The sequence below is a fragment of the Bradyrhizobium sp. KBS0727 genome, assembly GCF_005937885.2.
Classification (GTDB): Bacteria; Pseudomonadota; Alphaproteobacteria; order Rhizobiales; family Xanthobacteraceae; genus Bradyrhizobium.
In genome coordinates, this window is sequence record NZ_CP042176.1 from 1,786,659 (window position 1) to 1,841,810 (window position 55,152).

Sequence of the window (55,152 nt, forward strand, 5' to 3'; positions counted from 1 at the left end):
TTGATATGGTAAGTAGCGGGTAAAGAGGCCGTAAGGCTGGTGCCCGCGCTCTTGGTAAGTTGGAGTAGCTGCATGCTTGCGCGTTTGGTTCTGGGGGCCGTCACGGCCGCTGCGATGGTTGTGCCCGCGCTGGCCGGGATGATGAATGCCGACGAGGCGCGCAGGTTCGTGTCCGGCAAGGTGTTCGCGTTCAACTGTTTCGACGGTACCCGCGGCGCTGGCCGCATCCTCGACGACATGGGCGCGGCCGGCTCGGTCCAGTTCTCCGGCTCGGGCCCGATCCGCCACGTGCGCCTGCCCGGCAACACGCTGCAAGTCCGCGGCCAGGCCGTCTGTGCTTCCATCAAGGGGCTGCCGTTCGAGCCGTGCTTCAACCTCGACAAGCGCGATGACCGTACCTTCCGCGGCTCGGTCTCGGGCATGGGCTTTGCCTATTGCGATTTCCGCCACCAGGGTGGGGCCTCGATGCTGATGGCGCGTGCCGTGGCGCGGCCGCGCTCGCTGCATGCCCCGGAGCCGAGCCGTTCGGCCGATGCCCGCGCCGAAGTCTCCGCGCGCGTCGAGACGCCGGCGGTCGAGCGCGCCAAACTCGAGCCGGTCAAATCGGAAGCAAAGGCGGAGCCGGCGAAGGCCGAGAGCGCACCGGAACTGCGTCGCTCGACCGACTGATCTCCCCGGAACGGTTTGACGGCGCTTCCACGGCCGGCCGGATTGCGCGAACTCGCTCCGTAGTCCTACGGCCCGAGGAATTCACGCCCCGGTAGCGATTCGCATTGCAACGTCATGGTCAAGCGGCCGGAAGGCGGCCCAGAACCATGAGTCCGATCATGCCGCTGTATTTTTTCCGGATCAGCCATGGCCGCTACGCGGGCGCGTCCGATCAGGGATCCGAATTCGAGAGCCGCGAGGCCGCGTGGGCCGAAATGACCAAGGTCTGCGGCAACCTGCTCGGCAGCATTTCGCGCAGCCTGAAGCAGAATGCCGAATGGCAGATGGAATTGCTCGACGAAACCAGGAAGCCGGTTTTCCGGATTCGCCTGGTCGCGGAATCGGTCGGCTAGAGCCATTTCCGTTCCGATTGAATCGGAACCGGGCTCTCGATTCTTTGACGCGTTCTCTTGACGCGAACCGTTTTCCACTTCGCTGGAAACGCTCTGGAATTCCATTCAAGTCTTGATGTCGATCTGACCGGGATCGATCCCGCGCCAATGCTTCGCGCTTGCTGCGGGTGCGCCGGCCCAATCTCACGGCGTGTAATCTACAACCATGGCGGGCTAATGCGTCGAATTTACGCAGGCTTTGCCACCCTTCTTCCGTAGTCGTACGGACCCGGCGTTAAGATTAACAGACCATCTCGATCCGTATTGATCGCGTCATCCCGAGCGGCTGTCGCTCGTGCACGGCATGGCGATGGTTGCAAGATCTCCATTGCCGCCCCCAGGTTCATGCGAGGACATTGCCAAGATGCGGATCATCCAGAATTTGAGAATCGGAACCAAGCTTGCGATCACGTCGGCGCTGACGATCTTGCTTGTCGCATCGATAATCTACCTGCAAATGGCCGGCAGTGCCAATGTCCAGAAGGCGACTGATAACGCGGCCCGGCAACAGACCATTGCCCAGAGCGCGGCTGAAGCAAAGGCGTCGGTGCGCGGCATGCAGATCGGTAACCGCGATATCATCCTGTCAACGACGCTGCCCGATCTGCAAAAGGCATCTGAATATTTCTCAGGACGGCGCACCGCTGCGCTCAAGTTCGCCGCCGAGATGGAAAAGCTGTCGAAGTCTGCTGACAATCGCGAGCGGATCGCGAGGCTCATCGCCGTGATCGGCGACCTCTCCAAGGGCAAGGAACAACTTGAGGCCGTGCGCAAGGATGCAATCGGCCTTGAAGCGAAGCGAGTCGCTGGCGACGCGGACGCTGCTGCGCGCATTTCCAAGCTGGCCGACGAGATCGCTCGCATTCGCAGGGAAGTAACCATCCCCGCCAACAACGAGGCCGAGGCTCTCGCAAACAAGATCACCGACTATGGCAAGGCGCGCAGCGAGGAGGCACAGACCGAAGCGCGCGCCGATTCCGCTTCGGCCGAGCGGACCTCGCTGATGGCCGGCATCGCCGTGGCATTTCTGCTGGTCGGCACCTGCATCTTCTCGATCGTCACGATTGCCCGTCCGATGCGCGCATTGAGCGTATCGATGGAAGAACTGGCTGGCGGCAACTTCGCTGTCGTGCTGCCCGGCCTTGGCCGCAAGGACGAGGTCGGCGACGTTGCCGGCGCCGTCGAGAAGTTCAAGGTCGTCTCGGAGAAGAAGGCCCGCGACGAGGCCGAAGCCAAGATGAAGCAGGACCAGATCGCCGCGCAGCAGCGCAAGGCCGACATGGTCAGGCTTGCCGATCAGTTCGAAGGCGCGGTCGGTGAGATCATCGAAACCGTTTCGTCGGCATCGACCGAACTGGAAGCATCGGCTTCGACATTGACGGCGACCGCGGAACGGTCTCAGGAGTTGACCGTCATGGTGGCGGCGGCTTCCGAGGAGGCTTCCACCAACGTGCAGTCGGTGGCGTCGGCGACCGAAGAACTGTCGTCATCGGTCAACGAGATCAGCCGCCAGGTGCAGGAATCGGCGCGGATGGCGAGCGAGGCCGTTGGACAGGCCAAGGCCACCAACAATCGCGTCGGTGAACTGTCAAAGGCGGCAGCCCGCATCGGCGATGTCGTCGAACTGATCAACACCATTGCCGGCCAGACCAATCTCTTGGCACTCAACGCCACCATCGAGGCGGCGCGTGCCGGTGAAGCCGGCCGCGGCTTCGCGGTCGTGGCGTCGGAAGTGAAGGCGCTGGCCGAGCAGACCGCCAAGGCCACCGGCGAAATCGGTCAGCAGATTTCGGGCATCCAGGCGGCGACCCAGGAGTCGGTCGGTGCGATCAAGGAAATCAGCGGCACTATTGAGCGGCTGTCGGAGATTTCCTCGACCATTGCCGCCGCGGTGGAAGAGCAGGGCGCCGCCACCCAGGAGATTTCCCGCAACGTGCAGCAGGCCGCTCAGGGTACCCAGCAGGTCTCCTCCAACATCACCGACGTACAGCGCGGCGCCACCGAGACCGGATCGGCCTCCGCGCAGGTGCTTTCGGCCGCGCAACTGCTGTCGGGCGACAGCAACCGCCTCAAGCTCGAGGTCGCCAAGTTCCTCAATACGGTGAGGGCTGCCTGACGGCGACAGCGTTTTCGGGCGAAGCATGCCCCCGGACTTGATCCGGGGGCGGATACCGGTTCGCGCAAGGAAAGCGCGTCGAACACAAAGGGCGTTATCCCCCCGCCGGCGCGGCGGGGGCAGCCGATGCCGCGGCCTGCCGGCGGAACAGGATACGCTGGTACAGCCAGCCGATCGCCACCAGCACCAGGCCGAGGCACATGAACGACAGCGCGCGGTAGACGCCGGTCAGCGTCGACATGTCGATCAAAAATGCCTTGAGGATCGTCAGCGCAATGACGGCGGCGGAGGCCAGCCGCGCGCGCTGCGAATTGGCGAGAATGCCGATGCCGAGCAGCACGACGCCGAAGGCCAGCCACGCGATCGAGTAAGTGTATTGCTCGATACCGGTGGTCGGGCCGACGTCCATATGGGGGCCGTGGTAGAGCCGGCGGATTTCGAACGTTACATAAGCGAGCGCCAGGATCAGCGCGCCGGCGGCGAGTGTATTGACGTAGGCAGCCGGACGATGGCCCGCCACTGCATAGGATAGCAGCAGCGCCAATAGAGCAGGTAGCGCATAGCCGAGCAGCAGGAGGTTGATGAAGCTGCCGCCGACGTTGATGTTCCAGAGCCATGGCTGCTCCAGCACCAGCAGTCCGCCAACGGTCGCGAGGCCTGCGAACGCGGTCAGCAGGATGGCGCCGGCATTGTGCACGACGCTGCCGGTGCGCAGGCGTAGCCGTTCCAGCCCAATCGCCATCGCCAGCGCCACACAGACCTGCAGTGCCACTTCGGTGAGACCGGCGGAGGTGAAGTAGGGATCGCCGTCGTTGACCGCATGGCGGATTTCCATGAACGCCAGCAACACCGTGAACAGGATCGCGGCCGACTCGACCGTGCGCAGCGGCGCATCGTCGCCGTTGCGGCGCAGGAAGATGCTGCCGGCCCAGAACGAAGCGGCCGGAATACCGTAGCCCCACAACAGCCAGTTGAAGATCGGCGTGGTGCCGACGGCGTCGCCAACAATGCGCGGATCGTCTGCGATGCGCAGCACCACGATGCCGGCGAGAATGGCGGCAAGCGAACGCAGGAACGGTATAGGCCGCTGCAGCGAAATCCAGGCGGTCGCCGCCGACATCAGCGCCAGCGCAATCGTGAGCCAGCCTTTTTCCAGCGCGAACGTCAGTGCCAGCGCCAGCGCCGCCAGCGTGCCGGTCGCATACAGTGCGATGGCGGCCTGGTGCCCCGGACGCTCGTCGCGCTTGGTCAGCATCTCGGTCGCGGCGGCATAGGCAGCGGCCAGCATCACCGCGAGAATCGCGAACGGAATCGAGCGATCGAGATGCGCGATGCGGGCATAGAGCGCGACCAGCAGCGCCAGCGGTACGAATACGGAAGCGGCCGACCACACGACGGGAATGACTGATCTCGCCGAGCGGCCCTGCGCCAAGAATCCGGCGACGCCGAATCCGAACGCGAAGATCGCGGCTGAAATCAGATGTAGCGACACCGATCCGTCGGTGGCATCAGGTCCGATGCCCGGCAACGGGCCGCCAGGCAGTACCAGCATGTCCGGATTGGCACGGATGGCCCATTCGGCGAACACGACAAATACCAGCGCCGCGGCAGCGCCGACGGCGCCGGTGGCGGCATCGCTGCGCCAGGCGACGGCGAGGCTGCCGGCGGCCAGCAGGCCGAACACGATCATCGCGGCGTCGGCATGAAAACTGTTCAGCACGATCAAGGTCGCACCGGCGAGATAAGCCGCGAGCGAGCCGGACGATATCGGCTCGATCTGGCCTTGGTCCGCGGGCGGGCCGAATAGGAAGCCGCACACCACCAGCACGGCGGCGAGGACAAATCCGGCCAGCACGTGGAACGCATGCGGCGCCACCATCGACGGGCCGCATTGCAGGCAGGGCAGGGTCCACAAAAAAGCGAACGCGATCGTGGTGACCGCGAGCCAGCGCCACAGCCGGACGCGGGCGAGGCCGAACGCCGCCGCGGTGACGATGGCGAGATAGACGTAGAGCGCCCAGTAGTCGGGCTTGTCGGACGACACCAGAACGGGCGTGACGAAGGCGCCGACGACGCCGAGCCCGGCGAGCGCCGGCCCATGCAGCAACGCCGCGGCAAGCGTGCCCAGCGCCACCAGCCCGAGCAGGATGAAGGCAGTCGCGGGCACCAGGAATCCATACAGCGCATAGGCCGCGTAGACGGTGGCGAATGCGACGGCGGTGCCGGCGGCGGTGAGAATCGCCGGAATATTGGCAACCGGCAGCGCCTCGATCGCGGAGATGCTCTCCTTGCGCCGGGTCCATTCGCCGGCGGCGAGCAAAGCGAGGGCGAACAGGCCGCCCAATATCGTGCGCACGCCGGGGCCGAGCAGGCCGGCATCGATCGAATAGCGGACCATGAAGAATCCGCCGAGCGCCAAGGTCAGGCCGCCGATCCACACCACCCAGCGGGTGCCGACGGTTTCCTCAAAGCCGCGATCGGGCCGCGGCAGCGGCGGCGGCGCGGCCGCCGGGGTACTTGCGATTTCAGGCGCTGGTTCGGCGGCGGGCGCGATGGATTCCACGTCGGGAATGACCGGCGGCGTCGGGGCAACGCCGGCTGCGGCTGGTGTTGTGGCCTGTTCGGCCGCCTGCATGGGTCTCGGCAGCGGCGGAACGGATCGTGTGATCGCTCTTGCCTCGATCGCATCCAGCCGCGTGCGCAGCGCCGCCGCCTGGTTGATCGCCTTGCGGGCGAAGATAAAGGCGACGATCGCGATCACGAGCGCGGCGAAATCGAGCGGGTTATCGAACATCAGGCCTCCAGGCACAGCGTTTTCGAGCGAAGTGGGTACCGGTTCGCGTCAAGAAAACGCGTCGAACAACAAGCCAGCACCAAACCATGCACCGGTCACGTCAGTAGCCCGTTGCTATCCAGTGAGTGCAGCATTGCGCGCTAAAAGTTCAATGATGGATGCGCGGCATTTGGCGCATCATTCCAGATCGAGCTGAAACGGCTTGCCCTCGACGGTCATGCTGCCGGGGCCCATTTCGTCGAGCGCGCGCAGCATCCGTCCGTCGCGTCCCAATGCCTTGTCGGCGAGGCTGACGATCAGCCGGTTCGGCGAGGCGATCGGCGAGCGGGCGCGGATTTGCCTGGCAATCTCGATTTCGTCACGGTGCGGATTGAGCATGCAGGCGGCGGCGAAGGCGCTCGCGGTCGAGCGGCTGATGCCGGCATAGCAATGCACCACCATCGGCGCGCGACGATCCCAGCCGCGCACGAAAGCCAGCACCTTTTCGATATGCGCGTCCGACGGCGCCATGAAGCCGTCGATCTGCTCGGTGATGTCGTCCATCGACACTTTCAGATGGTTGGCTTCCAGCACCGAAGCCGGCCGCTGCACCTGGTCGACATTGGCCATCACGGTGAGGACATGACTGGCGCCGGTCGCCTTGACGGTCTCGGGAAGGGCGGCGAGCGAGCAGACGTGAAGCATGGCGTTCCCTGGGGAATGTTTTGTTATCGCGATTATAGGCCCGTGCATCGGGGGGTGAAAGCCGGTTTCCGGCGGCCTTCAACCAAGCAACAGGTTGAATCGCGCCAAAAACTGCTTTTCAGCCCGTGCCGCGGTCCAGGGCGTCAGATAATCGCGTTCCGTTGCCTCGGGCAGGCCGGGATCCCGGCCGAACAGGCGTTTTGCTTCGGCCACCGAAAATCCCGCCAGATGGGTCGCCTCGAGATAGGCCGCGCCGCGGTCGGCGGCCTTGATCGCCTGCGTGATTTCATCGGCCAGATCAGGCGGCAGGCCGAAGCGGATATGGATCGCCGCCAGCAGGCGTTTTTCCACCACCTTGTAGTCACCGCCGAGCACCGCCTTGAACGGCGAGATCATGTCGCCGATGACATATTCCGGCGCGTCGTGCAGCAAGGCCGCGAGCCGGAAGCGCACATCCACGCGCGGCATCTGCTCGCGCAAGACCAGTTCGACCAGCAGCGTGTGCTGCGCCACCGAGAAAATATGCGCGCCGCTGGTCTGCCCGTTCCACCGCGCGACGCGCGCCAGCCCGTGGGCGATGTCCGATATTTCGATATCGAGCGGCGAAGGGTCGAGCAGATCGAGCCGCCGCCCCGACAGCATCCGCTGCCAGGCCCGCGTCATGTCGGGCGCGAACGGCTTGCGGGCGGTCATTTGGTTTTGATGCGGGGTTTTCGAAGTTTTGCGCTACAGGTTTCGTGGCAGAAGCACGTCACCAGATGGTCGTTGACCATGCCGGTGGCCTGCATGAAGGCGTAGACGATGGTCGGGCCGACGAACTTGAAGCCGCGTGCGGCGAGCTCTTTTGACATTTTGATCGAGACCGGCGTCGAGGCCGGCACGCTGGCGGTGGTCTTGAACTTGTTCACGACAGGTTTGCCGTCGACAAAGTCCCACAGGTATTTCGAAAACCCTGCGCCTTCCTCCATGATCTTCAGATAGCCCTTGGCGCTGTTGATGGCGCCCTCGATCTTGGCGCGGTTGCGGACGATGCCGGCATCGTTCATCAGCGCGTGAACTTTCTTCTCGTTGTAGCGCGCGATCTTTTCCGGCTGGAAGTCGTCAAAGGCTTTACGAAAGTTCTCGCGCTTGCGCAGAATCGTGATCCACGACAGGCCGGCCTGGAACCCGTCCAGGATCAGCTTTTCATACAGCGCGCGGTCGTCATATTCCGGCACGCCCCATTCGGTGTCGTGATATTCCATGTAGAACGGGTCTTCGCCCGGCCACGGACAGCGGGTCTTGCCGTCGGCGTGCAGGCGCGCGGATCTGCTCATTGTAACTGGCTCATCGGAATTTTCTCATGCGACGGTCTGTTTCGGCGTCGGCCGAACGTCGTCGGGATCGGCCAGATGGATCGCAAGGCCGCCCGCGCTCAAACTCGCGCCGGCTTCGAGCGCGTCGGCGACGCGATCGGTCCGCAGCAGCGCCAGCCCGTTGCCGCCTGATGTCGAGCCCATGATGCCCATAGTTTTTTCGCCGGCGAGAACGGGTGTGCCGGCCTCTGGCGAGAAGTCGTCGAGAACGATCCGCACGATCCTTGTGCGCGCGGTGCCGCGATGCTGCATCCGCGACACCACCTCCTGGCCGACATAGCAGCCCTTGTCGAAATCGACGCCATGCAGCCGGTCCATGTTGGTCTCGTGCGGAAACGCGTCGCCATACATGAAATCGAGCCCGCCGCGCGGCACGCCCGCCTTGATGCGATGCGCCTCATAGGCCTCGCTGTCGACGAGGTCGGCGCCAACGAGGCCGGCCACTTTTGGTGCCAGTTCCTCCGGCACCAGAATGCGCCAGCCCAGCCCTTCATGGCGCGGATCGGCGAATGAAAGATCGGGCTTCATGGCGGGTTCGCCGTCCCACACCGCCAGCACGCCGAGGCTGTCGGACAAATCCTCCACCACGACCTTGGCGCGCAGCTTGTAGAAGCCGAGCTTGGTGGCGAGGCCGGCCGCCAGCGGGCGCGGGACATCGATCAGGAAGCCGCCGCCATGGCCTGACGGGGCTTCGGTGATCAGGAAATCGGTCGTGATCTTGCCCTGCGGCGTCAGCAGCGCGCCGAACCGGCCAAGGCCCGGCCGCAGCAGCGTCACATCTGTGGTGACAAGCCCGTTGAGGAAGTTCCGGGCATCCTCGCCCGCGACCTTGATCACGCCTCGGTCCGGAAGGAACGCTGCTTTCATGCAAAAATCTCGTGTGACATCTGTCGGGGAACGTAAGCCGCCGGGGCATAAACGACAAGGCCCGAGGGTGCCAGGGCGCCGCGGATGCGCGCCCGATGATAGGCTGACAGGTGTTACCCCAACCATCGCCGTCGTCACCCGGCTGTGCGTAATTGCGCACTGGAGCCGGAGACCCGCCATGGAAGCCACAAAAGCGCTCGGCTTGACGAGCCTCCGACACTCCGCGCCAACGAGGTGGTCGAGCAAGGTTTGCCAACTTCCGAAATCGGCACAAAACGGATATGCGAGGCCGCGCGGCGATGTCCGTTATCGGGGGCAGAACGGAAGTCGCATTTCAAGGCCGCTAGGTCGCCTTTTGACCCCAAAGCGGACATCAGGCCTTTCTTTTTGATAAGGTCGGCCGCGCACAATCGGAACACCTTAGAGGACCACGCTGACTATCGAAGGAGAAGTCGATTGGAAAAATCTCCCAAGGATACGCTCGTTGGCACCTGGGTTCAGGTCTCGCTTGATACTGTCGCCGCTGACGGTACGAGGCGGCCGCTCTACGGTGAAAATGCGAAGGGCATGATTATCTACACCAGCAATGGATATTTCACGCTCATGCAGGCGAGCATCGATCTCCCTAAACTCAAGTCAGGTCTACCATCAAGAGCGACGCCTGAAGAGGCCAAAGCTGTGATCGCCAACTCCATCGCCTATTTCGGTAAGTACTCGTTAGACGAAACCAGTATGGTTCTTAGTCTCGATATTCAGGCCAGCACCTTCGCAAATCTGACTGGCAATCCTTCAGAAAAGCGCAACGTCACTTCACTGACTGATAGCGAATTGAAATTCAACAGACCATTTGTGAAAGACGTAACCCTAGAAGCCGTCTTCAAGCGGGCCGAATAAGCGCGTCTGCACAGGTCCGGTTCTGGCCCATAGCGTCAGTTGTTGCGTTGCAAAGCGATGTCCGGAGTTGGGGGTAAAGCGGACCTGCCGATGAGGCCGGGACTTCTCAGTTTGACCCAAGGGAGACATTCGCGCTTCACGACGACTTGGCGACCTTCAATCAGGTTGGCCAATTCCGACGTCTCCCTAGCCGCCCCACTCGGAGGCGCTCCTTCCGTTCCACATCAATCCGCCCGCGGACACGCTGGTTGGACCGTTTGGTTTGCCGTAATTCGGATGCGAAGAACCTGATCTGACCAGCGGTATATCCCTATGCAAGTGGTAGGTCCTGACGCTCGGCTTATGACGAACCGTGTTTGCAAGCGCGAACGTACTCGAGAGCGCGAAGGCAGAGGCTAATGCTATTGTCGTGAGTTTCATGTTTTCGTCCTCGTGTGGCTCCACGCGCGGGTCAATGTCAGAATGCATTCTTAAATTGCGCGAGATAGTCGGGGCTCCCATAGACCCACATGGGCTCGTCACATTGTTGTGGGCCTTGGTCGTTCATGCAGGCGAAGCTCCATGGCGGAGCTACGATCTCGCGGCCTTCGATCCTGTATCCCTGCAACCGACTGCCAACTGCCGGTCGAGTGCCGATATGCGCTCGATTGCTGCTTTTGTCGGTTCGCACAGGAGTCGCTCGGGTCGCGAAAGATGGCACAAGCAATAGCGCCGCCAGAAGGTATGTGATCTTCATCGTTCACTTCCTTGATTGAGCCTCGCGCTAGCGGAGGCATGTCCGCCTCTGAAAGAAAGATCGAGATTGGAGTCTGGATATTTCCCGATCACGCAAATGTTTGGCGGTTTTGCCATCTGTCTCGATGAGGCAGACATTGCATGGGTTCACGGCAAGGCAGGGCCACTTCTGTACCGGCGAGCCATGTCGTGATTGGAGAGGCGCATATGGGAGGGTTGGGGCCGTTAGCACGCTTGGAGGCGGCGGGGCAGGAGCACGGCCGGACTACCCATTAGCGACATTGGTCCCTTCGTCGTCGACAATAAGGTGTCCTTCTGCCAGACTTCTCACATGTCCGCGTAGCCGGACTTCAATGGGAGGATCGTTATGCTAACACGGAGAGGGTTTGCGGGGGTCGCGGCCTGTGCGATCTGCGGCGTTGCAGGGTTTGCTGCAAGCGAGGCATTCGCTCAAGGTTCAGCTGCAACAACGGCAAATGGCGTCACAAGGAAGATCTTGAGCCGGACGGATGGACCGGCCTCGGGCTATGAAACAATCATCATGGATGTGACACTCGACCCCGGAGCGACCGTCGGCCGTCATACTCATCCCGGTATCGAGTCGACTTACATCATGGAAGGTGAAATCGAGCTTCCCATTCAAGGCCGACCGACGCAGATGCTGAAAGCCGGTGACGCGTTCCAAGTCCCGCCAGAAACCCCGCATGCTGGCGGCAAGCCGACGACGGCCAAGACGAGGCTGCTGGTCAATTACATCGTTGAAAAAGGTAAGCCGCTCGCAACCCCGGCTTAAGAAATTAGTCCAAAGAGGTCGCCTGGTTGGACTGTTCGGCATCTCGGTGGTGATCGGCCCAGAGCGCGCCGGTCGCGCCCGAACCGCCACCGGCCGCGGCTCCCAAGCAGACGCCTACTGCGAAACAAGCACCGCCGCTGAAGCAAAACAATGCCACCGCACCAGCACCAGACCAGACCACGCCAAAGCAGGACGGCGGAAAGAAGTAGCCACGACTACCCTGCAACAGCAGAGCCAGCGCTGATCGTGGAAAACTATTATCAGGTTTAAATTGAAAGCAGCCGTCGGGTGGCTTTTTCTTGTGCCAACTCTTGTCAGCGCAGAACTGCCGCAATTGGCACTTTTCGGACCTGACGCACCGGATTGGCGATGTCCGCTGATTGGGGAAGAACGGAAGTTCGCGGCGCGCTGTCGAAGTGACGCGATTGATCCAACTGAGACATCGAGCCTGATCAATATCTGAGGCCGGTTGGGTGCCATTTCTCACTCGCGGCCCATTCGCAAAATGCTAGGCTTTACGCACAGGACGAGATGTTCTTTGGGGGACACATGCATCGGCGCGAGTTCATTGGCCTTCTTGCCGGCGCAGCGGCTCTGAGGCCGCTCAAGGCGCGGGCGCAGCAGCCGGCGGGAAAAGTCACCCGAATCGGGTACCTGGGCGTTGCGTCGGTTTCTGAAGGTGCTCGCGGCGCCAAGGCCTTTGAAACAGGACTTCGTGACCTGGGCCACCTCGACGGGAAGTCCCTCGTCATCGAATATCGCTGGGCGAATGGACGGCACGAACAGCTTGACGTCCTTGCAACGGAGCTGGTTCGGCTGCCGGTGGATGTTATCGTTGCTCCAACGACGGCAGCTGCCATAGCAGCCAGGAATGCTACCGCGACCATCCCCATCGTCTTCGCAACCGTTTCCGCGCCCGTTGAATTAGGACTTGTCGACAGCCTCGCGAGACCCGGGGGAAACATCACCGGGCTGGCTTACTATATTTCTCCCGAGATCGTCGGCAAACAGCTACAGCTACTCCAGCAGACCGGAGCCCAGATATCCCGCGTGGCTGTTCTGTCGGTGCCATTCAACATGGGCCATCCCCCGCTATTGGCTGAAGCCAAGCAGGTTGCGGGATCATTGGGAGTGCAACTTCGAATAATCGAGGTGCGGGGGCCGGATGATTTCGAGGGTGCTTTCCGGACGATGGTTGAAGAGCGCACAGCGGCACTGCTGGTGCTGCCGGATCCGAGACTTGGAGAACATCGGATGGCATTGGGCAATCTCGCGTTAAAGAGTGGGCTGCCGACAATGTTCGGTTCGAGAGAGGACCTGGCAGTTGGCTGCCTGATGGCCTACGGAGCCGTCCGGTTTGATCTCATCAGACGAGCCGCTACCTACGTGGACAAGATTATCAAGGGCGCAAAGCCGTCTGACTTGCCTGTCGAGCAGCCGACCAAGTTCGAGTTAGTGATCAATCTCAGGACTGCCAAGGCACTCGGTCTCGAACTGCCGACATCGCTGCTGCTGAGCGCCGACGAGGTGATCGAATAGAGATGTTGATTTGCTGCGGTGCATGAGTCTCTGTTGGCACCAAACGGACATGCCAGCGGCCTTCCGCGACGTCCGCTCATCGGGGCAAAGCAGACGTCAAGCCGACGGGCCAATACTTCCGTTTTTGGACCCCTTTCGGACGTTGCATCCAAAACCCCAACGTGGAAGGCTGCGGTGAGCGGGACGCCAAACTCCGCCCTACGTACGACTGCAGCAAGTGTGGTGAGGAGCAGCGCGAGATGAGGCACGGCATCACCTCGGTGGGCGCGATTGTCGTCTTGTGCAGTTTCACAGCATCGAACGCGGAAAGCCCGCGACAGGACGATCCTGTCGAAGTTACGAGATCGTTTTTGGGGGCATGGGCTGCGAGTAGTGTAGATGACCTTATGGGGTTTATGGCGAGCGACGCGGTCGTGGTGGGCAGCAGCGGAACAAAGTATGCTGATGAGGCGTCAGTGCGCCAAGTGATTGGTCGTCTCAAGGGTTTGCAAAATCGTGATTATGAAGTGCGCTTGGACGGCGACAGGGTCGCTGCTCACGGTAAGACCTATGGCTATGTCCCTTACGTCGATCTGGGCATAGAGCCCGGCGAATGGGACAGTTCGACCGTGGTCAAGAACGGACGCATCGTGTATTACGAGTGGCATTACACGCCGGAATTCAACGCGCAGCTCGAGCAAGCCTGCCTCCGAAAACCAGACTATATGTTTGGACGAACACGGTGCCTGGATTTCGCAACGCAGGCCAAGGCACACACGGAGAACGCTAAGCGCAAATGACCGTGTTTTGGTGACCGATCGTGGCATGAAACGGACTAGCCGAGCGGGTCGGGTGATGTCCGTTGACCGGGGTGGACCGGAAGCGGCTGGCCGACCGCAAGACCGACGCGAATGACCCAACTGCGACATTGGCTGTGCAGTGCGGTAGTGGCTTTCATGCGGTTTCAAGCCCCCATCAATGTGCCCGACCAAACCGCTACGATGGCGTCACCTGAACTTGGGAGCGGACATGAGACGGCGCGATTTCATCACGCTTTTCGGCGGCGCGGCAGCTACGTGGCCGCTCTCGGCCCGGGCGCAGCAATCGGCTAGGATGAAGCGGATCGCATTCGTTCACCCTTTCGCCAAAGTCAGCGAAATGAACGTGAGCAATCGAACGTATCAGCGTGCTTTTTTCGAGGAGCTAATTCGCCTTGGCTACATCGAGGGCCAAAACCTCGGGGTCGAACGATACTCTGGAGAAGGGCAATCCGAACGCTACGCCGAACTGGTCCACAATGTCGTCAACACGCATCCCGACGTGATTGTAACGTTGGGCGCTCGTCTATCGTTGGACTTCAAGATGGCAACGACGACAATCCCGATTGTGACGATCATGTTCGATCCGGTTGCCCAAGGACTTGTGACCAGCATCGCGCGGCCGGGCGGAAACATCACAGGCGTCACCATCGCCGGGGGATTCGAGATCATTGGAAAGCGCTTGGGACTGCTGGTCGAGGCGGTGCCGAAACTGTCCAGCGTCGGTTACCTTGCATCGCGACCATACTGGGAAGATACAAGAGGTGCGGCAGCGAGAGAGGCGGCCAAAAGGGCGGGCATTTCGTTGAAGGCTGCTCTGCTGGGCTCGGCCTTCAACGAGGCAGAATACCAGCGCATCTTCACGTCGATGGAACAAGATCGTGCGGATGCGCTCATGGTATCTGAAGAGGTCGAGCAGATTGCAAGTCGCGCGACGATTGTCGAATTGACCGCAAAAGGCCGGATTCCCACAATTTATCCGAACCGCGAATTTGTCGAAGCTGGCGGACTGATGGCTTATTCAATCGATCTAGCTGTCAACTATCGCCATCTCGCCAATCAAATCGATATGGTTCTTAAGGGTGCCAATCCGGGAGAAATCCCGTTTTACCAACCGACCAAATTCGAGCTGAGCATCAATCTCAAGACCGCGAAAGCGCTCGGCCTTCAAATGCCAGCGATACTACTCGCCAGCGCCGATCAGGTGATCGAATAGCGATCCTATTTGCTGCGTTGCATGAGTCCGGTTTTGGGCACAAAGCGGATATCGCGTGATGTCCGGCTTGAGTCCGTTACGCGCTCAATAGCGGACACGCGATCTACGTTGCAGCTAATCGATCGATAACGAGCGGAGGCGGCAAGCCGGGCGAAGCAGGCAGGCAGGTCTACTGCTTCGCCAGCGACAGCGAGAATTCGCCGTTGCGAACGCGCCCGGGAAGCCCTTCGACGAATTTCGCCACCGCGTCCTCGCCATAGGTCGAGACCAGTTCGGCAAGCGCGGTGAACAGGCTCGCCTGCGCCAGGCAGTCGCCGTCGACGCCGTCGTGCCGCGCCTCGGCCCAGGCCTCGTTGAGGTAGCTGAGCGCCGCCTGCTTCTGTTCGTGGTCGGGAAGCGGATCGCGGGCGGTCGAGAAGGTCGCGGGATGGCTCATGAAACTCAACGAATCTGTGCGCGATCCAGGGCGGATCGCATCGAACACCGTAAGCTGTAGCACGCGGCAGGCTTACGGCGAGGTAGTTCTTTAGGAAAGGTTAACGGCGCTGCGCGTATTTGCGGCACAGTTCCAAAGGCAGGTGCATGCATCTTACGAAACGCAGCCCAAAATCTCCGCGGGCGTGGCGCAGACATGCTGCGCGCCGGCGCCGAGCAACTCATCCCTGCTGCCATAGCCGTAGAGCACGCCGATGCCCTTGATGCCGTTGTTGGCGGCGCCGACCATGTCGTGGCTGCGGTCGCCGATCATCAGGCTTTTGGCCGGATCGGTCGCCGTTTCTTTCAGCGCGTAGGTCAGCAGATGGGATTTGTCGGCGCGGGTGCCGTCCAGTTCCGCGCCGAACACGCGGCTGAAATGCGGCCGAAGCTCGAAATGGTCGATGATGCGGTCGGCATAGACGTGGGCCTTGCTGGTGGCGACGAACAGCCGGTGGCCGGACTGCCTGAGCGTTGTCAGCACCTCGGCGATGCCGTCATAGACCCGGTTCTCGTACAGTCCGATATCGGAAAAGCGTTCGCGGTACAGCGCGACGGCGCGGTCGGCGGAATCTTCGCCCAGCATTTTGACAAAACTCGATCGCAGCGGCGGGCCGATGCACCAGGTCAATTCGTCCTCGGTCGGGATGTCAGCCTGATCCATTTTCTGCAGCGCATACCGGATCGAGCGGGTGATGCCGGGTTTCGGGTCGGTCAGCGTGCCGTCGAGGTCGAAGAAAATCGTGTCCATGGTTGTCGTTCACCTGTTGTCGGCAGCGCTGGCCCAACCCCATCCTATAGACTGCCCGACGGGCAAATCACCCCCCGATATGGGTCCAGCCCCTTGCGAAAAAATATTTCGCTGGCGCCGTCGGGCAAATCAGTCGTTCAACTCCCGCCATCCTGTCCCGCCAGAGCAACCATGCTGAGAAGTAGCCCGGCGATCGGGCGGCCTCAAGGCTGGCGCTGACGCGCCCCCGCCTTCGGCGGCTACGGCCTTGACCCCGCCCGCTCGTCGGTCTGTTGGCTTTCCATGCGCACGGTCGGAGACCGAGCGCAGTAAGTGCGCTCGCGCAGTCAACCCGTGGCGTGACGGCCGGGATTCCATTTCTGGCGGCGTGCGAGCATCGTGTTGAGAATGATGATCAGCTTGCGCATGCAGGCGACGAGCGCAACCTTGGGCTCCTTTCCCTTGGCAAGCAGACGCTGATAGAAGGCCTTGAGCACCGGATTACACTGCGTAGCTGCGCCGAGACAGGGCATGTAGAATGCGTTTCGCACCCAGCGGCGCCCGCCCTTGATGTAGCGCTCGCCGCGCCGCTTGCCGCTATCATCGTCGTAAGGGGCAACGCCGATCAGGGCGGCGGCGACCTCGTCGCTGACCTGTCCGAGCTCGGGCATTCCTGCAATGAGGATCGCGGACGTCACGTGCGCGAGGCCCGGAACACTCTCGATGATCTCGGCACGCTCGGCAAACTCCGGTGTGGCCTTGACCTTGGCAGAGATTGCGGCCTCGAGCTTGTCCATTTCGGCGGCGAGGTTCTTCAAGACACGCGCATAAGCCTTCCGGGCCGGTTCTGGGGCCGCATGCTCGTCCTGAGCCTGCAGGCGGATCTTGACGTCGACCAGGGCCGTGCGCGCTTTCGCCAGCGCCGCGAGTTCCTCACGCGCGGCATCAGGGGTCTGGCCCGGCGCCTGGCTGAACGTCTCGGCAAACCAGGCGATCATCTCCGCGTCGATCGGATCGTTCTTCGCCAAGCGTCCGGCCGACTGCGCAAAGCTGCGGACCCGCCTGGGATCGACGATCCGCACCTCGATGCCGGCTTTGTGCAGCACGTTGCGCCATTCCAGCTCGTAGCCGCCGCTTGCCTCCATCACCGCCTTGCCCACTTGGTATCTTCTCAGCCAGGCAACCAGCTTGCGATGACCTTGTGCGGTGTTCGGGAACGTTTGCCGCAACGTGAATCTGCGAATGCAGGCATCCACCTTGTCTTTGGCCACGTCAATACCGACGACAACGAGGTCGTTTTGTGCCATCTTCTACTCCCTTCCTTGCTCGGTTCGGGCTCGAAGCCCTTGCAACTATTCGGGTTGAGGAAGACCACCGGAGCTGTCCCTTGCTCTGATCTCAGGCTCTGCCGCCTTTGGGGCGTCACGGGCTCAGTTCCAGCGACGGGCGGTTTTGCGAGAACCGCCCGTTCGCACATTCTGGCAGATTTCGCGGACACAAGGGGCGTCGGCCGTCGTCGCAAACGAGGGGCAGGGAGCGGTGGACGCGAAGGCTGCGACTGACGAGCGCGGCAGATGCGTACGGTGAAATCGTTTGGGTCCGACGCCCCGGTGCTGGCGTCAAGTTGGCGGAAGCGAAAGCTGAAGCTGATGATGGTGGCAAGAAAGCCGGTCACCAGGACGAAATCGTATAAGCCGTAAAGCCATTGCGCAGGGAAGGCCGGATGCCTCCGCCAAACCTGTATGCTCGTGCGCAAATCTTGTTGCATCTATCGCGCGCGAGACCGCGGGTGCGGCGTGCACCCGGTCTTCCCTGCGCCCTCTGATTTCTGGAGGGCGAACGAAATGCAAAACTCCGGGCGCATCGCGCCGCGAGATCGCGAAGGCATGTTTGCATGTTCCGTCATTCCGGGGCGATGCGCAGCATCGAACCCGGAATCTCGAGATTCTCCGATGTGCAATTGCACATCGTAGTTCGCTTCGCGCCCCGGAATGACGGCGTCCCGCAATGACGGAGAGGACCTAATTCGCGTAGCGCGCCGTCAGATCGCGCGAGATCTTCGAGCCTTCCTCGATGTAGCGGCGGATCGCCACCGAGGCGGCGGGCGTGCAGGTGCGGTAGGTCTGCTGAAAGCCGTTATAGCCGCGGTTGAAGCCGGCGATCATGCGGGCGCGGCGGTCGCCGGACGGGGTTTCGGCATCGACCAGCGCCTGCATCTCGTTGCGCCATTTCGCCCCCTCATTGGTGCCGCAGATGCCGCGCAGATAGTGCAGCGTGCCGAGGATTTCGGCGAGCCGCTGCAGGTCGCCGTCAAACGGGGCGGCGGCATCCTGGGCCCGGGCGGGGACGAGGTTGCAGGCTGCGATGAGGATGAGAAAGGCCAGAAATTGCTTGAGCATTTGGGGGTCCAGAACCCGCCCGATATGCCCCCTCAATACGCCCGAGGCAAGGCGCAATCCCTTGCGAGTTCCGTGTTAAATGAACTTCCGGGCCGCCTCGATGACCTCCAGGAGGCCGCCGGTGACCTTGAGGTCGCCGATCGCGTCCGGCGCCAGCCATTTGAAATCGTCATGTTCGTCGTTCAGGACCGGCTCCCGGGCAGTCCAGCGCGCCGCAAACGACATGATGAGATAATGCCCGCCGCCCTCGGCCGTCGGCAGCACCTCGCGCCATCCGGCCAGCTGCAGAATTTCGATTCGAAGCCCGGTTTCCTCGTCAACCTCGCGATGCAGCGCGGTGTGCAGCGATTCGCCGAATTCGACCCGGCCGCCGGGGAACGAGTAAAAACCCTTGCCAGGCGAGCGGGAACGGCGAACCAGCAACACCTTGCCGTCGCGAAAGATCGCGCCGCTGACGGCAAGCTGTGGACGGGCCGGCTGAGCAGAGGAAACCAAGGCGAGATCCGCGAAGAGGGGAACGATTTTGCTGCCGGATCATGCCCGATCGAACCGCGCAGGTCTAATTCGATGTGGGCCGCCGGTTCGCTCGAAAAGACTTCGTCAGTTCGCCATGATCGTTTCGACGTCGGCCTCGGAGCCGCCGTTGATGATGCCGCCGGCCAGCATCACCAGCGGCTTGACCCAGCCGGTGGCCTGTTCGGCGAGCGTGGCGCGGGTCTTGTCCAGGCGGGCTTCGCGCATCGCCGAGCCCACCGCGGTCAGGATCGAGGTCATGCTCGAGGTGAGTTTGTCGAACTCGGCGCGGACGTGGGCGTCGGCGGATTCGTAGGCCTCGATCGCGAGATCGCGGGCCTTGAAGTTGGAGGCCCAGAAATGCTCGGCATAGGACAGCGGGGTCCAGGCGAGGAAGTCCTCGGCGCATTCCGGGATGTCCGGAATCATTTCCAGCAGCATGACGGCTTCGTTGAAATGATTCAGATAGTCGGTGGCAAGCCCGGTGCGGGGATTGATGTTGGCCGCGCGCAGCATGGCCGCCCGTGCGCTCTGGTCGAGGCCCGCGTGCAGCAATGTTGGGCGACCGGATCGCGTCTGGGTGGAGGCCATTGAGGTCATCCGTTCCAGTGTTAAGGTTTGGGATTAACAGACGTTAAATGATCGCCTATTTGGCCTGGAAAATGTGCGGACGCTTCGTAATTACCTCGCCACCAGCGGCACTTAGGCAGATTTTTGGCTACATCGAGCAGCCAAATTTTCCGCCGCGGCACAATATTGCGCCAACCCAGCCGATCCCGGTGGTCATGCTCGAAAATGGCGGCCGGCATTTCCGGTTGATGCGCTGGGGACTGGTGCCGGCCTGGGTCAAGGACGCCAGGAAGTTCACGTTGCTGATCAACGCGCGTTCCGAGACGGTTCTGGAAAAACCCGCCTTCAAGAACGCGATGAAGCGGCGCCGCGTGCTGGTCCCGGCGGACGGCTATTACGAATGGCAGGACAAGGACGGCCGCAAGCGGCCGTTTTTCATTCATCGCCGCGACGGCCAGCCGGTCGGCTTTGCCGCACTGGCGGAAACCTGGATGGGGCCGAACGGCGAGGAGTTCGATGGCGTCGCGATCGTCACCGCACCGGCCAGCCCCGATCTCGCGGCCCTGCATCATCGGGTGCCCGTGACGATCGCGCCCGATGATTTCGAGCGCTGGCTCGATGGCCGGAGCCATGACGCCGAAGACGTCATGATGCTTTTGAAAGGACCTTCGGCTGGCGAGTTCGCCTGGCACGAGGTTTCGACGCGCGTCAATCGCGTCGCCAATGACGACGATCAGCTGGTGCTGCCGATCACCGACGAGGAGCGGGCGGCCGAAGAGCCAAAGCCGGCGAAGAAAGCCGCCCCGCGCAAGACGGCGGCATCGGAGGATGATGGACAGGGATCGTTATTCTAGCGGAAAACTACGGCGTCGGGGCGCGGCCGTCGAGCCATTTGGCAAAGGTTACCGTCTCCCGGTTATAGTAACCGATCGATCGGTAGAACGCGTGAACCTGCGCATTGTCCTTGCGGACCATCAGTTGCAGTTTGAGGATGCCGCGCTCGCGCAGCCACGCTTCCGCGGCGTTCATGATGGCGCGGCCAAAATTCAGGTAGCGGCGATCCGGATCGACCGTGACGTAGTAGACCCAGCCGCGATGGCCGTCATGGCCGACCATGACCGATGCCGCGAGGACGCCGTCGCACCGGCCGATCAGCACCGTGGAATTGTCGTCGCGGCGGGCGAGCGCAATATCGGCGGCGGGATCGTTCCACGGTCGCGTCGATCCGCAACGCTGCCAGAGTGCGATGACCTCGGCGACATCCTGGTCTTCAATCTCGGCGATGCTCAGCGTCCCGCCCGGATTGCTCACAGCACCTTGCCCGGATTCATGATGCCATGCGGATCGAGCATCTTCTTGATGCCGCGCATCAGTTCGATCGCGACCTTGTCCTTGACGTCGGGCAGTTCGTCGCGCTTGAGCACGCCGATGCCGTGCTCGGCCGAGATCGATCCGCCCATGCGCAGCACGATCGCGAACACCACCGCGTTGACCTCGTGCCAGCGCGCCAGAAAATCCTCCGACTTGCCGCCGACCGGCTGGGAGACGTTGTAATGGATATTGCCGTCGCCGAGGTGGCCGAACGGCACCGGCCGCGAGCCGGGGATCAGCTTGACGACGGCGGCGTTGGCTTCCGCGATGAACTCGGGCACCGCCGCGACCGGCACCGAGATATCGTGCTTGATCGACCCGCCTTCCGGCTTCTGCGCCGCCGACATCTCGTCGCGCAGCTTCCAGAAGCCGGCGCGCTGGGTCAGGTTCGCCGCGATCACGGCATCGTCGACGATGCCTTCTTCCATGCCTTTGGCGAGGATCGCTTCCAGCGTGGCACGGGCGTCGTCGCGCGGGGACGACAGTTCCATCAGCACGTACCAGGGATGCTTGCCGCTCAGAGGATCGCGGATGTCGATGCCGTGACGGATGCTGAAATCGACCGCGATGTCGGCCAGCAATTCGAAACTGGTGAGGCTGCCCGCTGCCTCGTTCTGCGAGATCGAGAGCAGTTTCAGCGCCTGCGCCGGCGATTTGAGGCCGACATAGGCGGTCTCCACCGCGCGCGGCTTCGGAAACAGTTTCAGGGTCGCAGCCGTAATGAAACCGAGCGTACCTTCGGCGCCGATGAAGAGGTTGCGCAGGTCGTAGCCGGTATTGTCCTTCTTCAGCTTCGACAGGCCGTTGAGGACCCGGCCGTCGGCCAGCACCACTTCGAGCCCGAGCGCCATCTCGCGCGCGACACCGTAAGCGAGCGCGGCGGTGCCGCCGGCATTGGTGGAGAGATTGCCGCCGATGGTGCAGCTTCCCTCGGCGCCGAGCGACAGCGGGAACAGCCGGTCGACGTCACGGGCCGCGTTCTGCGCGATCTGCAGCACCACGCCGGCCTCGCAGGTCATGGTGTTCGACGCCGGATCGATCTCGCGGATCTTGTCCAGCCGCCGCATCGAGACCACGACCTCACCATTATGCGGGGTCTGTCCGCCGACCAGGCCGGTATTGCCGCCCTGCGGCACCAGTGCGATTCTGTGCGCGCTGGCGAGCTTGCAGATCGCGGATACTTCGGCGGTCGTTCCAGGTCGCAACACCAGCGGCGAGCGGCCGTGAAACAGGTCGCGTTCCTCGGTGACATAGGGTGCGATATCGGCGGCGTCGGTCACCGCATACTTGTCGCCGACGATCATGCGAAATTTCGCGATCAGTTCAGGCGGCAGCGGCGGCACGGCGGCTGGAGCGATATTCATCGTCGTCTCTTTCATGGCCGCCTTGCGGCGGCGTTATTCCCGTCCGACCGCCGCACGGCGCAGCCGGTCGTTGATGGCTTCACCCAGTCCTTCGTCCGGGATCGGCATGACCGCGATGGTGCGCACGCCCCGGGCATCGAGCGCGCGAAGAAAACCGAACAGGTTGGCGGCGGCCTCGGCGAGATCGCCGCGTGCAGACAGATTCATCACTGCGGAAGCGGCGTCAATTCCCGAAATTGCTCCGAGGCCGAACGCGAGCAATGCCTCGCCGGGCTCGATCTGGCTTGCATGAAGCCGCACCTTCGCGCGTGGCGCGTAATGCGAGGCCAGCATGCCCGGCGCCAGAGGTTGTCCGCTGTCGCTGTCGGCGTCGACCGGCGGCTGCAGCAGCGGGCGGCCGAGGACGCGTTCGATCTCGGCGCGCGGCAGGCCGCCGGGCCGGAGCAGCATCGGCTGGTCGAAGCAGCCGACAATGGTCGATTCGACGCCGACCGCGACCGCGCCACCGTCGACGATCAGGTCGATCCGCCCCGAAAGGTCGCTTTCGACATGGGCGGCGGTGGTCGGCGAGACGTGGCCCGACAGGTTGGCCGAAGGTGCGGCCACCGGACGGCCGAACCGGCGCAGGATATCGCGCGCCACAGGGTGGGCCGGTATCCGGATCGCGACGGTATCGAGGCCCGCGGTCGCAAGGTCCGCCACCGCGCAGCCATCGGCCTTGGGCAAAACCAGCGTCAGCGGACCCGGCCAGAATGCCTCGGCGAGGGCCAGCGCCGGGGCGTCAAAGCGGGCGATCTGCCGCGCGGCGCTGATATCGCCGACATGGGCGATCAGCGGATTGAAGGCCGGGCGGCCCTTGGCCTGGTAGAGGCGGGCGATCGCCGCCGGATTGGTGGCATCGGCGCCGAGGCCGTAAACGGTCTCGGTCGGGAATGCGACCAGCCCGCCCTGGTCAAGGGAATGCGCGGCTGCGGCCGTGGCAGCCTCGCCGGCGGGCAAAATCGGGGTCTTCAGGCCGACATTCACTGTGATTTATTTCCTCAAATCGGCGCCTTGCAGTGGCCGAAACCCAAGGCTATAAGCCGCGTTCTTAGTCGGAGTGTGGCTCAGCCCGGTAGAGCACTGCGTTCGGGACGCAGGGGTCGCAGGTTCGAATCCTGCCACTCCGACCATTCACCGTCAGATTTGGTTCTGATTGCTGGTGATACCCGAGTCAACCACCAACTCGACGCTGAAAACCCTCAGCTTTTCGCCATTCCCGCGGCCTGATCGCATTCGAACGGAGACCGGGTGTCAGAACAAGGTTTACGGATCGGTACGCGCAAGAGTGCGATGGCGCTGGCGCAGACGCACGAGGTTGCCCGGCTGCTGCGCGCCGCCGATCCCGGTCTTGCCGTCGAGATCGTGAGATTCGAGACCCGCGGCGACCAGGACCAGACCAGCAAATTGCTCCGCCATGGCGGCAAGGGCGGCGCGTTCGTCGCCGAGATTCGCGAGGCCATGCGGGCCGGCGAACTGCAGGCGGCGATGCATTCGCTGAAGGACGTTCCCGGCAACGAGGAGACGCCCGGCCTGATCATCGCGGCGACCCTGCCGCGCGATGCCGCCAATGATTCGCTGGTGCTGCGTCCCGGCCTCTCGCTGGAGAGTTTCAAGGCGTCGCGCGGCAAGGGCTTCAAGATCGGCACCAACGCGGTGCGGCGCGCGGCCTATCTGCGCCGGCTGTTTCCGGAAGCCACCGTCATCCATTACCGCGGCGCGGCCGATACCCGCGTCGCCAAGCTCGATCGCGGCGACATGCAGCGGCTGCCCGGCGGCGGCGAGGTCGGCCCGGCGGATGCGCTGGTGATGGCGCGATCGGGACTGGAGCGCATCGGGCTGACCTCGCGCATCGCGCATGATTTCTCGGTCGCTGAAATGCTGCCCGCGGTCGGCCAGGGCATCGTCGCGGTCGAATGCGTCGAGAAGGACTGGGTCACACGCGAACGGCTGGCCAGAATCGAAAATACGCCGTCGCGGCTCTGCGCCGAGGCCGAGCGTGAGGTGCTGTGGGTGTTGAACGGCCATTGCAACTCGCCGATCGCCGGCCACGCCACGCTTGACGGCGACGAGATGACGCTCACCGCCGCGGTGCTGGACGAAGCCGGCAGCCGGTTCATCGAATCATCGCGACGCGGTGCGGCGAACCGGCCCCGCGAACTCGGCCGCGCGGTCGGCCTCGATCTGCTGGAGAACGGCGCCGCCGAGATCATCGCGCGCACCCGGCCTGACGAGCATTAGCCGTCGTTGGAGCCTGCTTTCGCCGGCACATAGGTCGTGCCGCGAACCTATCTCTGTTCCGCGCGCTATTGCGGCTGAATGCCGGCTTCGCGTGTCACGCGAATCCATTTCTCGATATCGGCGTGCATCAGGGCCGCGAATTCCTCCGGGCGGTTGCCGGCCGGCTCGATACCTTGCTCCGCCAGGAATTTCTCGATCTCGGGCGTCTTCAGTGCTTCGACGATGGTCTTGTTGAGCTTGTCGATGATCGGCCGCGGCGTGTTGGCCGGGGCCAGCACGCCGTTCCAACCGACAACCTCGTAGCCGTCCACTCCCGCTTCCGCGATCGTCGGAATGTCTGGTGCTGCGGCGAGGCGTTTGGCGGTGCTGACGCCGAGCGCCCGCACGGTCCCGGCCCGCACCTGTGGCAACGCGGTGATCGGCGTATCGAAGAAGGCTGCAACTTCGCCCGACATCACCGCCTGTTGCGCCTGCGGTACGCTGCGGTAGGGGATATGCGTCATCTTCACGCCGGCCTTGCTGAGAAAAAGCTCGGTGGCGAGATGCGCCAGGCTGCCGACCCCGACGGAGGCGTAGTTGAGCGGCTGCTTGCGCGCCAGTTCGACCAGTTCCCTGACCGACTTCGCCGGCGACGTGTTCGGCACCAGCAGGATTTCGCTGACCTTCGTCACCATGGAAATCGGCGCGAAATCCTTCTCGCTGTCGTAGGGCAGTTTGGCATAGAGCGCCGGATTGGCCGCATGGCTCGGAAACACCATCAGCAATGTGTAGCCGTCGGGCTCGGCCTGCGCGACCGCCCGGGTCCCGATGGTGCCGCCGGCGCCGGTGCGGTTGTCGATGATGACGGGCTGACCAAGCTGCTCGCTGATGTGCTTTCCGACCAGCCGCGCCAGAATATCGGTGATGCCGCCGGCGCCGGTCGGCACGATTATCTTGATGGTGCGCGTCGGATATTCCTCCGCGCGCGCCATCGGCGACCATGCCAGCGCCAGACAGATGACGAAGAGTGCGCGGCATATCCCTGAGGCGCCCATCCGTTGATCCCCATCCCCGTGTTCTTGTTCTTCACAGGCAGGATATCGGAGCATGGCTCGCAATGATACCTTAGCAGCTGGCGCGCAACGGCCAGTGGCCGATGATCCCAAAGCGCGACGCCGCGTCGTCCTGACGGAACAGCGCGATCCGGTCGATCTCGAGCGCCGCGACACCAATCACTGCAAACCGGTTTCGCAGCATCGCCACCACGTTGTCGCGTCGTTCGGCCGGCAACCGCCCGGTCAGCGTCATGTGAAAGCGAAATTCTTCCATCACGTAAGGATAGCCCCAGCGGTCCAGATACTCGCACTGCCTCGTCGTCAGCTTTGCGGGATGGCGCCGCGCGCGATCTTCCGGCGTTAGCGGTGCGCGGAAGAAGTCGAATGCGCGGGTGCAATCGGCGGCCAGCCGCTCGAGTTCGGCGGACGGTTCGGACGGGATCACCGCGATGAAACCGCTGAGGGAATCGACGACCGGCTTGATCAGGGGAACCGGCCGGGCCGCATCGGCGAAGAGCTCGCAGGCTGCGACAAGCTGGTTTTCGGTTCGACCGGTCGCCAGCGTCAGCGGCGCCTTCAGCGTGGCGTGAAAGCCGTAGGTGCGGGGATCCCGCGTCAGCTCGCGCCAATCCGTCGGTACGCCGTCCGGAAACGGCAGTTCTTCGCTAGAATAGGCGTCGTAGCCAAGCAGCGACGCGCCAAATTGCTCGAGTTCGCTGTCGGGAGCGGCCGCGTAGTAGATTGCGTAACGTGGGTGGGTTGCCATCGCGCCAGAATAGAGCCGTGTTACGCGGCCGCAACTGCCTTGCGTGCGACGGGTGCATGCACGAGACGGTTGGCCTCTGTCAGATGCACCAGACGCCCGGCGGCGATCACCGCGACGATTCGCGGCCGCAACGGCAGCGTGTCGTCGATGAGCAGTATGTCGGCGCGCGCTCCCGCCGCAAGCGTGCCGCGATCGGTCAGGCCGGCGGCACGCGCCGGTGCCGACGAGATCAGTTGCCAGGCCTCGGCCAGCGGCAACACGCCGTCGGCGGCGAGGCGAAATGCCGCCAGCAGCGGCGCCGGATAGTAATAGTCGGACGCCAGCACCGAGCACAGACCCTTGGCGATCATGTCGGAAGCTTTGGTCCAGCCGGTGTGGCTGCCGCCGCGCACGACATTGGGCGCCCCGAACACGATGAAGTCGCCTGAGGCGGCGGCCTCGCGCGCGGTTTCCTCATTGACCGGAAATTCGGCGATGCCGACACCCTGCGAACGGAACGCCTTGCGCATCTCCGGGCTCTCGTCGTCATGCGACAGCATCCGCACATTGGCGGCGCGTGCCGCCTGCGCCAGCCGGGCGATCGAGGCTGGCACGTCATCAGCGCGAGACACCACCTGCTCGACGAGGCGATCAAAAGCTTCGTCCGAGAGACCGGTGCGTTCCACCATGCGGCTGCGCTTCTGCGGCTTGGCGAGGCTGGCGACCGTTGAATCCATATGGTCGTTGAAGGCGAGCAGGTCCACGCGGCCTTCCGCTAGCCATTCGATGATCTCGGACTCGGCATCGAGATTGTAGGTCTCCTGCCGCAAATGGAAGCGGGTGTCGGCCGCAAGCTGCGGCCGCATCGCCTCGATCGCTTCCAGCAAGCATCTCGCATTGTCGCCGCTGCGCAGGCCGGGCTCCCACGACCAGGTGGTGGCGTGATAGACGGTGGTGATGCCGTTGCTGATGGCCTGCCGGTCGCTGTCGATCAAGGCGACGTCAACCGGGAAATCGACGCCGGGGCGCGGCATCATCTGCCGCTCAAAGGCGTCGCCATGGAGGTCGACGATTCCGGGCAAGACGAGCAGGCCATCCGCGTCGATGCCGGGCGAACTGTGCCCGTGATCCGAACCAACAGCGACAATCTCGCGGCCGGAGATTCGCAGCGAGGCGTCAACAATGTCGTAGCCGGCTTCCTGGCCGAGCAGGACCCGGCCGCCTTCGATCAACATGTCGGTCACGATGCGGCGCCTTGACGTCTGAGGGGTGAGCGGGCGGAAGCGGCTTCCGCCTCGTATTTTTCGAGAAAGCCCTCGACGTCGGGCTGGCGGAAGTCGGGCAGGGCACGACGCAGCGTCTCGTGGTCCCAGTCCCACCATGCAAGTTCGGCAAGCCTGCCGGCGATGCTCTCGGTAAACCGCCGCTTGATGACGCGCGCCGGATTGCCGCCGACAATGCTGTAGGCCGGGACGTCCTTGGTCACGATCGCGCCGGCCGCGACCACAGCGCCAGTCCCGATGCTGCGGCCCGGCAGGATCACCGCGCCATGTCCGATCCAGACGTCGTGGCCGATATGAACGTGGTGCTGGCGCCGCCAGGCGAAAAACGCGGCGTCGTCGGCCTCGCCGGGAAAATAGGCGCTGGCGCGGTAGGTGAAGTGGGCCTGCGTGGCGCGGTGCATCGGGTGGTTGCCCGGGTTGATCCGCGTCATCGCCGCGATCGAGCAGAACTTTCCGATCGTGGTGTAGGTGACCTGGGCGTCGTTGACGACATAGGAGTAGTCGTCGATCGCGACTTCGAGCAGGATGGTCCGTGCGCCGACTTCGGTATAGGCGCCGAACTTGCTCTCACGTACCGAGGCCGTGGGATCGATCGTCGGTTCGGTGGAAAGCGTCTTGCCGGCCATCTGCATTCCCTTCGGCAGTCCGAGGTGCGGGTAGTGCGCACCTCAGAGGTGCGGGGAGTGCGCACGTCATCAGGTCAGTTCATGACAGCGTCATGACGATTGCATGACTGACGTTTCCGGTGTGGACGATGGTCGCACCGCAGCACCGATGTCACACAACTGAAATATCCAGCCGATAGCGATGGTCCAAGACTAGGTATCAAGACCGGGTATCGAGACTGGGTATCTGGAGCCTGGGCGTTTGGAGCATTGCATGCTGGTGGTTGAAGGTTTGACGTGTCGTTTCGGCACCAAAGCCGCGGTGGATAATGCGTCATTCTCAATCGCGCCCGGCAGCTTCGTCGGCGTGATCGGCCGTTCGGGCGCCGGCAAGTCGACGCTGCTGCGGATGATCAATCGTCTCGCCGAACCCTCCGAAGGCCGCATCCTGTTCGAAGGCGTCGACGTGACCGCGCTGCGGGGCAAGAACCTGCGGCAGTGGCGCGCGCGCTCGGCAATGATCTTTCAGCAATTCAACCTGGTCGGCCGGCTCGACGTGCTGACCAATGTGCTGATGGGACGGCTGGCGGATATTCCGTCATGGCGCTCGCTGACACAGGCTTGGCCGGAACAGGACAGGGCGCTGGCGATGTCGGCGCTCGAACAGTTCGACATGGCCTCGCTCGCGGCCCAGCGCACCGACCAGCTTTCCGGCGGCCAGCAACAGCGGGTCGCGATCGCCCGCGCGCTGGTCCAGGAGCCCGACATCATTCTCGCCGACGAGCCGATCGCCTCGCTCGATCCCCGCAATACGCGGATCGTGATGGACGCGCTGTTGCGCATCAACAAGCATTTCGGAATCACCGTGATCTGCAATCTGCATTCGCTCGATCTGGCGCGGACCTATTGCGACCGCCTGATCGGGATGTCTGCGGGCCGGGTAGTGTTCGACGGCGCGCCGGCCGTTCTGACCGACCTTATTGCGCGCGAACTCTACGATCTCGAGGCCAATGACGTCATGGGTGGCGCGCCGGTCGCAGCTCCCGAAGTTTCAGGCGTTCCCGCGCTCGGCACCGCCGCCGCGGCCTGAGTTTCCGTTTTCTGTACAGGCGGCCGTTGCAGACCTGCACCGGCCGATAGGCGTATCCACAACAAGAGGGCATATCATGATCAATCGTCGCATCGTTTTGGCCGGCGCAGCCGTGCTGGCGTTTACGGCTTCGGCTTCAGCGCAGGACTGGAAAGGCAAATATCCGGAGCTGACGTTTGCCGTCGTGCCGGCCGAAAACGCCTCCGGCGTAACCGAGCGCTGGACGCCGTTCGTCGCCTATCTGTCGAAGGAGCTCGGCGTGAAGGTCACGCTGCGCATCGCCAACGACTATGCCGCCGTGATCGAAGGCCAGCGCGCCGGCAACATCCAGATCGCAAGCTACGGCTCGGCTTCGTTCGCGCGTGCCCGCTTGACTGGCGTCAAGACCGATGCCTTCGCTAACGACATCAACGCCGACGGCTCGACCGGTTACTACTCGATGTTCTTCGTCAAGGCCTCGAGCCCCTACAAGAACCTCGACCAATTGAAGGGCAAGAACCTCGGCCTGGTCGACCCGAACTCGACCTCGGGCAACAACGTCCCGCGCTTCGAACTCGACAAGATGGGCATCTCCGATGCCGATACCTATTTCGGCAAGGTGGTCTTCACCGGCAGCCACGAGAACGCGATGCTGGCGCTGTCGCAGGGTACTGTCGATGTCGCCGCCAACCAGTGGACCAGCGACGATGATTCCACACTGGCGCAGATGCTGACCAAGGGCATGCTGAAGAACGCCGACGGCTCGGCGATGAAGAAGGAAGATTTCCGGATCATCCACAAGTCGGCCCCGATCATCAACGGACCCTATGCCTACAATTCGGATTTGCCGGACGACCTGAAGACCGCGATCGCCAAGGCCTTTACCGAAGCGCCGACTAAGGACAAGGCGGCGTTCGAGCGACTGTCGGACGGCCAGAAGAAGGGCTTTCATCCCGCCACCACCAAGGATTGGGATGGCACCGTCGAGCTGATCAAGTTCGTGGACAATCTGCGTAAGAAGAAAGCGTCCTGATCGGTCGAGCGTAACGAGGAAGGCCGGGTCCGCAGCGACCCGGCCTTTTTCGGTTCAGCCCCAACCCGGCACATAGCCCACGATGACCTCAGCCGTATCGATCCTTCCAGAGCAGCAACTGGCTGCGCTCAACGACGCCTATCGCGCGGCGGTGGCTCGCAAGCGGCTGCGGGTAGTGCTGGCTGCGGCGGCGTTTTTCGCGGCGCTGATGGTCGCGGCCGTCGGCGCAGAGGTGAACCTGCGCACGCTGTTCACCTATTTCGGAAACTTCGCCAGCTATTTTGACCGCATCTTCACGCTGGAAGACGGCACGCGGGTGTGGACCAACGTCGGTGAGTGGTTCTGGGGCTGGCGCAAATGGCTCTGGATGCTCGGCGAGACCATCCTGATCAGCTACGTCGGCACCCTGATGGGCGCGGTTTTGGCCTTTGCGCTGAACTTCTTCGCCGCGCAAAACACCTCGCCGGGGCCGTGGCTGCGTTTTGCCGTGCGGCGCCTGCTGGAATTCGCCCGCACCGTTCCCGGCATCGTGTTCGCCCTGATCTTCGTCATCGCCTTCGGCCTCGGCCCGATGGCCGGCGTGCTGGCGATTGCGATCCACTCGACCGGTGCGCTTGGAAAACTGTTCTCCGAGATCGTCGAAAATGCGGACATGAAACCGGTCGAAGGCGTGCGCTCGACCGGCGCGAGCTGGTTGTCCTGCATGCGTTTTGCGGTGTTGCCGCAGGTGTCGGCGGGCTATGCCAGTTATGCGCTGCTGCGCTTCGAGATCAACGTTCGCGAGGCTTCGGTGATGGGTTTTGTCGGCGCCGGCGGCATCGGGCAGGAACTCGTGGTCGCGATTCGAAAGTTCTATTATTCCGACGTCAGCGCGATCCTGGTGACCATCATCGCCACGGTCTTCATCATTGATATCGGGACGGGCTGGCTGCGCGCCCGTCTGTTCGGCAGGGATGCCCGGGCATGAGCCAGTTGCCGAAGCCGGACCGTGAAAAGTTGCGGGCAAAATACCCTGATGTCTTCGACCGGCCGGCTTCTTCCCGGCTGGCGATGCCGGCGATGATAGCAGGCGCTTTCGCCATCTTCGTATTCGGGCTGGTCGATCTGGATTTTTCGCCGTCGAAACTGTTCAATGGCCTGCACCAGCTCGGCTGGATCACGCTGATGATGATCCCGCCCGATCCCGGATCGTCGCTGCCGATCTATCTTTCCGCGCTGGGCGAAACCCTCTCGATTGCGCTGCTCGGGACGACGCTCGCCGCCATCATGGCGTTGCCGGTCAGCCTGCTGGCGGCGCGCAACATCGTGCCCTCCAATTTCATCCGCTTTCCGGTGCGCCGCTTTCTCGATTCAATTCGCGGCGTCGACACGCTGATCTGGGCGCTGGTCTGGATCAATGTCGTCGGGCTCGGTCCGTTCGCCGGCGTGCTGGCGATCGCGGTGTCGGATTTCGGCGCATTCGGCAAATTGTTTTCGGAAGCCATCGAGGCCGCCGACCAGAAGCAGGTCGAGGGCGTCAGGGCCTCCGGCGGCAACGCGTTGCACGAGATACGCTTCGGCCTGATGCCGCAGGTGCTGCCCGTGATCGCGGGGCAGGTGCTGTATTTCATCGAGTCGAACACCCGCTCGGCCACCATCATCGGCATCGTCGGCGCCGGCGGCATCGGCTTGCAGCTCGCCGAGCAGATCCGCGTGCTGGAATGGCAGAAGGTCTCGTTCCTGATCCTGATGATCCTGGTCGCGGTGGCCGCGATCGACTGGATTTCAACCCGGCTGCGCTTTGCCATCATCGGCCGGCGCGCGGTGGCGTAAGCCTCAACTGCTCTCCACCAGGAACTCGACACGTTCGGCGGCGAAGCGCGAGCGCTTGGTCACCAGCGGCTTGCCGCTGGTATCGACGTCGGTGCTGTCGACTACCAACACCGGACGCCCGAGCGCGAGGTCCAGCCTTGCGGCGTCGGTTGCATCCGCGATGGCCGCGGTGATCCTGGTCGATGCGCGGTTGAAGTCACGGATCCCATAATGCGCAAGCAGCTTGGTCATCGAGCGCAGGTTGGCGAAGACCCTTCCTGCGTCGGGGAAACGTTCGGCGGAAAGCCAGGTGGTGCTGACGCAGATCGGCGTGCGGTCGGCGGATCGAACGGATTCGATCCGGATCAGCGGCGCGCCGGTCTTCAAGCCGAGTTCGCGCGCGAGTTCCCGCGTCGCGACGTCCTCGGAGGCGTCGATCAACTGGCCGCGCGGTTCCTGTCCGCCGGCGCCGACGATCTCGGAAAACCGCGTCCGTGAGCGCAGCGGATAGGCGAGGCGTTGGGCCTCGACATACGTACCGCTGCCACGTTCGGCCCGAACCAGCCCGCGTTCGGCGAGCGTTGCGAGCGCGCGGCGCACGGTGTGGCGGTTGACGCGGTAGGTTTCGGCGATCTCCATCTCGCCCGGCAGCTTTTCGCCCGCGGCAAAGCGGCCGTCGGCGATGCCGCGCTCGATGCCGTCGGCGACCTGCCGCCACAGGGCCACGCCGGAGGCGGTGTCCTGCATGCTCATGTCGTGCTCATGGCGCGAAATCAACCATCGGGAAAAATCACTTCGTTGTCACGAAACCTTCATGGCGTTCGGTTATCGAGTTGTCTAGTATCATAGACAACTTGAATCCGGCAAGGCCGATATGATGGCAAGCAGCGAAAGTTCAGGAAACGAGCGCGCGGGTCAGGCGCAGCGCAAGGCCGCCATGGCGGTGCTGGCGCACGCTGAAACGGCCGAGATATCGGCCCGGCTCGGGACCATCGCGTTGCCGGCGCACGAGAATTTGCGCGAAGCCGAGAACGGCCTGGTGATGGTGCGCGGCCGCGTTGGCGGCGACGGCGCGGCGTTCAACCTTGGCGAAGCCACGGTGTCGCGCGCGGCGGTGCGGCTTTCAACCGGCGAGGTTGGTTTCGGTTACACGCTCGGCCGCGACCGGCAGAAGGCAGAGTTGATCGCGCTCTGCGATGCCATGGTGCAGTCGGCAGAATTCGCAGAAATCGTGGAAGCAAAGGTGGTCGCGCCGCTGCGCGCGGCGTTGGTCGCGGAACGGAACCGCAAGGCCGCCGAGGCCGCGGCGACGCGGGTCGATTTCTACACGCTGGTGCGCGGGGAGGGCTGAGACATGACCACGGTTGCCGAACTGCCCGCCGGATTTGTCGACAAGGTGTTGTCGGCGCAATCGACCTTCCGCTCGGTCATGGATGCGATGGCGCGCCCCGGCAGCGTCCAGCGCATCGCCGCCACCGCCGGCACGCCGGCTGCGATGATGCGCGGTTCTGCTGCGATCGCGCTGACGCTGTTCGACCATGACACGCCGATCTGGCTGGATCGCGCGATGTCGGCGACTTCAGATGTGTCTAAATGGCTCAAGTTCCACACCAGCGCACCGGTCATTGCGGATTCGTCGATCGCCAGCTTCGCGCTGATCGGCAATCCCGAAGATCTGCCGCCGCTCGATCGCTTCGCGTTCGGCAGCAACGAATATCCGGACCGTTCCACGACGCTGATCCTGCAGGTCGAGAGCCTGTCGCAGGGCGCCCTCTTCGAATTGCGCGGCCCCGGCATCGACGGCACCACAACCCTGCAGGCGCAGATCCGGCCGCATGACCTGTTCAAGCGGCTCGCCGTCAATTCAGCGCTGTTCCCGCGCGGCATCGACGTCGTGCTGGTTCATGACGACGCCATTGTTGCGATACCGCGCACGACGCGGCTGGTCGCCAAAGGCGATTGAGGGAGACTGACCATGTATGTAGCCGTCAAGGGCGGCGAGCGCGCCATCGAAAACGCCCATCGCCTGCTGGCGCATGAGCGGCGTGGCGACCGCGACGTTCCCGAACTGTCATTGGACCAGATCTCCGAACAGCTTTCGCTCGGCGTCGACCGCGTCATGACCGAAGGCTCGCTGTATGACCGCGAACTCGCGGCACTGGCGATCAAGCAGGCGCGCGGCGACATGATCGAGGCCATCTTTCTGGTGCGCGCCTTCCGCGCGACCCTGCCGCGCTTTGGTTCGACTGAGCCGGTCGATACCGGCGCGATGCAGGTGCGGCGTCGGATTTCCTCGACCTTCAAGGATATTCCCGGCGGTCAAATCCTCGGCCCGACCTTCGATTACACCCATCGCCTGCTGGATCCGCAACTCGCGGACGGGTTCGCGCCCGAAGCACCGGCGATGGGCGAAGCGTCCTTGGCTGCGACGCCGCGCGTGACCGACATTCTCGGTCGCGACGGCCTGATCGAGCCGTCGCCTGCGGCGGACGCCGATGTGCCGGTCGGCGATCTCACCCGGGAGCCGCTCAGCTTTCCGGCCGATCGCGATCTGCGTCTGCAAAACCTGGCGCGGGCCGACGAGGGCTTTCTGCTGGCGCTCGGTTACTCCTCGCAGCGTGGCTATGGCCGCAACCATCCGTTCGCGGGCGAAATCCGCTTCGGCGAAGTCGAGGTCGAGTTCATGGCCGAGGATGCCGGCTTTGCCGTGCCACTCGGTTCGATCGCGATGACCGAGTGCCAGATGGTCAACCAGTTCAAGGGCTCTGCCACCGAAGCGCCGTGCTTCACGCGCGGTTATGGTCTCGCCTTCGGGCAGAGCGAGCGTAAGACCATGTCGATGGCGCTGGTGGACCGCTCCCTGCGCGCCCGCGAACTCGGCGAGGAGTTGATCGCGCCGGCCCAGGACGAGGAGTTCGTGATGTCGCACTCCGACAACGTGCAGGCGACCGGCTTCGTCGAACATCTCAAGCTGCCGCATTACGTCGATTTCCAGTCCGAGCTCGGCCTGCTGCGCAAACTGCGCAAGGAATTCGCCGAGGCGAACCAGGCTCCGCCGATGCAGGAGGCCGCGGAATGAACGCTCCGGCTTACAATTTCGCCTATCTCGACGAGCAGACCAAGCGAATGATCCGCCGCGCGATCCTCAAAGCGATCGCGATCCCCGGCTATCAGGTGCCGTTCGCCAGCCGCGAGATGCCGATGCCCTATGGCTGGGGCACCGGCGGCGTACAGGTAACGGCCGCGATCCTCGGACCTGACGACGTGCTGAAGGTGATCGACCAGGGCTCGGACGACACCACCAACGCGATTTCGATCCGGAAATTCTTCGGCAAGACCGCCGGCGTCGCCACTACCACCGCGACCGCGGATGCCACCGTGATCCAGACCCGGCACCGGATTCCCGAGGCGCCGCTGCATGGCGGCCAGGTGCTGGTCTATCAGGTGCCGATCCCGGAACCGCTGCGCTTCCTGGAGCCGCGCGAGACCGAGACGCGGCGCATGCATGCGCTCGGCGAATACGGCCTGATGCATGTCAAGCTGTACGAGGATATCGCGCGCTTCGGCCATATCGCGACCGCCTACGCCTATCCGGTGAAGGTGAATGCGCGCTACGTGATGGATCCGTCGCCGACACCGAAGTTCGACAATCCGAAGATGGACAATTGTCCGGCGCTGCAATTGTTCGGCGCCGGCCGCGAGAAGCGGATCTATGCGATCCCGCCGCACACGCACGTCGTGTCGCTCGACTTCGAGGATCACCCGTTCACGCGCTACCGGTTCGACGCGCCCTGCGCGCTGTGCGGGGCCGGCGATTCCTATCTCGACGAGATCGTCACCGACGACAAGGGTAGCCGGATGTTCGTCTGCTCCGACACCGATTATTGCGAGTCCCGCCAGTCGACCGGCCATCGCGGCAGCGAAAGCGCGGCGCCGCACAAGGAGAGGGCGCATGGTTGAGCCCCGGACCATCGCGCAGGACGACCAGCCGCTGCTGGTCGCGGAAGACCTCGGCAAGAACTATGGCCGGCTGATCGCCTGCCGCGACGTATCGTTTGCGCTCTATCCGGGCGAGGTGCTGGCGATTGTCGGCGAGTCCGGCTCGGGCAAATCGACGCTGTTGCAACTGCTGTCGGCGCAGCTCACGCCGAGCGCGGGGCGCGTAAGCTACCGGATGCGCGACGGCGTGCTGCGCGATCTCGCGAGCCTTGGCGAGGCCGAACGGCGTTTTCTGTTCCGGACCGATTGGGGCTATGTGCATCAGGATCCGGCCCAAGGCCTGCGAATGGCGGTTTCGGCCGGCGCCAATGTCGGCGAACGGCTGATGGCGGTGGGGTGGAATCATTACGGCCACATCCGCGAAACCGCGTCGTCCTGGCTGGAGCGGGTCGAGATCGACACCGGCCGCATCGACGACGCGCCGAAGACCTATTCCGGCGGCATGCGGCAGCGGTTGCAGATCGCGCGCAACCTCGTCACCGAACCGCGCCTGGTGTTCATGGACGAGCCGACCGGCGGACTGGATGTTTCGGTGCAGGCGCGGCTGCTCGACCTGATGCGCAACCTCGTCAGCGAACTAGGCCTTGCCGCCGTCGTCGTCACTCATGATCTCGCGGTGGCGCGGCTGCTGTCGCACCGCGTGATGGTGATGAAGGGCGGGCGGGTCATCGAGACCGGTCTGACCGATCAGGTCCTCGACGATCCCCGCGAGCCCTACACCCAGTTGCTCGTTTCCTCGATTTTGCCGGCGTGAGCTGAAACAATGACCGCGATGATCGACATCACCAACGCCAAGAAGAGTTTTACGATGCACCTGCAGGGCGGCATCGAGCTGCCGGTGGTGAGCGGCGTCTCTTTCCATGTCGAGCCGGGCGAATGTGTGGTGCTCTCGGGACCGTCAGGCGCCGGCAAATCCTCGATCCTGAAAATGATCTTCGGCAATTACCGCTGCGACGGCGGACGGATCGGGATTCGTCACCAGGGTTCGGTGATCGATCTCGCCACTGCCGAACCGCGGCAGGTACTCAGCGTGCGCCGCTCCACCATCGGCTATGTCAGTCAGTTCCTGCGCGCGGTGCCGCGGGTCGCGACCATCGACGTGGTGGCCGAGCCCTTGATCGCGAACGGGATCGCGCGCGCCGAGGCCCGGGAAAAGGCAGGCGCGCTGTTGCGCCGGCTCAATATTCCCGAGCGGCTGTGGGCGCTGCCTCCATCGACCTTTTCCGGTGGCGAACAGCAGCGCGTCAACATCGCCCGCGGTTTCATTTCGAATCTGCCGATCCTGCTGCTGGACGAGCCGACCGCTTCGCTGGACGCCGCCAATCGCGCCGTCGTGGTCGAGTTGGTCGGCCAGAAGAAGCGCGAGGGCGTGGCGATGGTCGCCATCGTTCATGACGACGAGATACGTCATCTGATCGCCGACCGGATTGTCGACGTGACATCGTTTGCCGCCGCGGCATGAAGGAAGAGACGTGAAATGACCTCGACGGAAACCATTGTTGGCAACGCCCGCGTCGTGCTGGCCGATCGCGTGATCGCGCGCGGCTGGGTCGCCATGTCAGATGGCCGCATCGCCGAATTCGGCGAGGGCGATGCGCCCGAAGGCAGCGAGGATGCCGGTGGCGACCTGATCATGCCCGGCCTGATCGAGCTGCACACCGACCATCTTGAAATGCACTACGTACCGCGCCCAAAGGTGTTCTGGGATCCGATCGCCGCGGTGGTCTCCTATGACGGCCAGTTGGCGACATCGGGCATCACCACCGTGCTGGATTCGCTGCGGGTCTGGCGCGAGGACGGCGCCGAGGAGGTTGACGGCAGGGCAGGCATTCTGGCGGAAGCGATCACCACGGCGCGCGACGGCAATTTGTTGCGCGCCGATCATTTCCTGCACCTGCGCTGCGAGATTCCGATGCCCAGCGTGGTCGAGGAGGCCATGGAGCTGATCGACCGCCCGGACATCCGGCTGATGTCGTTGATGGACCACACGCCGGGACAACGCCAGTTCCGTGACGAAGGCAAACTGCGCGATTATTACCGCGGCAAGGGCGCCGGGATGACCGATGCCGAACTCGACGCACTGTTCGAAAAGCGCTTCGCCTACCAGAAGACCTACGCCGCGACCAACATGCGCGAGATCGTGGCGCTGGCCCACAAATACGAGATCCCGCTCGCCAGCCACGACGATACCACGGAGGAAAACGTCGCCGACGCCATTCAGGACCGTGTTTCGGTGGCGGAGTTTCCGACCACGATGGAGGCCGCGCGCGGCCTGCACCAGGCTGGGATCGGCATTCTGATGGGCGCGCCGAACGTCGTGCGCGGCGGCTCGCATTCCGGTAATATCGCCGCGGTCGATCTCGCCCGCGAGGGACTGTTGGACATCCTGTCATCCGACTACATCCCGTCGAGCCTCCTGATGGCCGCGCTGCAATTGCCGCGGCGCGTTCCGGCGATCGATCTTGCGTCCGCCGTCCGCACCGTCACCAAGACGCCGGCCGAAGCGGTGGGGTTAGCCGATCGCGGCGAGATCGCTGCCGGCAAGCGCGCCGACTTGATCCGCGTGCATATCGCGCGCGATATTCCAGTGGTGCGCAGCGTCTGGCGGGAAGGGCAGCGGGTCGCATGACGGAGACACTGACCATCTCGACAGGACAGTCCGGCCTGATTGGGCCTGGGCGGCTCGTTCTCGTCGTTGGGCCGAGCGGCGCCGGCAAGGATACGCTGCTGGGTCTGGCAAAGGCGGCCTGCGCAGACGATCCCCATATCGTGTTTCCGCGTCGTGTGATCACGCGGCAGGCTTCGACCTCCGAGGACAATGAGGAGGTGAGCCCCGGTACCTTCCAGGAAGCGTTGAGCCGTGGCGACTTCGCGATGCATTGGGAAGCCCATGGCCATTGCTACGCGTTGTCGCGTGCGATCGATGACGACATCCGTGCCGGGCGTACCGTGGTTGCCAACGTCTCGCGCACCGTGATCGCTGCGATGCGCCGCGCCTATGCCGACGTCATGGTGGTTCTGGTGACGGCGCCGCCGAACGTGCTGGCGGAACGTATCGCGCTGCGGGCTCGCGGCAGCGACGGCAGGCTCGAACAGCGGCTCAATCGCACGGTCGAGGATGCCTCGGCCGCGCCCGATGTCACCATCGTCAATGTCTCCAGCGCCGAATATCACGCGCGCTGGTTCGTGCGGATCGTCAAGGGCGAGAAGTGGGCTGAACAGGAGGAAATCCGGAAATGACAGTAGTTGCGACCATCGAGCAGCTCGAGGCCATCTATGGCTTTCCCAACGATGCCTCGACCGTCAAGGTCGCCGATCGCGTCACGCCGGCCTATCGCGAACTGATGGACAAGTCGCCGTTCGCGGCGCTGGCGACCTGCGGGCCGGAAGGGCTCGATTGTTCGCCGCGCGGCGATCTGCCGGGCTTCGTTCGCGTTCACGACGACAAGACGCTGATGATGCCGGATCGCCGCGGCAACAACCGCTGCGATTCCCTGCGCAACATCGTACGCGATCCGCGCGTGGCGCTGCTGTTTCTGATTCCCGGTTCCGGCAGCACGCTGCGGGTCAACGGCCGCGCTTACGTATCGGCCGAGCCGCAACTGTTGCAGTCATTCAAGATGGACGGCAAGGCGCCGCGCACCGTCATCGTCATGACGGTGGAAGAAATCTATTTTCAATGTGCGCGCGCCATCGTGCGCTCCGATCTCTGGAATCCGGACAAGCGGGTCGATCCCAGGACCTTGCCGACGCCGGGGCAAATCCTGGCCGAGATGAGCGACAACACGGTCGGCGGCGAAAAATACGACCGCGAATGGCCGGAGCGGGCGCGGCAGACGATGTGGTGAGCGGCGACCTGGTCAGGTCATGCGGAAGCCGAACCCAGCAGAACGACCCCTGCGATCAGGATGAGGCATCCGACCAGCCGCCATCCTGTCACCCGTTCGCCGAGAATCAGCATCCCGAACATCGCGCCGACCATCATCGACATTTCGCGGGCGGGCGCCACGAGGCTGAGCGGGGCTCCCATCTCGATGGCGCTGAGCACGAGAATGTAGGACAGCGGTGAGAGCGCGCCGACCCCGAACGCCAGCAGCCAGTAACCCTTCATGATCTGTCTTGCACGGGCCCAGTTCGACATCACGACTGGCGCGAGAATGAAGACGCGCAACAGGTTGGTGACCCAGTCCAGCACAACGGGGTGAATGCCAAGCAGCTTGACGCCGTAGCCGTCGACGACGGTGTAGCCCGCGATCAGCGAGCCGGTGGCGGCGCCCCAACGCACGCCGTCCAGCCCTCGTGGCTTCCGGAATGCGGAAAGATTGCCTTGTGTCGAAATGAAGCCGATCCCGACAACGACGGCGAGCAGGCCGAGGATGCCCTGGGTCGAGGGTGTTTCCCGGAGCAAAATGAACGCCCCGATCGACGACAGCATCGGTCCGGTGCCGCGCGCAATCGGATAAACCACCGAAAGATCCGCGACCTGGTAGCCGCGCTGCAGACACAGGCTATAGGCCAGATGAATGATGGCGCTGAGGACGAGGCAGCCGGCGACGGGCCAGTTCCACGTCACCTGGCCGTAGACAAGAAGCCAGATCATCCACGGCAGGTAGACGACGCAAGCTACAGTGTTATAGGCGAAGACGAATGTCGGACCCGCCGAGGCGGCGCGTTTGGCAAGCAGGTTCCAGGTCGCATGGATGAATGCAGCAAGGACGACGAGCGTGAGCGGGAGCAATGACATGAGACCTCCGTGCCATCAGGCGCGAACAAGATCTCGACATCTCCTCCTCTGGGCTTTTGTCCCTCGGGTGCAGCCGCGTGCTATCGCGGTTTTCGCAACGCTCGGACCGGCGATGGCCTTGAGCCATCCGGAACCCTAGTTGCCACTCAGTCGATTGAGAGAGGGTATTCTTTGGATTCGGGCCACGGTCAACCCGAAATCTCGCCGGTCCAGTCCGCCAATTACGCGGCGAGATCCAGCAGCAGCCGCGACGAGCCCCTTACCAGCACCTTGCGGCCTGTCTGGGTGATGACCGGTGCATCGCCGTTCATGGCAACGAGGCCCAGCGCCATCAGGCTGTCGATGGTGTAGCGGCTGATTTGCGGCAGCCGCGATGCCGCGGTGCGAAACGCTTTCAGCGCCTCCCACTGGCCGGGCGAGAGATCGTAGTCGAATTCGTCTTGCATGATAATCTCAACTCCCAATTCTTGGGTCGTCTCATAGCGGGCGCACGTGAATTTCGTGCGACCACAACGAGTCAGGATTTCGACTGATGGTGACGTGCTGTCACATCATCGTGTCATTGGAATCGATCGATTGTTTCGAATCACGCAAGGCAGCCGGACCAATAACGCTGGCGCAGATTGCGTGAGCAGGGGCGTCAAAAAATCGCCCCGATTGCGGCAACCCTTATGGTCTGGTTCTTAACAAAGCGTAAATTTGCAGCACCGTAACAACGCGGTCTGCCGGCGCCGGACCTGTTCCGCGCACGGGTTCTGCGAAGTCATGCTGCACAGTTGCTTAAAGCGGTCGGCCAAGTCCGCACAAAAGACTTCACGGCGCTCACACGATTGCTATGCGAGGTTCGCTCCAGAAATTGGGAGAACCTTGATGGCCATCGATCCGAGATCAACCAGAACCGAGCTCGATAGCGGCGTCGACATGCGTCGCTCGCTGCGACTGCTCATCGTCGACGACGATGTTGTGCAGCAGGAATTATTGAAGCGGGCGGCTGGCCGTTCCAAGTTCGAGATAATCGTCGCAGGCTCGTGCGGCGAGGCGATCCGCCATCTGGAAACCGATAGCTTCGACTGCGTGATCCTCGACCTCGAACTCGCCGATGGCGACGGTGTCGAAGTCTGCCGTGCCATGGTGCGCACGGGCTATTCCGGCGCGCTGGTCATCATCAGCGGCACCGATGCGCGCCGCCGCTCGGCCGCCCGCATATATGCCAGGTCGCTGGGGATCGAAGCGCAGGGCTTGCCAAAACCGGTTGATCTCGCCTCGCTCCGGGTTTGCCTTGCCAACCTCGGTAAGGATATCCAGGGCTTGCCCGCGATCCACGACTGGGGCGGCGCCTTTGTCGGCCGCACCAAGGAAGCCCATCGCAGCGACGCTCGAGCCGTTTCCGTTCCGATGGAATCGGAACGGGGCTCTAGATTTTTGATTTGACGCGTTTTCTTGACGCGAACCGGTTTCCACTTCGCTGGAAAACGCTCTATCCCCGCCGCACGCTCGCGCCGCCGTCAACAGGCAGCGTCACGCCCGTAATGAAGCTGGCTTCGTCGGACGCCAGAAACAGCGCGGCGTTGGCGACGTCCCAGCCGGTGCCCATTTTCTGGCGCAGCGGCACCTTGCTGTCGCGTTCGGCCTCGACTTCGGCGCGGCTCTTCTTGAATTCGCGGGCGCGGGTATCGACCGCCATCGGCGTATTCATCAGGCCGGGCAGAATGACGTTGGCGCGAATGCCGTATTGCGCATTCTGATAGGCGAGCTGCTCGGTGAAGGCGATCATCGCCGACTTTGTCGCCTTGTAGGCGACGTAGGGATAGGTCGTGATGGCGGCCATCGACGAGATGTTGATGATGGCGCCGCTCTTCTGCTGGCGCATGATCGGGATCACGTGCTTGGCGGCGAGGATACAGCTTTTCAGGTTGATCGCCACGCAGCGGTCGAACGCCTCCTCGGTGATATCCAGCAGTTCGGCGTCGCCGCCGGACAGGCCGACGCCGACATTATTATGCAGCACGTCGATGCGACCCCAGCGGCCATGGGCATCGGCCACCATGGCCTTGAGGTCGGCATTTTTGGTGACGTCGGCCTGGAACGCCGCTGCGGTGCCGCCTTTGGCGGCGATGAGATCCACCGTCTCCTGGGCGGAGGCGAGGTTGTGATCGACGCACAGCACTTTGGCGCCTTCGCGCGCGAAGGTCAGCGCGGTGGCGCGACCGTTGCCGATGCCCTCACCGGGGCTTTGGCCGGCGCCGACGACGATGGCGACACGATCTTTCAGACGCATTTCAGTTCACTCCCGGGATCGGGTACTGTTGCAGTACCTCTTTGTAATAGGGTTCGTTGTCCATCTTCATCGTCGCGAGCACGCGGACGACGGCGCAATAGAACGCGATGGTGAGCACGAGATCGGTCATGTGCTCGTCCGACAGTTCCTTCTTGATCTCGGCAAAGGTCGCATCCGACATCGCGAGTTCGCGCGCCATCTCGCGGGCGCCGCGCAAAACGGCCTTTGCCAGGGGTTCGAGCTTTGAGGGCTTGCCCTCGGTCTCGGCCATCATGGCCTTGATATCGTCGTCGGTGACGCCGAATTCCTTGCCGATCTTCACGTGATGGGTGAACTCATATTCGGACTTTTCCATCCAGCCGACCTGGAGGATGGCAAGTTCACGCAGGCGCGGGTCGAGCTTGCTCTTGAAGCGGATGTAGCCGCCGATGCCGTTGAAGGCCCGCGCCATGTCGGGCGAATTGACCAACAGCTTGTGCAGATTGGTATTGCGCTTGAGCATATCGCGATATTCGGGGGCGACCTGGTCGGCTTCGAGATAGGGCAGGCGGGCCATTTGTTGTTGTCCTTGTTTTTTGGCTCTGTCGAAGTCGAATGGGCAGCGCTAGCCGTAGAGCGCTTTGTGCTCGCGTTCGTAGTTGGCGTAGGAATCCTTGATGCTCGCCAGATTGAGCAGCATGGTTGCGACCGGCTTTTCGTCGGCCGCGAACACGGTCGTTCTCACCCACATGCTTTCGGTGCGGCGGCTGCCGCTCACGGCCACGACTTCACGCTCGGTGGTGTAGGTCTCGCCGGGGAATAGCGGGCCGCGCAGCAGGCGGATTTCCTGATCCGCGAACAACCCAACGGCCGGTCCGCGGACCGGCAGGCGGTCCTCGCGGGCGCGGTATTGAAACAGCACGCTCAGCATCTCGAAGGGGATGATGACCCGCCCCCACGGATTGAGTTCCTGCGCGTAATACGCCGAGGGTTCGGTGATGACCCTGAGCTTTTCGGCCAGTGAAAACGGATAGAGATCGCCCATGTTCTGGTCGAAATCCATTTTCACGGTTTGCCGGCCGGTCTTCATGCCGACCTTGAGGTCGGCGAGAATGACGGGGTCGGCGAGCGGCTTCAGTTCACCGAGCCGCTTCGCGAGCGCGGTTTCCGTTCCGTCGCCGCCGACCGACGCGGTGCCGCGCAAGATCTCGGTGCCGTCGCGCTTGGTCATGCCGATCGCGCAGGTGGTCTGGCCCGGCTCTGGCTTTTCGATATTGGCCTGGACTTCCTCTCCCTCGAAGGCCGGGTTCCGGTAGTGCGCGGACAGGCACCCGGTCTCGAACCAGGCCGGCCCCCAGATCCGTTCGCACAACGGCGCAAACTGGCTGAAATGAGTCGGTCCCTCGATGGTCCCGCCCTGAAAACCGAGCTTTTGCGCGGTCGCATCGTCGTGGATCGATGCGTGAGAGTCATAGACCTGCGCATGGAGCATCTGCGCCGGCCGCCGCCACGGCCCGGTGAGCACATTGCCGCTCTCCAGTATCTCGATCGTGAACGCTGCTTCCGTCATCGCCGGCTTCTCCCTTTACCGTCAGCGTTTCAAAGAAGCGGGGTTTCGGCAAGGGCCGATGAAACGTCCACAGCCGGCCGAGATATGTCCTGCGGCCATGGATTCACGCTGGGCACGCATAGCAAATTAGGTACATTCTAAAGTCAACGAGACCGGTTCGAGTGACCGGCGAGAGCACAGCGCGGCGGGGAACTAATCATGGCATTGATGGAAGTTGGGCTGGACGACAAGTATCGTCTGGATGCGAAGCGAATTTTCCTTTCGGGTACGCAGGCGCTGGTCCGGTTACCGATGCTGCAGCGCGAACGCGACCGCGCGCAGGGCCTCAATACCGCGGGCTTTATCTCCGGTTATCGCGGTTCGCCGCTCGGCATGTACGATCACGCGCTATGGCGCGCCAAGAGCTTCCTCAAGCAGCATGACATCGAATTCGCGCCAGGCCTCAACGAGGATCTGGCGGCGACCGCGGTGTGGGGCAGCCAGCAGGTCGGCATGTTTCCCGGCGCCAAGGTCGATGGCGTGTTCGGGATCTGGTACGGCAAGGGCCCCGGCGTCGACCGTTCGATGGACGCGCTCAAGCATGCGAACTCCGCCGGCACGTCGCCCAACGGCGGCGTGATCGCGCTGGCCGGCGACGACCATGGTTGCCAGTCCTCGACGCTGGCGCACCAGAGCGAACAGGTGTTCGCCGCGGCGCTGATGCCGGTCGTCAATCCTGCCACGCTGCAGGACTATCTCGATCTCGGCATTCTCGGCTTTGCGCTGTCGCGCTATTCCAGTTGCTGGGTCGGCTTCAAGGCGATCTCGGAGACGGTCGAAAGTTCGGCCTCGATCGTCAGCGATCCCGATCGCATCAAGATCATCATGCCCACCGATTTCGAGATGCCGCCGGGTGGGCTCGGCATCCGCTGGCCGGACGCGCCGCTGGAGCAGGAGCGCAGGCTGCACGGCCCGAAGATGGACGCAGTCGCAGCCTTTACCCGCGTCAATCGTTTCGACCGCATCGTGCTGGACTCCAGGCCGGCGCGGCTCGGCATCATGGCGACCGGCAAGGCCTATCTCGATCTGCGGCAGGCGCTGGCCGATCTCGGCATTACCGACAGCGAAGCGCAGGCGCTGGGACTTCGCATCTACAAGGTGGCGCTGACCTGGCCGCTGGAGCAGGCCGGCGCCCGCGCCTTCGCCGAGGGCCTGCAGGACGTGCTGGTGGTCGAGGAGAAGCGCGGTTTCATCGAGGACCAGCTGCTTCGCATTCTCTACAACGTCGATGCCTCGAAGCGGCCCTCGGTGGTCGGCAAGCGCGACGAGACCGGCGCAACGTTATTGCCGAGCGAAGGCGAACTGACGCCGACCATCATCGCCGCCGCCGTCGTGGCGCGCCTGCGCAAGCTCGGCCACCGCAGCCCCGTGCTGGAGCAGCGTCTGGCAAAGCTCGAGGCCTTCGACCGGCCGGCCGAGGGTATTGCCGCGGCGAAGCTGCAGCGAACGCCGTATTTCTGTTCGGGCTGCCCGCACAACACCTCGACCAAGGTGCCCGAAGGCAGCCGCGCGATGGCCGGCATCGGCTGTCACGGCATGGCGCTCTCGATCCCGAGCCGCCGCACTCAGACCATCTCGCATATGGGCGCGGAAGGCGTGGCGTGGATCGGGCAGGCGCCGTTCACCAGCGAACAACACGTGTTCCAGAATTTGGGCGACGGCACCTACACCCATTCGGGCCTGCTGGCACTGCGCGCCGCGGCGGCGTCAGGCGTCAACATCACCTACAAGATTCTCTACAACGATGCGGTGGCGATGACCGGCGGCCAGCCCGCCGAAGGCGGCCTGACAGTGTCGCAGATCGCGCATCAGGTATCGGCGGAGGGGGCCAAGCGACTCGCGATCGTCTCCGACGATCCCGACAAATATCCGCCGAATTATTTCCCCGCCGGCGCCACCATCCATCACCGCCGCGATCTCGACGCGGTGCAGAAGGAACTGCGCGAGGTCAAGGGCCTCACGGTATTGATCTACGATCAGACCTGCGCCGCCGAAAAGCGCCGCCGCCGCAAGCGCGGGCTCTATCCCGATCCGCAAAAGCGGGTGTTCATCAACGAGCGCGTCTGCGAGGGCTGCGGCGACTGTTCGCAAGCCTCCAACTGCGTTTCGGTGCAGCCGCTGGAGACCGAACTCGGCCGCAAGCGCCGGATCGACCAGTCGAACTGCAACAAGGACTTTTCCTGCATCGAGGGATTTTGCCCGAGCTTCGTCACCGTGCATGGCGGCAAGCTGCGCAAAGCCGACCGCACGGCTGCCGATCCGTCGGCGCTGTTCGCCGACCTGCCGCTGCCGACGCCGCTTGCGCTGGACGGGGCGTTCAACATCCTTGTTACCGGTATCGGTGGCACCGGCGTCATCACCATCGGCGCGCTGCTCGGCATGGCCGCCCATGTCGACGGCAAGGCGTGCTCGACGCTCGACTTTACCGGCCTGTCGCAGAAGAACGGCGCGGTCATGAGCCATGTCCGGATCGCGCCGTCGCCGGACGATCTCGCCAACGTCCGGATCGGGCCCGGCAGCGCCAACCTCATTCTCGGCTGCGACATCGTCGTCGCCACCTCGGTCCCGGCGCTGAGCCGGGCCGAGCGCGGCGTGACGCGTGCAGTGGTCAATGCCGATCTGATGCCGACCGCGAGCTTCGTGATCGATCCGGATATCGATTTCCAGGCCGGCGCGATGCGCGACTCGCTCAACGAGGCCGTCAGTGCCAGCGATCTCGACGTTCTCGATGCGACGGGCCTCGCCACCGCGCTGATGGGCGACAGCATCGCCACCAACGCCTTCATGCTCGGTTTTGCGTTTCAGCGCGGGGCGATCCCGCTGTCGCTGGAGGCGATCATGAAGGCGATCGATCTCAATGGTGCTGCGATCGACATGAACAAGCTGGCGTTCTCGTGGGGACGTCTGGCTGCGCACGATCTGCAGCGCGTGATCACCGCGGCGCGTTTCAAGAACTCGGGTGCGGCGCCGGTGAAGCGCACGCTCGACGAAAGCATCGCATTCCGCGCCGAGTTCCTCACCGACTACCAGAACGAGGCCTATTCGAAGCGTTATTTCGGCGAAGTAGAACGCGTTCGCGCCGCCGAGGCCAAGGCCGCACCGGGATCGCAGGAATTGACGGAAGCGTTCGCAAAAGGCCTGTTCAAGCTGATGGCCTACAAGGACGAATACGAAGTCGCGCGGCTTTATACCGATGGCGAGTTTGCGAAGGCGCTGAAGGAGCAGTTCGACGGCGACGCCAGCGTTAAGGTCAGCCTCGCGCCGCCGATGTTCGCCCAGCGCGACAAGGCGACCGGGCACTTGCGCAAGCGGGAATTCGGACCGTGGGTGTTCAAGGCGTTCGGTTTGCTGTCGCGGATGAAGTCGCTGCGCGGCACCGCGTTCGATCCGTTCGGCTATACCAGCGAGCGCAGGATGGAACGCGCGCTGCCGGGCGAATATTCGGCGATGATCTTCCGCCATCTCGATGCGGGCAAGCCGCTCGATCTGCCGCGGCTGGTGACACTGGCGAAGTCGGCTGACCTCGTGCGCGGCTACGGCCACATCAAGGAAGCCAACGTCGCGAAATACCGCGCTGAGTGTAAGCGTCTCGAAAGCGCGATCGGGCAGCCCGTCGCCCAAGCCGCCGAGTAGGCGAACCGGAACCGGCCGCGGGCATTTTCGCGGCCGGGATCATTGCACGGTAACCTTGCCGGCAGGAACGGCTGGCATTGCCGTGCCGGGCTTCCTACAGAATGTCAGTAGTTCGATTTTTTTTTACTGATTTCAGGAGGCCATGAATGGTCCTGAAAAGTGCCTTTGCGGCAGTACTTTGTACCGGGTTCCTGGTAGTGGGCGGCTTGGCGATGGCGGACGAGTATCGTCCGGGCGAGTTCCTCGGGCTCGATCTTTCCAGGGCCGTGCTTTCGCCGAAGCGGCTCGGACCGGAAACCGAGTTCGCCCCGGTTCCGATCGAAGCCAAGTCCGATCGCGCGCAGGCCGATACGGATGCTTCCGTTTGGCCCAGGCTTCCGCCGCGGAACATTCACGTCGCCAAAACCAAAGTCGTCAAGCCTCAGATCGCCAGGAGCAGCGCGGTGCCGCCGCGCGGCGCCGCCCGCACCAAGCTGGTGCATCGCCACGGCAACCCGCTCGATGCGCAAGCCATGGACACCCGCGTCCAGATATGGCCGTGCAAATCGGGCGGCATCTGCAACTGGCAGCGATAAAGCCGTGACTTCGTATGGTGGGTTAGGCGAAGCCGTAACCCACCATACCTACGGCTAACCCATCCTGCAGTCCTCAGTTTACGTCATCCACCTGTCGCAAAACCTTCGGCGGAGAGTCAAATTCAACGGGCACACCTTTGTCGTGATTCGACGAGGGTGGCCCGATGCCGATTGCGATACGCGCCAAGCATGCTTTGAACCGGCGTCAGTTGCTGGTCAGGTCCACCGCCACGATCGCGGCCGCCGGCCTCGGCAGCCTCGCCAAGCCCTATGTGAGCCGCGCCGCGGATCGTCCTTTGATCGCCTGCGGGATTCAGTCCGGCGACGTTTCGGCGGATTCCGCGGTGATCTGGGCGCGTGCCGACCGGCCGGCCCGGATGCGGGTGGAATGCTCCACCGTCGAGAGCTTCAGCAACATCATTGGCACGGCTTCATCGGATGCGTTGCCGGACAGCGACTTCACCTCGAAAGTTCTGCTCGACGGCCTGCCCGCGGGGCAGGATGTCTTTTACCGCGTCCGCTTCGACGACATCGCAAGCGGCCTCGCCGGAGAAACCCAGGTCGGGCATTTCCGCACCGCGCCTGCGGAACATCGTTCGGTGTCATTCGTCTGGTCGGGCGACGCAGCGGGCCAGGGCTGGGGCATCGATCCCGCGCGCGGGGGATTTCGGACCTACCGGACCATGCGCGACAACCGGCCCGACTTCTTCATTCATTCCGGCGATCATATCTACGCCGATTGCCCGATCCCCTCCGAGCTGAAGCTGCCGAACGGCGAGATCTGGCGCAACATCGTGACGGAAGAAAAATCCGTCGCCGCGCGCAGCCTGGCGCAGTTTCGCGGCAACTACAAATACAACTGGCTCGATGAAAACTTCCGCACCTTCCACGCCGAAGTCCCGATGTTCGCGCAATGGGACGATCATGAGGTGACCAACGACTGGGCGCCGCTGGGCAGCTACGACGAGAGCGGCTTTGCCGACGACGGCGTCCCGAAACTGGTGTCGCGGGCGCGGCGCGCATTTCACGAATTCATGCCGATGCCGGTGACACCCGGCGACAACGGCCGCGTCTATCGCCGGATCGGGCACGGCCCGCTGCTCGACGTCTTCATGATCGACATGCGCAGTTACCGCGACAACACCTGGAACAAGCGCGACGACAACAGCGACACCTTCATCCTCGGGCCTGCGCAGCTGGCGTGGCTGAAGCGCGAACTGGTCGCCTCCAACGCGACCTGGAAGGTGATCGCCGCCGACATGTCGATCGGCCTGATCAGCGAGGATGCCGTCGCGCTCGGCGATGGTCCGCCGCAACGCCGCGAGCACGAGATCGCCGATCTGCTGTCGTTCATGAAACGCGCCGGCATCCGCAACACGGTGTGGCTGACCGCCGACATGCATTACACCGCCGCGCATCACTACGACCCGAACCGCGCCGCCTGTCAGGATTTCGAACCGTTCTGGGAATTCGTCTCGGGCCCGCTGCATGCGGGCACCTGGGCGCCCGGCGATCTCGACAACACCTTTGGGCCCAAGGCGATGTTTCAGAAGGGCTGCAGCGGAGAGCAGGGCGAAAATCTCGCACCTTGCTTCGGGCTGCAGTTTTTCGGCCACGTCGCGATCGACGGCAAAACCGAAGTCATGACGGTGACCCTGAAGGACGTCGACAACCGCGATCTATGGTCGGTCGATATCGAGCCCCGTCCAGACGCGCGGCCCGGTCAGATCATGGCGCAGCATATCTGAGCTCAGGGCGTCACCAGGAAGTAGCCGCCGACCACGAGCAGGGTCGAAAGGGCAAGGATCACGCCGAGTACGGCGGCGATGATCGCCGGCAGTTCATGGGTTTCCAGCCACTGTCGCAACGCCCTCGCCATCGCCGTCCTGACCTGATCTTGAGTTGCCCCGCGCCATGCGGGCAGGCTATTCCATAGCCGTCCCTTCCCTGCAATGAAATACCCGTCCACGCGGCCTTTGCCACGGATGCGGTGCTTTAGCCCTTTTCAGGAGTCACCATGGATCATCTAACCACAGAGGGCATCAGCCTGCCCAAGCTCGGGCTCGGCACCTTCCGCATGCAGGGCGATGCCTGCCGTGCGGCGGTCGAGAGCGCGCTTGATCTGGGCTACCGGCACCTCGACACCGCGGAAATGTATGCCAACGAGGAAGCCATTGGCGCCGCGCTGGCCGCTTCAAGCGTTGCCCGCAAGGACCTGCATGTCACCACCAAGGTCTGGAACGAGAATCTGGCGCCGGACGCGATCCGCCGGGCGTTCGATGCTTCCCTGAAGAAGCTCGGGCTCGACCATGTCGATCTCTATCTGGTGCATTGGCCGGCGCGGAACATGAACCTGCCGGCGATGTTTGAAACACTGATGAAGCTGAAGGAGGAAGGCCGCACCCGCGCCATCGGCGTCGCCAATTTCAACATAGCCCTGCTCAAGACCGTGGTCGACGAGATCAAGGCGCCCGTCGCCTGCAACCAGGTCGAATACCATGTGATGCTGGACCAGACGCCGCTCCGGCAATTCCTCACTGCGAAATCGATCCCGCTGGTGGCCTATTGTCCGCTGGCGCAGGGCCGGGTGGCCTCCGACGAGGCGCTGGCTGCGATCGGGCGCAAGCACAATGCCAGCGCGGCTCAGGTGGCGCTGAAATGGCTGCTCGACCAGGACGGCGTCGCCGCGATCCCCAAGGCTTCGCGTGTCGAAAGCCAGCAAGCCAACCTCGACGCGCTGAAGGTGCAGCTCGATGACGCCGACCGGGCGGTCATCGCGGCCTTGCCGAAGGACAAGCGTTGTGTAAATCCCGGCTTCGCGCCGGCTTGGGATTGATGCCGATTCCCGCCTTTTCCGTCCGCCGGAATTGAAGGTTTTTGCTACACACCGACTGTGGTCCAGTCCATACTGGGCCGCATCCAAGGGAGGTCTAAAAATGCGTGAAGCTGTTATCGTTTCCTATGCTCGTACCGGGCTGGCAAAGTCCGGCCGCGGCGGGTTCAATATTACCCCTCCGATGTCGATGGCGGCCCACGCCGTCAAGCACGCCGTCGAGCGCGCCGGCGTCGCCAAGGACTATGTCGAAGACTGCTATCTCGGCAATTGCGCGCATGGCGCGCCGAATATCGGCCGTCAGGCCGCGCTCTTGGCTGGCATGCCAAAGTCGACGGCCGGCGTTTCCGTGAACCGGTTCTGTTCGTCGGGCCTGCAGACCATCGCGATGGCCGCCAACTCGATCCGCTCGGACGGTGCCGATTGCATCGTGGCCGGTGGCGTCGAAAGCATCTCGATCCCCGGCGGCGGTTCGCCCAAGGAATCGATCGACCCGGACCTGCTCAAGGCCGCGCCCGATATCTTCATGGCGATGATCGACACCGCCGATATCGTCGCCGAGCGCTACAAGCTCAGCCGTGAATACCAGGACGAGTACTCGCTGGAATCGCAGCGCCGCATGGCGGCGGCCCAGCAGGCCAACAAGTTCAAGGACGAAATCGTCCCGATGAAGACCAAGATGAAGGTGGTCGACAAGGCGACGAAGGCGGAAAGCATCGTCGACTACGTCGTCGATCGCGACGAGTGCAACCGTCCGGAGACGACCCTGGAAGGCCTTGCCAAGCTCGAGCCGGTCAGGGGTGCTGGCAAATACATCACCGCCGGCAATGCCAGCCAGTTGTCGGATGGCGCGGCAGCGGTGGTTCTGATGGAAGCCAAGGATGCCGAAAAGCGCGGCCTCAATCCGATGGGCCGTTTCGTCGCCTGGGCGGCGGCGGGCTGCGAGCCGGACGAGATGGGCATCGGTCCGGTGTTCGCCGTGCCGAAGCTGTTGAAGCGCCACGGCCTGAAGATCGACGATATCGATATCTGGGAGCTCAACGAAGCGTTCGCCAGCCAGTGCCTCTATTCGCGCGACAAGCTCGGCATCGATCCCGAGAAGTACAACGTCAATGGCGGCTCGATCGCGATCGGCCATCCCTTCGGCATGACCGGTGCGCGTTGTACCGGCCACCTGCTGCAGGAAGGCCGCCGCCGCAAGGCCAAATGGGGCGTCGTCACCATGTGCATCGGTGGCGGTCAGGGCGGCGCGGGCCTGTTCGAAATCTACTGAAATCTTCCGAACGGCTCGCTATCGATACCAAGTAGACAAAGAACACGAACAAAGAAAATGGCTCCGCGAGGAGCCATTTTCCGTTCAACACGACAGAGATCAGTAGTAGCGATGCTTCTTGATCACAACGACGCGGTCATTGTGGTGCCAGCCGCGATGCCAGCCACGATCGTGCTCACGGAATTCGGCGCGGGCGCCGTAGCCGTGATGCCAACCATGATCGCCACGCTTGACCACAACGGATTCAGCGCTTGCAATCGACGGTGCCGCGATGACGATGGCGCCAAGCGCAGCTAACACATATCCAAGCTTCTTCATGTCTGTCCTCCTCAATTGAATCGAGGATGTAACAGCGCGGCGATGCGATCGTTCCTGTGGAACCCGCGCAGATTTCTGAACGTCTGTTCAGTCTGGGTTAACGCGCGCGTGACGCGCGCGTTTTCAACGTCAGTCCATGATCGCCTGATACACCAGCGCGTTGATCTTCTGTCGGTAGTGCCAGCGGATCGGGCCGGGTGCGGCGGAGAGATAGACCACGGCGAGCTCTTCCTTGGGATCGACCCACCAGTCGGTGCCGCTGGCGCCGGGCCAGGAGAATTGTCCGACCGAGCCCATCATCCTGATCACGCCGGGCGTGGTGCGCACCGCGAGGCCGAGACCGAAGCCGTAATCGGCGCGGGTCGGATCGGCATTGCCGACGAGATTTTTGATGTTCGGACCCAACTGGTCGGAAAGCATATAGGCGACGGTCCGGGGCCCGAGCAGGCGGGTTTCGCCGGAGCGCCCGCCGTTCATCAGCATCATCGCAAAGCGCAGATAGTCCGACGCGGTGGAAGCAGCGCAGCCGCCGCCGCATTCGAATTTGAGCGGCTGGGTCAGTTCGGGGCTGCGCGCCTGCGGCTTGCCGGTGTCGGGATCAGCCGGCAGCGGCTTGGCGTAGCGGGCGGCCTTCTCCGCCGAAACCGAGAAACCGGTATCGGTCATCCCCAATGGCGCGAACAGGTTGGCCTGCAGATATTGCCCGAGCGTCTGGCCGCTGATCTTTTCAATGGTTTGTCCGAGCACATCGAGACCGAAGCCGTAGTCCCACACGGTCGCGGGCTGATAGAGCAGCGGCAGCGAGGCGAGCTTGTCCATGAAGGCCGCGCCATCATAGTTGCGCGCCGCATCGCCGCTGCCGGCCGGATACATCTTGTGCACCGGCGTGTTGCCGCGTCCGCCGTAGATCAATCCGGAGGTATGCCGCATCAGGTCCTGGATCGTGATCGGGCGTTCGGCCGCGACGGAGCCTGAGAGCCCGTCGCCGTCGAGCACCGCGACGCGCATATTGGCGAATTTCGGAAAATACTTGCTGAGCGGATCGTTGATCAGGAGCTTGCCCTGTTCGTACAGCATCAGGCCGCCGACCGCCGTCATCGGCTTGGTCATCGAGGCGATGTTGAAGATGGTGTCGGTGGTCATCGGGAGATTGGCGGCCTTGTCGCGCCAGCCATAGGCGTCGAACGCGACGAGCTTGCCGCGGCGCGCGATGGCGATGACGGCGCCGGGCGTTCGACCCGCCGCGATATCGGCTTTCAGGGTTTCGCCGATCCGCGCCAACCGTTCGCTGGACAGGCCGACGTCCTCGGGTTTGGCGCGGGGCAGGGGATCGTCGGCGAACGCGGCGGTAGATGCGAGCAGGCCAAACGCAAGCGCGACAACTCTCATTGAAACCATGGACGCCTCCCGTCGGGCTCTTCGGCCCTTGATCTGATCGCCAAAGCCTAGGGCAACAGGCTCCGGCAGGCCAGCGGCGAGGGCATTCATTTTTGCGTGGGCTCGCCGTGGGTCGATGCGCATCGCCTTGCGCAACGCCGGTCACCGGCGCATCATCGCGCCATAAAAAGCCTACCAGGGGGAGCGTTGCCATGACCGGGTTTTCACGTCGTGACTTTCTGAGCCTGAGTGGATCGGCGGCGGTGGCCGCGATGGCAGGCCCCGCCAATGCTGCGATGGGACCGAACGACAAGTTCGACCTCGTGATCAAGGGCGGCGACGTGCTCGACCCCAGCCAGTCGCTGCGGGGAAAACGCGATATC

General features: G+C 63.3%; 57 protein-coding genes and 1 tRNA gene (1 of these 58 cut by a window edge). 31 read left to right on the forward strand and 27 right to left on the reverse strand.

Annotation, left to right across the window (positions count from 1 at the left end; all coding sequences use genetic code 11):
* Positions 1-72 precede the first annotated feature (72 nt).
* The 3 genes from FFI89_RS08210 (at position 73) to FFI89_RS08220 (ending at position 3,216) form a co-directional block, all read left to right on the forward strand.
* On the forward strand, positions 73-669 hold the full coding sequence (locus FFI89_RS08210) for a hypothetical protein (protein WP_138834543.1): 597 nt from the start codon (positions 73-75) through the stop codon (positions 667-669).
* 158 nt (positions 670-827) lie between these two features.
* Complete coding sequence (locus tag FFI89_RS08215) at positions 828-1,061, forward strand: hypothetical protein (RefSeq protein WP_138834544.1); 234 nt, start codon at positions 828-830, stop codon at positions 1,059-1,061.
* A gap of 403 nt (positions 1,062-1,464) precedes the next feature.
* On the forward strand, positions 1,465-3,216 hold the full coding sequence (locus FFI89_RS08220) for a methyl-accepting chemotaxis protein (protein ID WP_138834546.1): 1,752 nt from the start codon (positions 1,465-1,467) through the stop codon (positions 3,214-3,216).
* Between the two features lie 94 nt (positions 3,217-3,310).
* Here FFI89_RS08220 and FFI89_RS08225 read toward each other — a convergent pair whose 3' ends face one another.
* From FFI89_RS08225 to FFI89_RS08245, 5 genes are all read right to left on the reverse strand, one after another.
* Complete coding sequence (locus FFI89_RS08225) at positions 3,311-6,010, reverse strand: DUF2339 domain-containing protein (protein ID WP_138834548.1); 2,700 nt, start codon at positions 6,008-6,010, stop codon at positions 3,311-3,313.
* Positions 6,011-6,187: 177 nt separating this feature from the next.
* Complete coding sequence (locus FFI89_RS08230; protein ID WP_138834550.1) at positions 6,188-6,694, reverse strand: tyrosine phosphatase family protein; 507 nt, start codon at positions 6,692-6,694, stop codon at positions 6,188-6,190.
* Between the two features lie 78 nt (positions 6,695-6,772).
* Complete coding sequence (locus FFI89_RS08235; protein WP_138834552.1) at positions 6,773-7,387, reverse strand: YfbR-like 5'-deoxynucleotidase; 615 nt, start codon at positions 7,385-7,387, stop codon at positions 6,773-6,775.
* The gene (locus tag FFI89_RS08240; protein WP_138834554.1) at positions 7,384-8,010 is read right to left on the reverse strand and encodes a DNA-3-methyladenine glycosylase I; all 627 of its coding nucleotides are present in this window, start codon (positions 8,008-8,010) and stop codon (positions 7,384-7,386) included. The genes FFI89_RS08235 and FFI89_RS08240 overlap by 4 nt, the downstream gene beginning before the upstream one ends.
* A 24-nt stretch (positions 8,011-8,034) precedes the next feature.
* Complete coding sequence (locus FFI89_RS08245; RefSeq protein ID WP_138834556.1) at positions 8,035-8,916, reverse strand: folate-binding protein YgfZ; 882 nt, start codon at positions 8,914-8,916, stop codon at positions 8,035-8,037.
* A gap of 456 nt (positions 8,917-9,372) precedes the next feature.
* On the opposite strand from FFI89_RS08245, the gene FFI89_RS34275 reads away from it, so the two are divergent.
* The 5 genes from FFI89_RS34275 to FFI89_RS08270 all read left to right on the forward strand — a co-directional run bounded on the left by FFI89_RS34275 (position 9,373) and on the right by FFI89_RS08270 (position 14,890).
* Complete coding sequence (locus FFI89_RS34275; RefSeq protein WP_168212830.1) at positions 9,373-9,810, forward strand: lipocalin-like domain-containing protein; 438 nt, start codon at positions 9,373-9,375, stop codon at positions 9,808-9,810.
* A gap of 1,102 nt (positions 9,811-10,912) precedes the next feature.
* A complete protein-coding gene (locus FFI89_RS08255) occupies positions 10,913-11,338 on the forward strand; it encodes a cupin domain-containing protein (protein ID WP_138834560.1) in 426 nt (141 codons plus the stop codon).
* A gap of 549 nt (positions 11,339-11,887) precedes the next feature.
* Positions 11,888-12,877, forward strand: a complete 990-nt coding sequence (locus tag FFI89_RS08260; protein ID WP_168212831.1) for an ABC transporter substrate-binding protein — start codon at positions 11,888-11,890, stop codon at positions 12,875-12,877.
* A 239-nt stretch (positions 12,878-13,116) separates the two neighbouring features.
* A complete protein-coding gene (locus FFI89_RS08265) occupies positions 13,117-13,656 on the forward strand; it encodes a hypothetical protein (protein ID WP_138834564.1) in 540 nt (179 codons plus the stop codon).
* 229 nt (positions 13,657-13,885) lie between these two features.
* The gene (locus FFI89_RS08270) at positions 13,886-14,890 is read left to right on the forward strand and encodes an ABC transporter substrate-binding protein (protein ID WP_168212832.1); all 1,005 of its coding nucleotides are present in this window, start codon (positions 13,886-13,888) and stop codon (positions 14,888-14,890) included.
* Positions 14,891-15,059: 169 nt separating this feature from the next.
* On the opposite strand, the gene FFI89_RS08275 is transcribed toward FFI89_RS08270, so the two are convergent.
* The 6 genes from FFI89_RS08275 to FFI89_RS08300 all read right to left on the reverse strand — a co-directional run bounded on the left by FFI89_RS08275 (position 15,060) and on the right by FFI89_RS08300 (position 19,597).
* Positions 15,060-15,326, reverse strand: a complete 267-nt coding sequence (locus tag FFI89_RS08275) for a hypothetical protein (RefSeq protein WP_074825379.1) — start codon at positions 15,324-15,326, stop codon at positions 15,060-15,062.
* Positions 15,327-15,479: 153 nt separating this feature from the next.
* Positions 15,480-16,115 carry an HAD family hydrolase gene (locus FFI89_RS08280; RefSeq protein ID WP_138834568.1) on the reverse strand — a complete coding sequence of 212 codons (636 nt, stop codon included), beginning with the start codon at positions 16,113-16,115 and terminating at the stop codon, positions 15,480-15,482.
* Between the two features lie 326 nt (positions 16,116-16,441).
* A complete protein-coding gene (locus tag FFI89_RS08285; RefSeq protein WP_138831594.1) occupies positions 16,442-17,401 on the reverse strand; it encodes an IS110 family transposase in 960 nt (319 codons plus the stop codon).
* 714 nt (positions 17,402-18,115) lie between these two features.
* On the reverse strand, positions 18,116-18,493 hold the full coding sequence (locus FFI89_RS08290; RefSeq protein WP_074825385.1) for a TIGR02301 family protein: 378 nt from the start codon (positions 18,491-18,493) through the stop codon (positions 18,116-18,118).
* Positions 18,494-18,568: 75 nt separating this feature from the next.
* Positions 18,569-18,988: an NUDIX hydrolase gene (locus tag FFI89_RS08295; protein ID WP_138834570.1), complete on the reverse strand. Its 420-nt coding sequence runs from the start codon at positions 18,986-18,988 to the stop codon at positions 18,569-18,571.
* Positions 18,989-19,093: 105 nt separating this feature from the next.
* A complete protein-coding gene (locus tag FFI89_RS08300; protein ID WP_168212833.1) occupies positions 19,094-19,597 on the reverse strand; it encodes a hypothetical protein in 504 nt (167 codons plus the stop codon).
* Positions 19,598-19,668: 71 nt separating this feature from the next.
* On the opposite strand from FFI89_RS08300, the gene FFI89_RS08305 reads away from it, so the two are divergent.
* Positions 19,669-20,430 carry an SOS response-associated peptidase gene (locus FFI89_RS08305; RefSeq protein ID WP_138836192.1) on the forward strand — a complete coding sequence of 254 codons (762 nt, stop codon included), beginning with the start codon at positions 19,669-19,671 and terminating at the stop codon, positions 20,428-20,430.
* Positions 20,431-20,437: 7 nt separating this feature from the next.
* Here the strand turns inward: FFI89_RS08305 and FFI89_RS08310 are convergent, their stop codons facing one another.
* Genes FFI89_RS08310 through FFI89_RS08320 form a run of 3 tightly spaced genes read right to left on the reverse strand, consistent with a single transcriptional unit; the run spans position 20,438 to position 23,337 of the window.
* The gene (locus FFI89_RS08310; protein ID WP_138834574.1) at positions 20,438-20,887 is read right to left on the reverse strand and encodes a GNAT family acetyltransferase; all 450 of its coding nucleotides are present in this window, start codon (positions 20,885-20,887) and stop codon (positions 20,438-20,440) included.
* The gene (locus FFI89_RS08315; protein ID WP_138834576.1) at positions 20,884-22,311 is read right to left on the reverse strand and encodes an FAD-binding oxidoreductase; all 1,428 of its coding nucleotides are present in this window, start codon (positions 22,309-22,311) and stop codon (positions 20,884-20,886) included. The genes FFI89_RS08310 and FFI89_RS08315 overlap by 4 nt, the downstream gene beginning before the upstream one ends.
* Before the next feature lie 33 nt (positions 22,312-22,344).
* Positions 22,345-23,337, reverse strand: coding sequence for an L-threonylcarbamoyladenylate synthase (locus tag FFI89_RS08320; protein ID WP_138834578.1), 993 nt, complete (start codon positions 23,335-23,337; stop codon positions 22,345-22,347).
* 69 nt (positions 23,338-23,406) lie between these two features.
* Between FFI89_RS08320 and FFI89_RS08325 the strand changes: the two genes are divergently transcribed.
* Positions 23,407-23,483 (forward strand) — tRNA-Pro (locus FFI89_RS08325).
* Between the two features lie 160 nt (positions 23,484-23,643).
* Positions 23,644-24,591, forward strand: coding sequence for a hydroxymethylbilane synthase (gene hemC / locus FFI89_RS08330; RefSeq protein ID WP_246669487.1), 948 nt, complete (start codon positions 23,644-23,646; stop codon positions 24,589-24,591).
* A 65-nt stretch (positions 24,592-24,656) separates the two neighbouring features.
* Here the strand turns inward: hemC and FFI89_RS08335 are convergent, their stop codons facing one another.
* The 4 genes from FFI89_RS08335 to FFI89_RS08350 form a co-directional block, all read right to left on the reverse strand.
* Positions 24,657-25,625, reverse strand: a complete 969-nt coding sequence (locus FFI89_RS08335) for a tripartite tricarboxylate transporter substrate binding protein (RefSeq protein ID WP_168212834.1) — start codon at positions 25,623-25,625, stop codon at positions 24,657-24,659.
* A 70-nt stretch (positions 25,626-25,695) separates the two neighbouring features.
* Positions 25,696-26,391, reverse strand: a complete 696-nt coding sequence (locus FFI89_RS08340) for a DUF1045 domain-containing protein (protein ID WP_138834584.1) — start codon at positions 26,389-26,391, stop codon at positions 25,696-25,698.
* A gap of 20 nt (positions 26,392-26,411) precedes the next feature.
* On the reverse strand, positions 26,412-27,614 hold the full coding sequence (locus tag FFI89_RS08345) for an alpha-D-ribose 1-methylphosphonate 5-triphosphate diphosphatase (RefSeq protein ID WP_138834586.1): 1,203 nt from the start codon (positions 27,612-27,614) through the stop codon (positions 26,412-26,414).
* Positions 27,611-28,279 (reverse strand): DapH/DapD/GlmU-related protein, encoded by a 669-nt coding sequence (locus FFI89_RS08350; RefSeq protein WP_138834588.1) that lies wholly within the window; start codon positions 28,277-28,279, stop codon positions 27,611-27,613. The genes FFI89_RS08345 and FFI89_RS08350 overlap by 4 nt, the downstream gene beginning before the upstream one ends.
* 253 nt (positions 28,280-28,532) lie before the next feature.
* On the opposite strand from FFI89_RS08350, the gene phnC reads away from it, so the two are divergent.
* From phnC to phnE (FFI89_RS08370), 4 genes are all read left to right on the forward strand, one after another.
* Positions 28,533-29,348 carry a phosphonate ABC transporter ATP-binding protein gene (gene phnC, locus FFI89_RS08355; protein WP_138834590.1) on the forward strand — a complete coding sequence of 272 codons (816 nt, stop codon included), beginning with the start codon at positions 28,533-28,535 and terminating at the stop codon, positions 29,346-29,348.
* Positions 29,349-29,424: 76 nt separating this feature from the next.
* Positions 29,425-30,360, forward strand: coding sequence for a phosphonate ABC transporter substrate-binding protein (gene phnD / locus FFI89_RS08360; protein ID WP_138834592.1), 936 nt, complete (start codon positions 29,425-29,427; stop codon positions 30,358-30,360).
* A gap of 82 nt (positions 30,361-30,442) precedes the next feature.
* Entirely contained in the window at positions 30,443-31,327 is an 885-nt protein-coding gene (phnE, locus tag FFI89_RS08365) for a phosphonate ABC transporter, permease protein PhnE (RefSeq protein ID WP_138834594.1), read from the forward strand.
* On the forward strand, positions 31,324-32,172 hold the full coding sequence (gene phnE, locus FFI89_RS08370; RefSeq protein WP_138834596.1) for a phosphonate ABC transporter, permease protein PhnE: 849 nt from the start codon (positions 31,324-31,326) through the stop codon (positions 32,170-32,172). The genes phnE (FFI89_RS08365) and phnE (FFI89_RS08370) overlap by 4 nt, the downstream gene beginning before the upstream one ends.
* Positions 32,173-32,175: 3 nt before the next feature.
* On the opposite strand, the gene phnF is transcribed toward phnE (FFI89_RS08370), so the two are convergent.
* Positions 32,176-32,904: a phosphonate metabolism transcriptional regulator PhnF gene (gene phnF, locus FFI89_RS08375; protein WP_138834598.1), complete on the reverse strand. Its 729-nt coding sequence runs from the start codon at positions 32,902-32,904 to the stop codon at positions 32,176-32,178.
* A 121-nt stretch (positions 32,905-33,025) separates the two neighbouring features.
* On the opposite strand from phnF, the gene phnG reads away from it, so the two are divergent.
* From phnG to FFI89_RS08420, 9 genes are read left to right on the forward strand one after another with little or no spacing between them, the layout of a single operon-like run.
* The gene (gene phnG / locus FFI89_RS08380; RefSeq protein WP_168212835.1) at positions 33,026-33,502 is read left to right on the forward strand and encodes a phosphonate C-P lyase system protein PhnG; all 477 of its coding nucleotides are present in this window, start codon (positions 33,026-33,028) and stop codon (positions 33,500-33,502) included.
* Between the two features lie 3 nt (positions 33,503-33,505).
* Complete coding sequence (gene phnH / locus FFI89_RS08385; RefSeq protein WP_138834602.1) at positions 33,506-34,114, forward strand: phosphonate C-P lyase system protein PhnH; 609 nt, start codon at positions 33,506-33,508, stop codon at positions 34,112-34,114.
* Positions 34,115-34,126: 12 nt separating this feature from the next.
* Positions 34,127-35,230: a carbon-phosphorus lyase complex subunit PhnI gene (locus FFI89_RS08390; RefSeq protein WP_138834604.1), complete on the forward strand. Its 1,104-nt coding sequence runs from the start codon at positions 34,127-34,129 to the stop codon at positions 35,228-35,230.
* Positions 35,227-36,111, forward strand: a complete 885-nt coding sequence (locus FFI89_RS08395; protein WP_138834606.1) for an alpha-D-ribose 1-methylphosphonate 5-phosphate C-P-lyase PhnJ — start codon at positions 35,227-35,229, stop codon at positions 36,109-36,111. Before FFI89_RS08390 ends, FFI89_RS08395 begins: the two co-directional genes overlap by 4 nt.
* The gene (gene phnK / locus FFI89_RS08400; RefSeq protein WP_138834608.1) at positions 36,104-36,904 is read left to right on the forward strand and encodes a phosphonate C-P lyase system protein PhnK; all 801 of its coding nucleotides are present in this window, start codon (positions 36,104-36,106) and stop codon (positions 36,902-36,904) included. The genes FFI89_RS08395 and phnK overlap by 8 nt, the downstream gene beginning before the upstream one ends.
* A gap of 9 nt (positions 36,905-36,913) precedes the next feature.
* Positions 36,914-37,612, forward strand: coding sequence for a phosphonate C-P lyase system protein PhnL (gene phnL / locus FFI89_RS08405; protein WP_138834610.1), 699 nt, complete (start codon positions 36,914-36,916; stop codon positions 37,610-37,612).
* Positions 37,613-37,627: 15 nt separating this feature from the next.
* Positions 37,628-38,779, forward strand: a complete 1,152-nt coding sequence (locus FFI89_RS08410) for an alpha-D-ribose 1-methylphosphonate 5-triphosphate diphosphatase (RefSeq protein WP_138834612.1) — start codon at positions 37,628-37,630, stop codon at positions 38,777-38,779.
* Positions 38,776-39,390, forward strand: a complete 615-nt coding sequence (gene phnN / locus FFI89_RS08415; protein ID WP_138834615.1) for a phosphonate metabolism protein/1,5-bisphosphokinase (PRPP-forming) PhnN — start codon at positions 38,776-38,778, stop codon at positions 39,388-39,390. The genes FFI89_RS08410 and phnN overlap by 4 nt, the downstream gene beginning before the upstream one ends.
* Complete coding sequence (locus FFI89_RS08420) at positions 39,387-39,998, forward strand: pyridoxamine 5'-phosphate oxidase family protein (RefSeq protein WP_138834617.1); 612 nt, start codon at positions 39,387-39,389, stop codon at positions 39,996-39,998. Before phnN ends, FFI89_RS08420 begins: the two co-directional genes overlap by 4 nt.
* A 17-nt stretch (positions 39,999-40,015) precedes the next feature.
* On the opposite strand, the gene FFI89_RS08425 is transcribed toward FFI89_RS08420, so the two are convergent.
* Both FFI89_RS08425 and FFI89_RS08430 read right to left on the reverse strand, forming a co-directional pair.
* Positions 40,016-40,894: a DMT family transporter gene (locus FFI89_RS08425; RefSeq protein WP_138834619.1), complete on the reverse strand. Its 879-nt coding sequence runs from the start codon at positions 40,892-40,894 to the stop codon at positions 40,016-40,018.
* Between the two features lie 221 nt (positions 40,895-41,115).
* Positions 41,116-41,340, reverse strand: a complete 225-nt coding sequence (locus FFI89_RS08430; protein WP_138834621.1) for a hypothetical protein — start codon at positions 41,338-41,340, stop codon at positions 41,116-41,118.
* A gap of 424 nt (positions 41,341-41,764) precedes the next feature.
* On the opposite strand from FFI89_RS08430, the gene FFI89_RS08435 reads away from it, so the two are divergent.
* Complete coding sequence (locus FFI89_RS08435; RefSeq protein ID WP_138834623.1) at positions 41,765-42,325, forward strand: response regulator; 561 nt, start codon at positions 41,765-41,767, stop codon at positions 42,323-42,325.
* Between the two features lie 46 nt (positions 42,326-42,371).
* On the opposite strand, the gene FFI89_RS08440 is transcribed toward FFI89_RS08435, so the two are convergent.
* The 3 genes from FFI89_RS08440 to FFI89_RS08450 are packed head-to-tail and all read right to left on the reverse strand — an operon-like array spanning position 42,372 to position 44,721.
* Entirely contained in the window at positions 42,372-43,172 is an 801-nt protein-coding gene (locus FFI89_RS08440) for an SDR family NAD(P)-dependent oxidoreductase (RefSeq protein WP_138834625.1), read from the reverse strand.
* A gap of 1 nt (position 43,173) precedes the next feature.
* A complete protein-coding gene (locus FFI89_RS08445; protein WP_138834627.1) occupies positions 43,174-43,728 on the reverse strand; it encodes a carboxymuconolactone decarboxylase family protein in 555 nt (184 codons plus the stop codon).
* Between the two features lie 48 nt (positions 43,729-43,776).
* Positions 43,777-44,721, reverse strand: coding sequence for a MaoC family dehydratase (locus tag FFI89_RS08450; protein WP_138834629.1), 945 nt, complete (start codon positions 44,719-44,721; stop codon positions 43,777-43,779).
* 198 nt (positions 44,722-44,919) lie between these two features.
* On the opposite strand from FFI89_RS08450, the gene FFI89_RS08455 reads away from it, so the two are divergent.
* The 3 genes from FFI89_RS08455 (at position 44,920) to FFI89_RS08465 (ending at position 50,716) form a co-directional block, all read left to right on the forward strand.
* The gene (locus FFI89_RS08455; protein ID WP_138834631.1) at positions 44,920-48,393 is read left to right on the forward strand and encodes an indolepyruvate ferredoxin oxidoreductase family protein; all 3,474 of its coding nucleotides are present in this window, start codon (positions 44,920-44,922) and stop codon (positions 48,391-48,393) included.
* A 146-nt stretch (positions 48,394-48,539) separates the two neighbouring features.
* Positions 48,540-48,968, forward strand: a complete 429-nt coding sequence (locus FFI89_RS08460; RefSeq protein WP_138834633.1) for a hypothetical protein — start codon at positions 48,540-48,542, stop codon at positions 48,966-48,968.
* 164 nt (positions 48,969-49,132) lie between these two features.
* Positions 49,133-50,716, forward strand: a complete 1,584-nt coding sequence (locus FFI89_RS08465; RefSeq protein WP_138834635.1) for an alkaline phosphatase — start codon at positions 49,133-49,135, stop codon at positions 50,714-50,716.
* 2 nt (positions 50,717-50,718) lie between these two features.
* Here the strand turns inward: FFI89_RS08465 and FFI89_RS35150 are convergent, their stop codons facing one another.
* Complete coding sequence (locus FFI89_RS35150) at positions 50,719-50,847, reverse strand: hypothetical protein (RefSeq protein WP_256379173.1); 129 nt, start codon at positions 50,845-50,847, stop codon at positions 50,719-50,721.
* Between the two features lie 138 nt (positions 50,848-50,985).
* On the opposite strand from FFI89_RS35150, the gene FFI89_RS08470 reads away from it, so the two are divergent.
* Positions 50,986-51,804, forward strand: a complete 819-nt coding sequence (locus FFI89_RS08470) for an aldo/keto reductase (protein WP_138834637.1) — start codon at positions 50,986-50,988, stop codon at positions 51,802-51,804.
* 100 nt (positions 51,805-51,904) lie between these two features.
* The gene (locus FFI89_RS08475; protein WP_138834639.1) at positions 51,905-53,074 is read left to right on the forward strand and encodes an acetyl-CoA C-acyltransferase; all 1,170 of its coding nucleotides are present in this window, start codon (positions 51,905-51,907) and stop codon (positions 53,072-53,074) included.
* Between the two features lie 99 nt (positions 53,075-53,173).
* Here FFI89_RS08475 and FFI89_RS08480 read toward each other — a convergent pair whose 3' ends face one another.
* Together FFI89_RS08480 and FFI89_RS08485 are read right to left on the reverse strand one after the other, a co-directional pair.
* Entirely contained in the window at positions 53,174-53,392 is a 219-nt protein-coding gene (locus FFI89_RS08480; RefSeq protein ID WP_138834641.1) for a hypothetical protein, read from the reverse strand.
* 129 nt (positions 53,393-53,521) lie between these two features.
* The gene (locus FFI89_RS08485; RefSeq protein WP_138834643.1) at positions 53,522-54,790 is read right to left on the reverse strand and encodes a serine hydrolase; all 1,269 of its coding nucleotides are present in this window, start codon (positions 54,788-54,790) and stop codon (positions 53,522-53,524) included.
* 191 nt (positions 54,791-54,981) lie between these two features.
* On the opposite strand from FFI89_RS08485, the gene FFI89_RS08490 reads away from it, so the two are divergent.
* Positions 54,982-55,152: the 5' end (the start) of an amidohydrolase family protein gene (locus FFI89_RS08490; protein WP_138834645.1), read on the forward strand. The gene runs 1,110 nt beyond the window's last position; only the first 171 of its 1,281 coding nucleotides appear in the window; it begins with the start codon at positions 54,982-54,984; the stop codon falls past the right edge of the window.

Bases quoted from the DNA above. Each gene is read 5' to 3' on its own strand.
- FFI89_RS08395 (WP_138834606.1), top strand. From the start codon at position 35,227: ATGAACGCTCCGGCTTACAATTTCGCCTATCTCGACGAGCAGACCAAG.
- FFI89_RS08430 (WP_138834621.1), bottom strand. From the start codon at position 41,340: ATGCAAGACGAATTCGACTACGATCTCTCGCCCGGCCAGTGGGAGGCG.
- phnC (WP_138834590.1), top strand. From the start codon at position 28,533: ATGCTGGTGGTTGAAGGTTTGACGTGTCGTTTCGGCACCAAAGCCGCG.
- FFI89_RS08315 (WP_138834576.1), bottom strand. From the start codon at position 22,311: ATGAATATCGCTCCAGCCGCCGTGCCGCCGCTGCCGCCTGAACTGATC.
- phnH (WP_138834602.1), top strand. From the start codon at position 33,506: ATGACCACGGTTGCCGAACTGCCCGCCGGATTTGTCGACAAGGTGTTG.
- FFI89_RS35150 (WP_256379173.1), bottom strand. From the start codon at position 50,847: ATGGCGAGGGCGTTGCGACAGTGGCTGGAAACCCATGAACTGCCGGCG.
- FFI89_RS08215 (WP_138834544.1), top strand. From the start codon at position 828: ATGCCGCTGTATTTTTTCCGGATCAGCCATGGCCGCTACGCGGGCGCG.
- FFI89_RS08470 (WP_138834637.1), top strand. From the start codon at position 50,986: ATGGATCATCTAACCACAGAGGGCATCAGCCTGCCCAAGCTCGGGCTC.
- FFI89_RS08420 (WP_138834617.1), top strand. From the start codon at position 39,387: ATGACAGTAGTTGCGACCATCGAGCAGCTCGAGGCCATCTATGGCTTT.
- FFI89_RS08235 (WP_138834552.1), bottom strand. From the start codon at position 7,387: ATGACCGCCCGCAAGCCGTTCGCGCCCGACATGACGCGGGCCTGGCAG.
- FFI89_RS08265 (WP_138834564.1), top strand. From the start codon at position 13,117: ATGAGGCACGGCATCACCTCGGTGGGCGCGATTGTCGTCTTGTGCAGT.
- FFI89_RS08230 (WP_138834550.1), bottom strand. From the start codon at position 6,694: ATGCTTCACGTCTGCTCGCTCGCCGCCCTTCCCGAGACCGTCAAGGCG.
- FFI89_RS08300 (WP_168212833.1), bottom strand. From the start codon at position 19,597: ATGGCCTCCACCCAGACGCGATCCGGTCGCCCAACATTGCTGCACGCG.
- FFI89_RS08440 (WP_138834625.1), bottom strand. From the start codon at position 43,172: ATGCGTCTGAAAGATCGTGTCGCCATCGTCGTCGGCGCCGGCCAAAGC.
- FFI89_RS08225 (WP_138834548.1), bottom strand. From the start codon at position 6,010: ATGTTCGATAACCCGCTCGATTTCGCCGCGCTCGTGATCGCGATCGTC.
- phnL (WP_138834610.1), top strand. From the start codon at position 36,914: ATGACCGCGATGATCGACATCACCAACGCCAAGAAGAGTTTTACGATG.
- FFI89_RS08280 (WP_138834568.1), bottom strand. From the start codon at position 16,115: ATGGACACGATTTTCTTCGACCTCGACGGCACGCTGACCGACCCGAAA.
- FFI89_RS08350 (WP_138834588.1), bottom strand. From the start codon at position 28,279: ATGGCCGGCAAGACGCTTTCCACCGAACCGACGATCGATCCCACGGCC.
- FFI89_RS08450 (WP_138834629.1), bottom strand. From the start codon at position 44,721: ATGACGGAAGCAGCGTTCACGATCGAGATACTGGAGAGCGGCAATGTG.
- FFI89_RS08270 (WP_168212832.1), top strand. From the start codon at position 13,886: ATGAGACGGCGCGATTTCATCACGCTTTTCGGCGGCGCGGCAGCTACG.
- hemC (WP_246669487.1), top strand. From the start codon at position 23,644: ATGGCGCTGGCGCAGACGCACGAGGTTGCCCGGCTGCTGCGCGCCGCC.
- phnG (WP_168212835.1), top strand. From the start codon at position 33,026: ATGATGGCAAGCAGCGAAAGTTCAGGAAACGAGCGCGCGGGTCAGGCG.
- FFI89_RS08305 (WP_138836192.1), top strand. From the start codon at position 19,669: ATGTGCGGACGCTTCGTAATTACCTCGCCACCAGCGGCACTTAGGCAG.
- FFI89_RS08465 (WP_138834635.1), top strand. From the start codon at position 49,133: ATGCCGATTGCGATACGCGCCAAGCATGCTTTGAACCGGCGTCAGTTG.
- FFI89_RS08435 (WP_138834623.1), top strand. From the start codon at position 41,765: ATGGCCATCGATCCGAGATCAACCAGAACCGAGCTCGATAGCGGCGTC.
- phnF (WP_138834598.1), bottom strand. From the start codon at position 32,904: ATGAGCATGCAGGACACCGCCTCCGGCGTGGCCCTGTGGCGGCAGGTC.
- phnN (WP_138834615.1), top strand. From the start codon at position 38,776: ATGACGGAGACACTGACCATCTCGACAGGACAGTCCGGCCTGATTGGG.
- FFI89_RS08210 (WP_138834543.1), top strand. From the start codon at position 73: ATGCTTGCGCGTTTGGTTCTGGGGGCCGTCACGGCCGCTGCGATGGTT.
- FFI89_RS08410 (WP_138834612.1), top strand. From the start codon at position 37,628: ATGACCTCGACGGAAACCATTGTTGGCAACGCCCGCGTCGTGCTGGCC.
- FFI89_RS08425 (WP_138834619.1), bottom strand. From the start codon at position 40,894: ATGTCATTGCTCCCGCTCACGCTCGTCGTCCTTGCTGCATTCATCCAT.
- FFI89_RS08260 (WP_168212831.1), top strand. From the start codon at position 11,888: ATGCATCGGCGCGAGTTCATTGGCCTTCTTGCCGGCGCAGCGGCTCTG.
- FFI89_RS08445 (WP_138834627.1), bottom strand. From the start codon at position 43,728: ATGGCCCGCCTGCCCTATCTCGAAGCCGACCAGGTCGCCCCCGAATAT.
- FFI89_RS08340 (WP_138834584.1), bottom strand. From the start codon at position 26,391: ATGGCAACCCACCCACGTTACGCAATCTACTACGCGGCCGCTCCCGAC.
- phnE (WP_138834594.1), top strand. From the start codon at position 30,443: ATGACCTCAGCCGTATCGATCCTTCCAGAGCAGCAACTGGCTGCGCTC.
- FFI89_RS08255 (WP_138834560.1), top strand. From the start codon at position 10,913: ATGCTAACACGGAGAGGGTTTGCGGGGGTCGCGGCCTGTGCGATCTGC.
- phnD (WP_138834592.1), top strand. From the start codon at position 29,425: ATGATCAATCGTCGCATCGTTTTGGCCGGCGCAGCCGTGCTGGCGTTT.
- FFI89_RS08475 (WP_138834639.1), top strand. From the start codon at position 51,905: ATGCGTGAAGCTGTTATCGTTTCCTATGCTCGTACCGGGCTGGCAAAG.
- FFI89_RS08240 (WP_138834554.1), bottom strand. From the start codon at position 8,010: ATGAGCAGATCCGCGCGCCTGCACGCCGACGGCAAGACCCGCTGTCCG.
- FFI89_RS08335 (WP_168212834.1), bottom strand. From the start codon at position 25,625: ATGGGCGCCTCAGGGATATGCCGCGCACTCTTCGTCATCTGTCTGGCG.
- FFI89_RS08245 (WP_138834556.1), bottom strand. From the start codon at position 8,916: ATGAAAGCAGCGTTCCTTCCGGACCGAGGCGTGATCAAGGTCGCGGGC.
- FFI89_RS08390 (WP_138834604.1), top strand. From the start codon at position 34,127: ATGTATGTAGCCGTCAAGGGCGGCGAGCGCGCCATCGAAAACGCCCAT.
- phnE (WP_138834596.1), top strand. From the start codon at position 31,324: ATGAGCCAGTTGCCGAAGCCGGACCGTGAAAAGTTGCGGGCAAAATAC.
- FFI89_RS08285 (WP_138831594.1), bottom strand. From the start codon at position 17,401: ATGGCACAAAACGACCTCGTTGTCGTCGGTATTGACGTGGCCAAAGAC.
- FFI89_RS08220 (WP_138834546.1), top strand. From the start codon at position 1,465: ATGCGGATCATCCAGAATTTGAGAATCGGAACCAAGCTTGCGATCACG.
- phnK (WP_138834608.1), top strand. From the start codon at position 36,104: ATGGTTGAGCCCCGGACCATCGCGCAGGACGACCAGCCGCTGCTGGTC.
- FFI89_RS08480 (WP_138834641.1), bottom strand. From the start codon at position 53,392: ATGAAGAAGCTTGGATATGTGTTAGCTGCGCTTGGCGCCATCGTCATC.
- FFI89_RS08460 (WP_138834633.1), top strand. From the start codon at position 48,540: ATGGTCCTGAAAAGTGCCTTTGCGGCAGTACTTTGTACCGGGTTCCTG.
- FFI89_RS08275 (WP_074825379.1), bottom strand. From the start codon at position 15,326: ATGAGCCATCCCGCGACCTTCTCGACCGCCCGCGATCCGCTTCCCGAC.
- FFI89_RS08455 (WP_138834631.1), top strand. From the start codon at position 44,920: ATGGCATTGATGGAAGTTGGGCTGGACGACAAGTATCGTCTGGATGCG.
- FFI89_RS08485 (WP_138834643.1), bottom strand. From the start codon at position 54,790: ATGGTTTCAATGAGAGTTGTCGCGCTTGCGTTTGGCCTGCTCGCATCT.
- FFI89_RS08290 (WP_074825385.1), bottom strand. From the start codon at position 18,493: ATGCTCAAGCAATTTCTGGCCTTTCTCATCCTCATCGCAGCCTGCAAC.